Consider the following 55,940-nt stretch of genomic DNA (forward strand, 5'->3'; position numbering starts at 1 on the left):
AGGTCTGAGAGTGCCATGCTCTTGCTCCTGAACATGAGTCAGGAACCAGATGCTGGTCACGTCGACCTCGCCCCTCCATCAACAATCCGGAATCAGCCGCGCCCTCAAAAATGGACTTGTTTGTGGACTCAAAAGTCCCGGCTGTAGGCGGATCGCAGTGGACCACGGCAGAACATCAAAGAGAGGAAAAGTCTTTGTGTGGCAACGACTTGCAGACTCTCTTGGACTTCTGCGGAAGTCCGCAGATTGATGCAGTGGAGCGGGTGAAGGGAATCGAACCCTCGTATGAAGCTTGGGAAGCTGCCGTTCTGCCATTGAACTACACCCGCGTGCGAGGGGTGATTCTAGCTGAGCGTTGACGGCGTGGTGGCCGCGCGGACGGCGGCGATGCCGCTGCGCACGGCGCCTTCCAGCGTGGCGGGGTAGGGGCCGGCGATGTAGTCGCCGCAGGCCAGCAGGCCGGGTGCGATCGCTGCCGGCGGGCGTTGCAGCGCGGCCGTGCAGGCAAAGGTGGCGCGCCTTTCGGTGATGGTGAGCAGGGGCTGCACGGCCAGGCCCAGTTCGCGCTGCGCCTGCGCCACCACGGCGGCTTCGAGCGCCGGCCGTTCGCCGGTGCTGTCGCTGATGACGAAGGCCAGCAGGCGGGTCGAAGCGGCGGGGCCGGTGATGGCGTCGCGGTCGAACACGAACTGCGCCGGCGCGTCGCAGCCGCTGCGCAAGGCCAGCATCGGGGCGGGCAGCAAGCGGCGCGATGCGGGCGCCGCTGCGGCCTGGACATGGACGGTGGTGATGGCGCGGTGCGTCAGGCGGGCGGCGGCGGCGCTCCAGGTCCGCATGCCGATTGCTACATCATCAGGAGCGCCTTGCGCTGACTGGTCAAGCGCTGATGCGGCATTGGATGGGGAAGTGGCCCAGATGACCCGGTCGAAGTCCTGCTCGCCCACGCGCCAGTGCGGCGCCTGCCAGTGCAGTGCGTCGATGCGCTGGCCGGTGCGCACCGCTGCGCCGCGCTGGGCCAGCCAGCGTGCGGCGGCCTGGGGAAACAACGCACCCAGATCGACGCGCGGCAGCAGCAGGTTGGAGTGGCCGCGCCCGCCCAGCAGCGCGTCGTGCAGCACGCGCAGAAAGACGGGCCCGCTGGCCTGATCGACGGGGGTGTTCAGGGCGGCAACGCACAGCGGCTCGATGAACTCGGCGAGCAGGCGCGCGGGCAGGGAGCGACACAGGTCGGCCACGGTTCGATCAGGGGCGCAGGCAAAGCCGGCGCGCCGCCAGCCGATCGCCGTGCGCAGCAGCGCCAAGCGGTCGCTCCAGCGCCAGCCGCGCGCGCTCAGGATGCCCGCCAGCACATCGAGCGGCGCGGGCCAACTGGGCAGTTGCAGGCCGCTGCCATCGGCAAAACGCAGCACAAGCGGCACGCGCAGCAGGGCCTGGTCGGGGTCGATGCCGACGCAGCGCATCAGGCGCAGGCACTCGGTGTAGGCGCCGATCAGGATGTGCTGGCCGTTGTCCACCATCACCGTGCGCCCATCGGGCAGGCGCAGCGGCAGGCCGCGCGCGCGGCCACCGACCTGGCGCGCCGCCTCGAACACGGTGACGTGGTGGCCGGCCTGCACCGCGCGCACGGCCGCCGCCAGGCCGGCCCAGCCCGCGCCGACGATGGCGATGCGCAGCGGTGGGGTTGGTTGAGGATTCATGAGTCAAACAGTGCCGTATCGCGCATTCATCAAGCGCAAGCAGCTATAAAAACAGGAGTTGACGTCCATGGTGCCAGTCAACCGATCAAGCGGCCGCGGAGCAGGCCAAGCCAGCGAACGCCGTGCCCGGACCTGTGCCGGGCACTGGCGTTGTCCCCCCTCCAAGCGAAGCGCCAGAGAGGGGGCTGAGGTCTGCGGCTCCAGACCTGCCTGCGCAGGTCTGGACAGACCGAAGGGCCGCCGCCTCTGGCGGCGAGCACCGAGCCGCCTCAGCGGCGCAGGGGGGTGCGTCAAAACCTCCCCAGCGCCTGCATCTTCCAGGCCAGCCAGAACTTGCGCAGCGGCGTGAGGGCGATGCGTTGGTGCAGCACCTGAAAGTTGGCGGCCTCGATCTCGCGCAACAGGGTGCGGTAGATGCTGGCCATCATCAGGCCGGGCTTTTGCGCGCGGCGGTCGGCGGCGGGCAGCAGGGCCAGCGCCTCGTCATAGAGGCGATGCGCACGTTCGGCCTGAAAGCGCATCAGCGCCGTGAAGGGATCGGAGTATTGGCCCTTGAGGATGTCGTCGGCCTGCACCCCGAAGCGCTGCAGCTCGGCCACGGGCAGGTAGATGCGCTGGCGCCGCGCGTCTTCGCCCACGTCGCGGATGATGTTGGTGAGCTGAAACGCCAGGCCCAGCTTGTGCGCGTAGTCGGTGGTTTGCGGCTGGCTCTGGCCGAAGATGCGCGCCGACACCTCGCCCACCACGCCGGCCACCAAGTGGCAGTAGCGCTCGAGCTCGGCAAACTCGAAGTAGCGCGCCTGGTGCAGGTCCATCTGGCAGCCCTCGATCACGTCCAGCAACTGCCGCGGCTCGATGCCGTAGTCGCGCGCGCCGGGCATCAGCGCCTGCATCACCGGGTGGGTGGGCTTGCCCTCGAAGGCGCTGCGCACCTCGCCCTGCCACCAGGCCAGCTTGGCGGCGGCCACCTCGGGGTCGTGCACCTCGTCCACCACGTCGTCCACCTCGCGGCAAAACGCGTAGAACGCCGTGATGGCGGCGCGCCGGGGCGGGGGCAGAAAGAGAAATGCGTAGTAAAAGCTGCTGCCCGAGGCGACGGCTTTTTGCTGGACGTAATCTTGCGGCGTGCTCACGGGGGGCGATTGTCACATTCGCAGCATGCGCCAGACGATTGCGGGGGCGTCGGCGGCGTGCAGGCGGGGGCGCTGGAGCAGCGCCTGCGCGCCCATGGCTTCGACCTTGTCCAGCACGCGCAAACCGCCCTGCACCACGGCGCGCAGCTCCCAGCCGGCGCGGCCGGGGATGCGGTGCACGAGTTTGGTGCCTTTGAGCATGGTTTCCCTTGCCTGATGGGCGCAGGCAGCTATTAATTTTGTACTCTTCTCGTCGGCTCGCAGCGCACCGAATTGCGCCGACGGGTCGCTGACGGCGATGCCGTGCGCGGTGCATTCGGCCAGCGGCAGGTAGTAGCGTCCGCGCGGGATGTCCACCGACAGGTCTTGCCAGAAGTTGATGAGTTGCAGGGCGGTGCAGATGGCGTCGCTTTGTTGCAGCGACGCCGCGTCTTGCACGCCATACAAATGCAGCAGCAGCCGGCCGATGGGGTTGGCCGAGCGGCGGCAGTAGTCCAGCAAGGCGGCCATGTCGGGGTAGGCGGCGCCCGCCTGCGTCATCACCACGTCCTGCTCGAAGGCCGACAGCAGGTCTTCGAGCGGCGCCAGCGGCAGGGCAAAGGCGCGGATTTGTGCGGCCAGCGGCCCGAACACCTGCGGCCAGCGGCCGTTGGACTGCACCCGGCCCGCAGCGGCCGCATGCAGGTCGCGACGATAGTCGGCCAGCGCGGCCAGGCGCTCGGCGGCGCCGGCATCGCCCTCATCGGCCAGGTCGTCGGCCGTGCGGGCAAAGTGGTAGATGGCGGCAATGGGCGCGCGCAGGCGCGGCGGGCACAGCCAGGAGGCGACCGGGAAGTTTTCGTAATGCTCGATGCGCTGGGATGGGGGCATGGATGCGGACGTCGTGCGCTTCGGTCGGCTTTTGTGCCCCGCAGCGCTTGAACTCAAAGGATCGGAAGGCCGCGAAGCAGGCCACGCCAGCGGACACCGTGGCCGGACCTGCGCCGGCCACCGGTGCTGTCCCCCTCCCGCAGGAGAGGAGGAGGGCGCGCAGCGACGCAGGGGGTGTTCAGCCTTCCTGCTCCAGAAAGCGCTGCGCATCCAGCGCCGCCATGCAGCCGGTGCCCGCGCTGGTGATGGCCTGGCGGTACACGTGGTCCTGCACGTCGCCGGCGGCAAATACCCCCGGCACGCTGGTTTGCGTGGCCATGCCCTGCAGGCCGCCCTGGGTGCGGATGTAGCCATGCTCCATGTCGAGTTGGCCGTTGAAGATTTCGGAGTTGGGCGCGTGGCCGATGGCGATGAAGCAGCCCTTGAGCGCGATGTCCTCGGTTTGGCCGCTGTCCACGTGGCGGATGCGGATGCCGGTGACGCCGCTGGCGTCGCCCAGTACCTCATCCAGCACGAAAAAGGTCTTGAGCACGATCTTGCCGGCAGCCACTTTTTCCATCAGCTTGTCGATCAGGATGGGCTCGGCACGGAACTTGTCGCGCCGGTGCACCAGGGTGACTTTTCGCGCGATGTTGGATAGATACAACGCTTCTTCCACTGCGGTATTGCCCCCGCCGATGACGCAAACGTCCTGCTCGCGGTAGAAGAAACCATCACAGGTGGCGCAGGCCGAAACACCCCGGCCCTTGAAGGATTCTTCGGACGGCAGGCCCAGGTATTTGGCCGAAGCGCCGGTGGCGATGATCAGGCTGTCGCAGGTGTAGGTGCCGCTGTCGCCGGTGAGGGTGAAGGGGCGTTTGGACAGATCGGCCGTGTGGATGTGATCGAACACGATTTCGGTCGAAAAGCGCTCTGCGTGGGCCTGAAAGCGCTGCATCAGCTCCGGCCCCTGCACGCCGTCGACGTCGGCGGGCCAGTTGTCCACGTCGGTGGTGGTCATCAGCTGGCCGCCCTGCGCCATGCCGGTGACGAGCAGCGGTTTGAGGTTGGCGCGTGCGGCGTAGACGGCGGCCGAATAGCCGGCGGGGCCGGAGCCGAGAATGAGGACTTTGGCGTGGCGGGTGGGCATGGGTGATCGAGGATGGAGGGCCAAAAACGGGGACTGGCCGGCGCCAGACCGTTCCCTTGTGGGGCGTCGGGGCTTGGAGCGCTTGCCGTGCGCGGCGATAATGCTCCCATTTTAAGAATAAGAACCGATTGAATCATTCGATCGAAGGAGAATGCCCGCATGACGATGTTGACGAGTCTGGACTTGATTCGCCGAGTCCCGCTGTTTTCGATGCTGACAGATGCCCAGGCGGTGACGGTGGCTGATGGCGTGGTCAAGCGTCGCTTCAAGCGCGGCGAGATGATCGTCGAGCAGGGCAAGAAGACCAACGCCCTGTTCATCCTGCTGAACGGGCGCGCGCGCGTGGTGAGCACCGACAGCCGCGGGCGCGAGGTGATCCTGGCCACGTTGCAACCGGGCGACCACATCGGCGAGATGAGCCTGATCGACAACGAGCCGCACTCGGCCACCGTGCGTGCCGAGGTGCAGACCGACGTGCTGATGCTGGGGCGCGCCGAGTTTGCCCGCTGCCTGCCCGAAAATTCGTCCATGGCCTACGCCGTCATGCGCGGCCTGGTGCAGCGCCTGCGCCACGCCGACCGCAAGATCGAGTCGCTGGCGCTGCTGGACGTGTATGGCCGGGTGGCGCGCGCGCTGCTGGAGTTTTCGGTCGACGACGGGCAGGGCGGGCGCGTGATCCGCGAGAAGATCTCGCGCCAGGACATCGCCAAGATGGTGGGCGCCTCGCGCGAGATGGTCAGCCGCGTGATGAAGGACCTCGAGGAGCGCGGCCACGTGCAGACGCTGGACAACGGATCGATCCTCATCAAGGACCAGCTGCATTCCGTCGGGTGAGGTGAAAGAGCCCCGGTTGCGCCGCGCGCCGCGCTGATGCGCGGGGCCTCGATGATGGGCGGGCTTGAACGAGGAACGCCAGCGCCGGGGCCGAACCCGCCCGCATTGGCGTTAAGCTCGTGACTTGCAGTCGATTGATTCATGGCCTATCCCCTCAATACCTTCAACGCCGACGAGCGCGCGCCCCTGCCGCGCACGTCCGTGCAGCGCTTTGCGCAAGAAATCGCCCTGGTGATCGGCCTGGCGCTGATCATCTTTCTGACGCTGGCGCTTGCCAGCTATTCGTCCAGGGACCTGGCGTGGTCCACTTCGGGCGCGGGCGGGCCGGTGCGCAACTGGGCCGGCATGCTGGGCGCGTGGCTGGCCGATTTCCTGTATGTCTTGCTGGGCTTCTCGGCCTGGTGGCTGGTGGCGGTGGCGGTGCACGCCTGGGTCGGCACCCTGCTGCGCTGGATGCACGGCCAGGCCGGCCAGGGGGAGCGCAAGCCCCTGTCGCCCTGGGGCCTGCTGGCCTCGGTGCGCTGGTCCTTCTGGGTGGGCCTGGCGCTGGTGCTGGCCGCCAGCACGGGGCTGGAGTGGAGCCGCCTGTACCGCCTGGACGACGCCCTGCCCGGCGCGGCCGGCGGGGTGCTGGGCTACGTGGGCGGGCCGCTGGCGCTCAAGTGGCTGGGCTTTACCGGCTCCACCCTGCTGGGCATCGCGGCGCTGGTGGTCGGCGTGGCGCTGCTGTTTCGCTTTTCGTGGGGGCGCGTGGCCGAGCACATCGGCGCGGCGCTGTACACGCTGGTGGAGCGGCGCCGCTCGCGCAAGGCCATCGCCGAGGACGTCGAGCTGGGCCGCCAGGCCACGCGCGAGCGCGACGTGGTGCTGACGCATGAGCGCGAGGTGGTGCAGGAGCAGCCGCCCGCGCCGATGCTGATTGAGCCCACGGTGACCGAAGTGCCCAAGAGCGAGCGCGTGATCAAGGAAAAGCAAAAGCCCTTGTTCACCGAGCTGCCCGACAGCAAGCTGCCGCAGGTGGACCTGCTCGACGGCGCGGTGGCGCGCCAGGAAACCGTGGCGCCCGAGACGCTGGAGATGACCAGCCGGCTGATCGAGAAAAAGCTCAAGGACTTCGGCGTCGAGGTGAAGGTGGTGGCCGCCGCGCCGGGCCCCGTCATCACGCGCTACGAGATCGAGCCGGCCACGGGCGTCAAGGGCTCGCAAGTGGTCAACCTGGCCAAGGATCTGGCGCGCTCGCTGTCGCTGGTCTCCATCCGCGTGATCGAGACCATCCCGGGCAAAAACTACATGGCCCTCGAATTGCCCAACGCGCGGCGCCAGTCGATCCGCCTGTCCGAGATCCTGGGCTCGCAGGTCTACAACGACGCCAAGAGCCTGCTGACCGTGGGCCTGGGCAAGGACATCATCGGCAACCCGGTGGTTGCCGACCTGGCCAAGATGCCGCACGTGCTGGTGGCCGGCACCACCGGCTCGGGCAAGTCGGTGGGCATCAACGCCATGATCCTGAGCCTGCTGTACAAGGCCGAGCCCAAGGACGTGCGCCTGCTCATGATCGACCCCAAGATGCTGGAGATGTCGGTCTACGAGGGCATTCCGCAACTGCTGGCGCCCGTGGTCACCGACATGAAGCAGGCCGCCAACGGCCTGAACTGGTGCGTGGCCGAGATGGAGCGACGCTACAAGATCATGAGCAAGGCCGGCGTGCGCAACGTGGCCGGCTTCAACCAGAAGATCGACGAAGCCAAGGCGCGCGGCGAGTTCATCTACAACCCCTTCAGCCTCACGCCCGAGGACCCCGAGCCACTGGACCGCCTGCCGCACATCGTCGTCGTGATCGACGAGCTGGCCGATTTGATGATGGTGGTGGGCAAGAAGATCGAGGAGCTGATCGCGCGCCTGGCGCAAAAGGCGCGCGCCGCCGGCATCCACCTGATTTTGGCCACGCAGCGCCCCAGCGTGGACGTGATCACGGGCCTGATCAAGGCCAACATCCCCACGCGCATCTCGTTTCAGGTCAGCAGCAAGATCGACAGCCGCACCATCCTCGACCAGATGGGCGCCGAGGCCCTGCTGGGCATGGGCGACATGCTGTACCTGCCCAGCGGCACGGGGCTGCCGATCCGCGTGCACGGCGCCTTCGTCAGCGACGAGGAGGTGCACCGCGTGGTGGACTACCTCAAGAGCCAGGGCGAGCCCAACTACGTCGAGGGGGTGCTGGAAGGCGGCACCGTCGATGGCGAGGAGGGCGGCCTTGGCGGCGGCGAGGACAGCGGCGGCGAGAAGGACCCCATGTACGACCAGGCCGTCGAGGTGGTGCTGAAAAACCGCAAGGCCAGCATCTCGCTGGTGCAGCGGCATCTCAAGATCGGCTACAACCGCGCCGCGCGCCTGGTCGAGGACATGGAAAAGGCGGGGCTGGTGAGCGCCATGACGGCCGACGGCAAGCGCGACATCCTGGTGCCGGCGCGGGCGGAGTGAGGCATTTGTCTCTTTCCGGCAAGCCGATGTATCGACCGGTTGCCGGGCTGAACCTTCCGGACTTTTGCACGATCCGAACGCCCATGAAATCCAGCATCCCACGATTTGCGCGGCGCTTTGGCGCCGCTTTGTCCATGTTGGCCTTGACGGCCTCCCTCGCCTGGGCCGACGGCCTGGGCAGCCTGCAAGCCTTCATCCAGAACACCCGCAGCGGCCGCGCCGACTTCACGCAGACGGTGACCGCGCCCCCGCGGGACGGCAAGCCGGGACGCGTCAAGACTTCCAGCGGCGCGTTCGAGTTTCAGCGCCCGGGAAAATTTCGCTTTGACTACAAGAAGCCCTTTGTGCAGACCATCGTGGCCGACGGCAAGACGCTGTGGCTGTACGACGCCGACCTGAACCAGGTGACCGAGCGCCAGCAGGCGCAGGTGCTGGGGCAAACGCCCGCCGCGCTGATTGCCGAGGCGACCGATTTGCGCGCATTGCAGGCCGACTTCACGCTCACTGCCGAGCCCGCACGCGATGGCCTGCAATGGGTCAAGGCCCTGCCCAAGGCCAAGGACGGCCAGCTGCAGCAGGTGCAGGTGGGCTTTGACGGCGACAAGCTGGCGGCGCTGGAGATTCTGGACAGCTTTGGCCAGCGCTCGGTGCTCACCTTCGGCGCGATGCAGCTCAACCCGCAACTGCCCGCCAGCGCGTTCGAGTTCAAGCCGCCGGCCGGGGCGGATGTGCTCAGGCAATAAGGCGTCAGGCGTTAGAGGCCAGACGTCAGTTGGCAGTTGGCAGTTGGCAGTTGGCAGTCTTCAGCAATACCGGTCTTGCCAGGCGGGGATCCAGCTTGCCAGCAGCTCGGTGACGTTGCCGGCGTCCCTGCCTGAGTGCAAATCCAGGTGATTGGCCGCCGCGCGCAGGGCCTGGGTGGGGTCGCTCAAGTCCAGCGCCTGCGCGCCGTTTTGCTTGCTCAGTTTTTCACCGTCCGCGCCCAGCACCAGCGGCGTGTGCAGATAGCGGGGCGTGGGCAGGCCCAGGGCGGTTTGCAGGGCGATCTGGCGCGCGGTGTTGTCGGCCAGGTCCTCGCCGCGCACCACGTGCGTGATGCCTTGCGCGGCGTCGTCCACCACCACGGCCAGTTGATACGCCCACAGCCCGTCGGCGCGCCTCAGCACGAAGTCGCCCACCTCGGCCGACAGGTGCTGCTGCTGCGCGCCCAGGCGGCGGTCGTGCCAGTGGATGGTGGCGGCAGATGCTTCACTATTGATAGCTGTTTGCGCCGTGTGGACGGGCGCTGCAGGCTGATTTTTGTCAAATCGAACGTCGCTGGACTTTGGAGACGCGCCCTCACCCCAACCCTCTCCCGGAGGGAGAGGGGGCAAGACTGCCGGGGCCGATCGCCCTCGCCCCTCTGGGGAGAGGGAGGGGTGAGGGGCAACTGCGCCACGCAAACCGGTCAGGCCGTTTTGTTCCAGCCGTTCGGTGTGCAGGCGCCACGCGCGCGGCGCGCGCCCGTGCAGGCCGCCGCGCTCCGGGCGGCAGGTGCCGGGGTAGGGCAGCTCGCGCCCGCGCTGGCGCGTGATGCCGGCGGCGGCCTGGGCCCGCTCGATGTCCTGGCGCGAGCAGGCGCAGGGGTAGGCCAGGCCGGCGGCGATCAGTCGATCCAGCGCGGCCTGGTAGGCCGCCGCGCGGGTGGATTGCCACAGCGGCGGTGCGTCGGGCACCAGGCCGCAGCGCGCCAGTTGCTGCAGGATCTGCCGGTCGGCGCCGGGCACGCAGCGCGGCGTGTCCACGTCCTCGACGCGCACCAGCCAGCGCCCGCCGTGGGCGCGCGCGTCCAGCCAACTGGCGAGGGCCGCCACCAGCGAGCCGGCGTGCAGCAAGCCGGTGGGCGAGGGGGCGAAGCGGCCGATGTACATGAAGAAGTTCAGCGTTGGGCGTTGAGCGTTCAGCGTGAACTTCCGAAGCACTGACCCCGTCAACACGCTCAACGCTCAACGCTCAACGCTCAACGCTCAACGCTCAACGCTCAACGCTCAACGCTCAACGCTCAACGCTCAACGCTCAACGCTCAACGCTCAACGCTCAACGCTCAACGCTCAACGCTCAACGCTCAACGCTCAACGCTCAACGCTCAACGCTCAACCTCCCCAAGCACGGTCAGCGCCAGCTCCAGGCCGGAGACAAAAGCGTCTTCGACCCGCTGGCCCAGGCACCAGTCGCCGCACAGGCCGATGCCCAGCGCGGCGTCCCACACGAAGGGCCGGCCCAGCGCCTGCACGGTGCGGGCGTGGGGCCACAGCCGCGCCTGTGCGTGGCTGGGCGTGGCGCGGATGCCGGTGACTTCGGCAAAGGCCTTTTGCAGCTTGGCGGCCACGCGCTGGGGGTCGTCGCCCGCGTGCTCCTGCGACCAGGCGCTGCTGGCCTGCACCGTCCAGCGCTCGATGCCGCCGCGCTGCGGCTTGCTTGACTCGCGCGCCAGCCAGGCAATGCGGTGGTGCGTGCTGCGCGCCGCGTTCCACTGCGGGCCCAGGGTGTACAGGCCGGGCTGCGATGCCTGCGCAAAGGCCAGCATCAGCGTCCAGCAGGGGGCCATCTCGACCGCTTGCAGGCTTGGCGCCAGGGCGCTGGTTTGCTCTGATGTCGATAGCAGCTCGCGCACGTCGGGTGCGGGGGTGGCAAACAAAACGGTTTCAAATGTCGAATCGACAGGGGGCGTGTTGCCCGGCCCTTGCAGGCGCAACTGCCAGCCGCCGCGGCCGGCGCGCGCCAGCCCCAGCACGCGCGTGCTCAGCCGCAGACGAGCGGCGGCGCGCAGCGGCTCGGCCCAGCACTGCGCCAGCGCGCCCATGGTGGGGGTGGCCACCCAGTGCGCCTCGCTGGCGGGCGGGGCGGCCTCGAGCTGGCGGCCGTGCTCGTCGCGCACGCGCACGGCGCTGGCGCTCCAGCGCCGGGCCACGCCGGGCGCGGCCGTCTCCAGCGCCTGGCCAAAGCGCGCGTCGCGCACGGTGAAGTACTGCGCCCCGCCGTCAAAGCTGCCGAAGGGCGAGTCGCTGGAGGCCGTGCGCCCGCCCACCTGCGGCGCGGCCTCCAGCAGCGTCACGTCATGCCCGGCCTGCATCAGCGTGCGCGCGCAGGCCAGTCCGGCGATGCCGGCGCCGATGACGGCGATGCGTTGGGACGGGGAGGCTTGGGGGCGCGGGTGGGGGCGGTGGCGGCTCATGCGGCAACTCTACACGCTCGCCGGGCCGTCCAGCAGCGCGCGGCGGGTGATGGGGCGCTCCAGCTGGTGCAGCCACCACGACAGGGCCTTGCCCGGCGCGGCCTGCGCCGGCCAGGCGTAGTGCAGCGTGGCGGTGCGCGTGCTGCGCTCCACGCGCCGCGCCACCAGTTGCCCGCTGGCCAGGCTGGCCCGCGCCAGCGGCTCGGGCAAAAAGCCCACGCCCAGGCCGCGCAGGTGGGCGTCCAGCTTGGCTTGCAGGCTGGCGACGGTGAGCGCCTCCTGGCCCGCCAGCAGGCCGAATGACAGCGTGGTGCTGCCCGGTGCCGAGTCGGCCACCACGATGGCGCGGTGCTTGAGCAGATCGCTGTCCGACAGCGGCTCGGGCACGCGAGCCAGCGGGTGCGTGGGCGCGATGGCGTAGACAAAGCGCACTTGGCCCAGCGGCCGGGCCCGCAGGTTGGCGGCGCTGGCGGGCTCCAGCGTCACGCCCAGCGCCAGGTCGGCCTGGCCGGAGGTCAGCGCGCTCAGCGTGCCGCTCAGGATTTCAGAGCGCAAGCGCAAGCGCGTGGGCGGGCTCAAGGCGTAGAAATCGCAACACAGGTCCATCAGCACGGCCTGCGAGACCACGCCGTCCACGGCCAGCGTGAGCTCGGGCTCCCAGCCGGTGGCCACGCGCTGCACGCGCCGCACCAGGGTGTCCACCTCCTGGCGCAGGCGCTCGCCCTGGGCCAGCAGCTCCACCCCGGCGGGCGTGGGGCGGGCCTGGCGGTGGCTGCGGTCGAACAGCAGCACGTCCAGCGCGTCCTCGATCTGGCGCACCCGGTAGGTCAGGGCGCTGGGCACCAGGCCCAGCTCGCGCGCGGCCCCGGCAAAGCTGCCGGTGCGCGCAATGGCGTGCAGCAGGCGAAAGGCTTCGGGGGTGAGGACATCGGCGGAATCAGCCATGAATCATTCAAATTTGTTGAATGATGCCATCAAAACCGTTCACCCACGCCAATGGCACCGGCGCCGACAATTCCCTCACCAAGGAGTTGACCATGATCAAGATCAGAAAATCCGGCGAGCGTGGTTTTGCCGACCACGGCTGGCTCAAGTCCCACCACAGCTTCTCGTTTGCCGACTATTACGACCCCCGGCACATGGGCTGGGGCAATCTGCGTGTCATCAACGAAGACCGCATCGCGCCCGGCGCGGGCTTTGGCACGCACGGCCACCGCGACATGGAAATCATCAGCTATGTGCTGGAGGGCGAATTGGCCCACCAGGACAGCATGGGCAACGTGGTGGCGATTCCGCCCGGCGACGTGCAGCGCATGAGCGCCGGCAGCGGCGTGCAGCACAGCGAGTTCAACCACGCCCAGGGCCAGACCACGCACTTTCTGCAAATCTGGATCGAGCCCGACCAGCGCGGCGTGGCACCCAGCTATGAGCAAAAGAGCGTGCCTGCCGTTGAAAAACGCGGCCGGCTGCGCCTGATTGCCGCCCGGCAACCCGACGCCGGCACGGTAACGATCCATGCGGACGCGCGCGTCTATGCCGGCCTGATCGACGGCGCGCAACAAGCCCGCCTGCCGCTCAATTCGGCGCGCAAGGCCTACGTGCACGTGGTGCGCGGCGCGCTGCACGTCAACGGCCAGGCGCTGGCCGCCGGCGACGCGGCGCTGCTGGCCGACGAAGCCGCCATCGCGCTGGACCATGGCCGGGACGCCGAGGTGCTGGTGTTCGATCTGGCGCCGTAGTTACGAATTAAATCAGGCTGTAGCGCCCGCCAATCAAGCGCAGGCAGCTATCAAATCGATATTTCTCAACCCTTCACTCCAAGCAAAAAGGACTTTCACCATGAACGCATTGCAAAACCCCGTGGCCCTGCTGGGCCGCCTGCTGATCGCCGCCCTGTTCATCCCGGCCGGCATCGCCAAGATCGGCGGCTTTGCCGGCACGGCCGGCTACATCGCATCCAAGGGCCTGCCGATGCCCGAGCTCGGCGCGGTGATCGCCATCCTCGTCGAGGTCGGCGTCGCCGCGGCCTTGCTGATCGGCTTCAAGGCGCGCTGGGCCGCGCTGGTGCTGGCGCTGTTCACGCTGGTGGCGGCCGCAATCTTTCACAACTTCTGGACACTGCCGGCCGATCAGCAGATGGTGCAGCAGCTGATGTTCACCAAGAACATCGCCATCGTCGGCGGCCTGCTGGCCTTCGTCGCCTTTGGCGCCGGCGCGTTCAGCCTGGACGCGCGCCGTGCCGAGACGTCAGCGTCCGCGCGAGCCGCGGCCGCCGCGTAAGACAAACCCCCGGCATGCCGGGGGTTTTCTGCCCCGTGTACCAGAGGCTGAAGGGGGCGCGATGCAGTTGGCGGGCGTGGTGGCTGGGCGACTTGTCCGACAATCGGGCCATGTTTGTTCACCTGCGCCTGCATACCGAATTTTCCGTGGTCGATGGTACGACCCGCATCGACGACATCGTCCAGGCCGCCGCGGCCGACGGCCAGGGCGCGCTGGCCATCACCGACTGGGGCAACCTGTTCGGCGCGGTCAAGTTCTACAAGGCGGCGCGCGGGGCGGGGCTCAAGCCCTTGCTGGGGGCCGAGATCCTGCTGGACGGCCTGGCCGGCGAGGCGCCCGCGCGCGTGCTGCTGCTGGTGCAAAACCATGCGGGCTACCTGAATCTGTCGCAACTGCTGACCCTGGCCTGGACCGAGGGGGTCAGCAAGGGCCAGGCCATCGTGCAGTGGGACTGGCTGCGCACGCATGCCGAGGGCCTGCTGCTGCTGTCGGGCGCGCAGGCCGGGCCGCTGGGCCCCAGCCTGCTGCAGGGCGATGCGCCCGCTGCCAGTGCGATCGCACTGCAACTGGCCGAGGCCTTTCCGCACCGCTTTTATCTGGAACTGCAACGCGCCGGCCGCCCGGATGACGAGGCGCACGTGGCGGCCGCCGTGCAACTGGCCGCGCGCCTGGCGTTGCCGGTGGTGGCCACGCACCCGGTGCAGTTTCCGACCGCCGATGACTACGAGGCGCACGAGGCGCGCGTGTGCATTGCCGACGGCGAAATCCTGGGCAACCCGCGGCGCGTGCGGCGCTTCACCCCCGAGCAGTATTTCAAGAGCAGCGCGCAGATGGCCGAGCTGTTTGCTGACGTGCCCTCGGCGCTGGCCAACACGGTGCAGATCGCCCAGCGCTGCAGCCTGACGCTGGTGCTGGGCAAGCCGCAATTGCCCAACTTTCCGGTGCCCGCGGGGCACACCATCGAGACGTATTTCAGGCACGCCTCGCAGGAGGGGCTGGAAGAGCGCCTGGCGCACCTGTATCCCGATGCGGCCCGGCGCGATGCCGAGCGCCCCCGCTATCAGCAACGCCTGGACTTCGAGATCGACACCATCCTGAAGATGGGCTTTCCGGGCTACTTTCTGATCGTGGGCGACTTCATCAACTGGGCCAAGCAAAACGCCTGCCCGGTGGGGCCGGGGCGCGGCTCGGGCGCGGGCTCGCTGGTGGCCTATGCGCTCAAGATCACCGACCTGGACCCGCTGCAATACAAGCTGCTGTTCGAGCGCTTTCTGAATCCCGAGCGCGTGTCGATGCCCGACTTCGACATCGATTTTTGCCAGGCCAACCGCGACCGCGTGATCGACTACGTCAAGGACAAGTACGGGCGCGATGCGGTCAGCCAGATCGCCACCTTCGGCACCATGGCCGCGCGCGCGGCGATTCGCGACGTGGGGCGCGTGCTGGACATGAGCTACACCTTCTGCGACGGCATCAGCAAGCTCATCCCCAACAAGCCGGGCAAGCCGGTCACGATCCAGTATCCGCCGCCGGGCCTGTCGGGCGAGGACAAGGAAAAGTACGCCATTGCCGCCGAGCCCATGCTGGCCGCGCGCATCAAGGGCGAGGAAGAGGTGCGCACCCTGGTCGAGCTGGCGCAAAAGCTGGAGGGCATGACGCGCAACATCGGCATGCATGCGGGTGGCGTGCTGATTGCCCCCGGCAAGCTGACCGACTTTGGGCCGCTGTACCAGCAGCCGGGCAGCGACTCGGCCGTGAGCCAGTACGACAAGGACGACGTCGAGGCCGTGGGCCTGGTCAAGTTCGACTTTCTGGGCCTGGCCACGCTCACCATCCTGGAGCTGGCGCGTCAGTTCATCATCGCGCGCCACCCCGGCCAGCAGGACTTTGCCTACGAGAACATCGCGCTTGACGACCGCGCCACCTACGAGCTGTTTCAGCAGGGCCGCACCGAGGCCGTGTTCCAGTTTGAAAGCCGCGGCATGCAGGGCATGCTGCGCGACGCCAAGCCCACGCGGCTGGAAGACCTGATCGCCCTCAACGCCCTGTACCGCCCCGGCCCGATGGACCTGATCCCCAGCTTTGTCGCGCGCAAGCACGGGCGCGAGCCGGTGGAGTACCCGCACCCGCTGGTGGCCGAGATGCTCTCCGAGACCTACGGCATCATGGTCTATCAGGAGCAGGTGATGCAGACCGCGCAGATCCTGGGCGGCTACAGCCTGGGCGGGGCTGATTTGCTGCGCCGCGCCATGGGCAAGAAAAAGGTCGAGGAGATGGCCAAGCACCGCGCCATCTTCCGCGAGGGCGCGGCCAAGAACGGCATTGGCGAGGGCAAGGCCGACGAGATTTTCGATTTGATGGAGAAGTTCGCCGGCTACGGCTTCAACAAGTCGCACGCCGCCGCCTACTCGCTGCTGGCCTATCACACCGGCTGGCTGAAGGTGCACTACACGGCCGAGTTCTACTGCGCCAACATGACGGTGGAAATGGACAACACCGACAAGCTCAAGGTGTTGCATGAAGACGCGCTGCGCGAGGGCATGACGTTCGAGCCGCCGGACGTCAACCGCGGCGGCTACCGCTTCGAGCCCGTGGGCGACCAGTTGATCCGCTACGGCCTGGGCGCCATCAAGGGCACGGGCCAACAGGCCATCGAAGCCATCGTGGCCGCGCGCGAAGGCCGCGGCGCCGGCGCGGCGGGCGAGGAGGCCGGCCCCTTCAAGAGTCTGTTCGACTTTTGCCGCCGCATCGACCGCACGCGCGTCAACAAGCGCACGGTGGAGGCGCTGGTGCGCGCCGGCGCCTTTGACAGCCTGCAGCAAAACCGCGCGCAGCTCGCCGCGGCCATCGACCTGGGCTTCGAGTTTGCCGCCGCCAGCGAGGCCAACCAGAACCAGGGCGGCCTGTTCGACATGCTGGACGACAGCCAGGGCTCCAGCACGCAGGAGCCCGAGCTGCCCACCGTGACGCCCTGGGGCACGCGCGAGCGCCTGTCCTTCGAGAAAGCCGCCATCGGCTTCTATCTGTCAGGCCACCTGTTCGACGAATGCGAGCGCGAGGTGCGCCAGTTCGTGCGCCGCCTGCTTGCCGACGTGTCCGATGGCCGCGAGCCCCAACTGCTGGCCGGCATCGTGGGCGATCTGCGCGTCATCAACGGCCAGCGCGGCCGCCTGGCCCTGTTCAAGCTGGACGACAAGAGCGCGTCGCTGGACGCGCGTGCCGACGAGGCCTTGATCAATGCGCACCGCCACCTGCTCAAGGACGACGAGCTCATCATCGTGCAGGCCAAGGCCATGCCCGACCGCTTTTCGGGGGGGGTGCAACTCAACATCACGCAGATCTGGGATCTGCCCAGCGCGCGCTGCCGCTTCGGCAAGTTCCTGCGCGTGGCCGCGGGCGGCAAGCCGCCCGACGTGGCGCGCCTGCTGGCCGACTTTCCGCCCCGTCGCGAAAGCACCGAAGCGGGCGACATCTGGCACGGCCTGCCCGTGCGCCTGCTGCTGGAGCGCCGCCAGGGCGGCGCCGGCGTGATGGCGCAATTGCAACTGGGCGAGCAGGCCCAGTTCTACCCCAGCGACGCAGCGCTGGCGGGCTGGATGGCGCAGGCGGATGAGGGGCGGGCGCAGGTGGTGTACGAGTAGGGCGGAGTTTTTCTCCCTCGCCCCTCTGGGGAGAGGGCTGGGGTGAGGGGCTGGGCGTTGGATTTTGCGACAGTGGTTTGATGCTTGGCTGGCGCCGCAAGCACCTGCTGGCCGGGATGTGCGCCCGGCGGCGCACCTCCTTTTCTTGTACGCACAAGAAAAGGAGGCAAAAGGTCGCGAAGCGGGGTTCGCTCACTTCGCGCAGTGAAGTTATGCGAACACAAAGCGCCCCCACGTCTGCGACCCCTGCGCTTCGCTTCGGGGCAAACCTGCGCCGCAACGCTTGCGGGGTGCGCCGCAGAACTCGCTGCGTTCACTTCGTTCACTGCGCTCAAACAACCGCGGCGAGTCAGTCCACGAAGCGCGTGCATGCTGCGCTGCACGCGCCACCCCGCAAGCGCCGCGCCGCAGGCGCAGCCTCAAGGGGGTGGAAAAACCATTCGGGCCATCGCTGCGCTCGGCCCCGGTTGGCGGTTTGCCCGGGCCGAGCGCAGCGATGGCCCGTATTGGGGTTCAACTCCCCTCTGGCCGTGCCGAGAAGCGCAGGGCGTGGGGCGGGCATGGGCAACGCAGTATGCCCATGCATCGTGGACTGACTTGCTGCGGTTGTCTGAGCGCAGTGAACGAAGTGAACGCAGCGAGTTCCGCAGCACCGCCCCAGGCGCGAGCATCGCAGGTTGCCCGAAGCGAAGCGAAGGGACACGGCCAGTGGGGTCGCCTTTTCTTTGCCTACTTTCTTTTGGCGACGCAAAAGAAAGCAGGTGCGCCGCCGGGCGCACATCCCGGCCAGCGGAAAAATGCAGCGCCAACCAAGCATCGAACAACGGCCAACAATTCCGACGCCCGCTGCCCCTCACCCCAACCCTCTCCCCAAAGGGGCGAGGGAGCAAGACCGCACATCGCTGCCTTTCTGAAGCGAATCGGTATCTCGCGCCCACCCATCAAGCGCAAGCAGCTACAAACCAAATAGCAATCAACCCCGCGGTCGAAACTCGATGATCATCGGTGAGGGCACGCGCCCGTCCACGTCGCGCGGCATGGTTTCGGTTTTGTCGATGGCGCGCAGCACGGCATCGTCCCAGGCCTTGACGCCGCTGGACTTGACCAGGCGCTTGCCGACGATGGTGCCGTCGGGCGAGGTGCGCACCTCCACTTCGGCCGTGGGGTTGCCGGCAATGTCGTCGCCGAAGGTGATGTTGGGCTTGACCCGCGCGCGCACCTTGGCGGCGTAGCCCGCCGATGGGCCGGCGTCCTGCGCGGCCGTGCCGCCCGGCGTGCGGCCGGCGCCGCTGCTGGCGCTGTCGCCGGTGCCGGCCAGTTTGGCCAGGCGCGCCAGCTCGGCCTGACGCCGCGCGTCGGCGGCCTTGGCGTCGCGCGCGGCCGCGGCTTTGCGGTCGGCGTCGGCCTGCTTGGCGGCCTCGGCCTTCTTGGCCGCTTCGGCTTTCTTCGCGGCCTCGGCCTTGGCTGCCGCTTCCTTCTGCCTGGCTTCGTCGGCGGCCTTTTTCTCGGCGGCCTGCCTGGCCGCCTTGTCCGCGGCCTGCTTTTCGGCGTCCTGGCGCTTTTGCTCGGCCAGTTTTTTGGCGTCGGCGGCTTTCTTGTCGTCGGCGGCCTTTTTCAGCGCGGCCTCTTTGCGTTCGCGCTCCTGCTCGAGCTTGGCCAGCCGTTGCTGCTCCTGCTGGGCTGCCAGCCGTTTTTGTTCTTCGAGCTTTTTCTTTTGCGCCAGCGCGATTTCGGCGTCGCGCGCCTGTTCGTCAACCACCTGCTGCGGCGGTGGGGGCGGCGGCTTGGGGGCGGCGACGGGCTCGGGGGGCGGCGGTGGAGGCGGGGGCGGCACGGGCACCGGTGTCGGCGTCGGCGGCGGCGTGGGTGCCGTGGGGCGCGGCGCGGGTGCGGCGCGCTGCACGCTGGGGGCCCACAGCTCGGCCTCCACGCTTTCGTCGCTGTCCGTCTTCCAGCGCAGGCCCCAGGTCAGCGCCAGGATCAGCAGCACGTGCGCCAGGATCGCCCAGCCCAGCGCGCGGCGCATGCCGCCCGGCGGCGGCGGATCGAACTCGGAGCGCTCGGCCAGGGTTTCGGTCATTTCACGGACAGGCCAACGCGCTGCACGCCCGCTTCGCGCAGCTTGCGCATCATGGTCACCACCTGCTGGTAGCGCAGCTCGTTGTCGGCGGCCAGCATCACGGGGGTCTCCGGGTTCTTGGCCAGCGCGGCCTTGATCTGGTCGATGGCCTCTTCTTCGCTCACGTTGCTGGCGCTGATTTCGCCGCCCAGCGACAGCTCGCCCTCGTGGTTGATCATCACGTCGATGCGCTTGTCGGGCGCCTTTTGCGACTTGCCGGCGGTGGGCACGTTGATGGCGCCGGGCGTGATGACGGTGGCGGTGACCATGAAGATGATCAGCAGCACCAGCATCACGTCGATGAAGGGCACCATGTTGATCTCGTTGATGGTGCGGCGGCCGCGGCCGCGCGAGGCGGTGGCTGGCATGTCAGTATCCCGTGGCGGAGGCGACCGGCGCAGGATGCACGCCCAGGTTGCGCTGCAGGATGTTGGAGAACTCCTCGATGAAGGTCTCCAGCTTGATGGCCAGGCGGTCGATCTCGCGGGCGAAGCGGTTGTAGGCGATCACGGCCGGGATGGCGGCAAACAGGCCCAGCGCGGTGGCCACCAGCGCCTCGGCGATGCCGGGGGCCACGGTGGCCAGCGTGACTTGCTGCAGGCCGGCCAGGCCGGTGAAGGCGTGCATGATGCCCCAGATGGTGCCGAACAGGCCCACGTAGGGGCTGACCGAACCGACCGAGGCCAGGAAGGACAGGTTGGATTCGGCCACGTCCATCTCGCGCTGAAAGCTGGCGCGCATGGCGCGGCGCGCGCCGTCCAGCAGGGTGCCGGGGTCGTGGATGCGGCGCTCGCGCAGCTTTTGATATTCGCGCATGCCGCTGGCGAAGATGCGCTCCATGGGCCCCGCGCTCTTGGCGTTTTGCGCGGCGGCGGCAAACAGCTCGTTCAGGCTGGTGCCCGACCAGAAGCTGCGCTCGAAGTCGTCGTTGAGCTCGCGCACACCCTTGAGCGCGCGCAGCTTGCGAAAGATGGCCGCCCAGCTGGCCACCGACACGGCCAGCAGGAGCAGCATCACGATCTGCACGACGAAGCTGGCGTTGATCACCAGCTGGACGATGGAAAGATCCTGATTCATGAAGTCAGTCGTTCAATGAGCGATGAAGGAATGCGGGCGGGCGCCAGGCGCGTGGCATCGACCCAGCCGATGCGGATGCGCGCCTGGCTGAGCAGCGCGCCGCGCTGGCCCTGCGGGGTTTGTACAAAAGCTTGCTGCGTCAGCGCCAGGCTGGCGCGGCCCGCTTCTTCGAGTCGGGCGGTGATGACAAGTTCATCGTCCAGCCGGGCGGCGCGCAGGTATTGCACGCTGCACTCGCTGACCACGAACATGCCGCCCGTCTGCTCGCGCAATTGCTGCTGCTGCACGCCGCGCGCGCGCAGCCATTCGGTGCGGGCGCGTTCGAAAAACTTGAGGTAGTTGGCGTAGAACACGATGCCACCGGCATCGGTGTCCTCCCAGTAGATGCGGATCGGGAACTCGAATTCCGCCATCAGGCGCCGCCTCAGAGGTTGAGAGTTTTTTGCCCATGCCCGAGGAGCGCGTCAAAACGCGTCCAATCGAGACGCAAAGCGCAGTCGTAGCTCGGGCTACGGCGAGCATTTGCAACGAAGGGTGGGCGTGTTTTGGCGTGATCAGCGGGCATGGGCAAAAGACTCTCAAGCTCTCAGGCCAGAACCGCCTTCAGACGGTCGATGGCGGTGTGCAGCTGGGCCATCGAGCTGGCGGTGGAAAAGCGCACGTGGCGCGACGTGTCTGCATGGCCGAAGTCACGCCCCGGCGTGACGGCCAGATGCGCTCGCTTCATCAGCTCGAAGGCGAATTCCCAACTGCCCGGTGTCTGCATCTCGCTATTGTATTCGGAGCGGCCGGCAAACAGCTTGTCACAGGCGGCGGAGCAGTCGGCCCAGGCGTAGAAGGCGCCGTCGGGCGTGACGGGAACGCTGAGGCCCAGGGCATCGAGCTGCGGCACGAACCAGTCGCGCCGAGCCTTGAACTCTTGGCGGCGGCGCTCGTATTCGGCCAGGCTCGCCGGCTCGAAGCAGGCCAGCGCCGCGTATTGCGACACGCTGCTGGCGCAGATGAACAGGTGCTGCGCGATCTGCTCGATGACGGGCACCAGCGCGTCGGGCACCACCAGCCAGCCCAGGCGCCAGCCGGTCATGTTGAAGTACTTGCTGAAGCTGTTGATGCTGATGATGTCGTCGCCCAGCGCCAGCGCGCTGTGGCCGTAGGTGTCCTCGTAGGAGAGGCCCAGATAGATCTCGTCGATCAGCGTGATGCCGCCGCGCTCGGCCACGGCGGCATGGATGCGGGCCAATTCGTGCGGGTGGATCGAGGTGCCCGTGGGGTTGGAGGGCGAGGCCAGCATCACGCCGCGCGTGTGCGCACCCCAGGCCTCGGCCACCTTGCCGCTGCTCAGCTGAAAGCGCTCGGCGGCGGTGGACGGGATCAGCACCGCGCGCCCCTCGGCCATGCTGACGAACTGGCGGTTGCAGGGGTAGCTGGGGTCGGGCATCAGGATTTCGTCACCCGCCTCGATCAGCGCCAGGCAGGCCAGGTGCAGCGCGGCCGACGCGCCGGCGGTGACGATGATGCGCCGCGCCGGCACGTCGACCTGGAAGCGCTCGGCGTACCAGGCGCTGATGCGCTCGCGCAGGGCGGGCAGGCCCATGGCCTGGGTGTACTGGGTGTTGCCGTCGCGAATGGCCTTGGCGGCCGCCTCCTGCACGAGGGGCGGCGCGGTGAAGTCCGGCTCGCCGATGTTCAGGTAGACCATCGGCCGGTCGCTGCCGGCCGCCTCGCGGGCAATGGCCGCGGCGGTCTTGGCCATCTCCATCACGTAGAAGGGTTGCACGCGCTGGGCGCGGGCGGATATCCTCATTCGTCTGCTCTCTTTTTTGCGCTTCGCGGCGCGCCGCGGTCGGCGCTCACCTCGGCCGGGCGCAGCTGGGGCGCCAGGCCATTGAGCACGCCGTTGACGTACTTGTGGCCATCGGTGCCGCCGAAGTCCTTGGCCAGCTCGATGCATTCGTTCAGCACCACGCGCCAGGGCACGTCGGGGCACTTGAGCAGTTCATACGCGCCGATCCACATGCAGCCGCGCTCGATGGGCGAGATCTGGCCCAGCTCGCGGTCGAGCCGGGGAACGATCAGCGCGTCCAGCTCGCCCGACCGCTCGATGCAGCCGTGCAAGAGCGCGTCGAAGTGCGCCGCGTCGGCCTTGGCAAAGCCCTGCAGCTCGCGCGTGAAGGCGTCGATGGACGCCGCGTCGCCGCCGCCCAGCAGGTATTGATAAAGCCCCTGCAGCGCGAATTCGCGCGAGCGCGAGCGCGGCGACTTGGTCGAGGACTTGCGCGTGCCGGCCGTGGCCGCGGGCGGGCGTTTGGACGGGTCGACGCTCATTGCAGGCGGTGCTTGAGCAGGGCCATTTCGACCGCCACGCGGGCCGCGTCGCGCCCCTTCTCGATCTGGCGCACGGTGGCCTGTGGCAGGTCTTCGGTGGTCAGGATGGCGTTGGCAATGGGGATGTCCAGGTCCAGCCCCACGCGGGTGATGCCGGCGGCCGACTCGTTGGCGACCAGCTCGAAGTGATAGGTCTCGCCGCGGATCACGCAGCCCAGCGCGATCAGCGCGTCGTATTCGCCCCGGTGGGCCAGCCACTTGAGGGCCAGCGGCACCTCGAGCGCGCCGGCCACGGTGTGGTGCGCGATGTGTGCTGCTGGCACGCCCAGCGCGGCCAGCTCGGCCAGGCAGGCGTCGCGCAAGCCGTTGGTCACGCCCTCGTTGAAGCGCGCCTGCACGATGCCGATGCGCAGCGCGCTGCCGTCGAGCGGCGCACTCTGTCCTTTGTCTGCTTCAAACATGGTCAATCTTTGGTGATGTAGCCGGCCACTTCCAGGCCAAAGCCGCCCGCCAGGCTGGGCAGGCGTCGCGGCGTGCCCAGCAGGCGCATGCGCTGCACGCCCACCGAGCGCAGGATTTGCGCACCGATGCCATAGCTGCGCAGGTCCATGCGCCCGCGCGAAGGCGCGTGGGTGGCGCGCGCCGTGCCCTGGAACTGCGCCAGCAGCTGCTCGGCGCTTTCGCCGCAGTTGAGCAGCACGGCCACGCCGCAGCCCTCCTGGCGGATGCGCGCCAGCGCCTCGTGCAGGCCCCAGCTGTGCATGCCGGGCTGCGCGTCCAGCGCGTCCAGCACCGACAGCGGCTCATGCACGCGCACGGCGACCGCGTCGCCCGGCGCCCACTGGCCCAGCACCAGCGCCAGGTGCAGCGCGCCGCTGGGCTGATCGCGGAAGGCGTGGGCGGTGAATTCGCCCTCGGTCGTGGTGAGCGCGCGCGTGCCGATGGGCTCGACCAGCGTCTCGGTGCGGCTGCGGTATTCGATCAGGTCGGCAATGGTGCCGATCTTCAGCCCGTGCTCGGCGGCAAACACCTGCAGGTCGGGCAGGCGCGCCATGGTGCCGTCGTCCTTCATGATCTCGCAGATGACCGCCGCCGGCGTGCAGCCGGCCATGGCCGCCAGATCGCAGCCGGCCTCGGTGTGGCCGGCGCGCATCAGCACGCCGCCTTCGACCGCCTGCAGCGGAAAGATGTGGCCTGGCTGCACCAGGTCGGCCGCCTGCGCGTTGGCGGCCACGGCGGCCTGCACGGTGCGCGCGCGGTCGGCGGCGCTGATGCCCGTGGTCACGCCTTCGGCTGCCTCGATGGAGACCGTGAAGGCGGTGCCCATGCGCGTGCCGTTGTGCGCCACCATGGGCGGCAGGTGCAGCCGCTCGCAGCGCTCGCGCGTGAGCGTCAGGCAGATCAGGCCGCGGCCAAAGCGCGCCATGAAGTTGACCGCCTCGGGCGTGACGTGGTCGGCCGCCAGGATCAGGTCGCCCTCGTTTTCGCGGTCTTCCTCGTCCACCAGGATGACCATGCGGCCGGCGGCCAGCTCGGCCACGATGTCTTGCACCGGCGAGATGGCGCGCGGGGCGAGGGTTTGCGGGGGCAGGGGGGTGTTCATGTCGGTCGTGAAAGGGCCGGATCGCCGTGCGCGCGCACATGCCGGTCGGCGGATACGGGCAAAACACGCATTATCGACACTTTGCGACGGCCCAGGCCGCGGGCAGATTCGAATTGCTCCTGAAATGTGAGCTGCCCGCGCCCGCCCCGCCAGCGCAAGGCGCGGGTTTTGCTTTGCATGTCGGGCGGGTGGCGGTGCTGTCGATTCAGCCCGGCATCGGCGCCGAGCGCAAGCCGCGCACGCGCAAACACCGCCCCGTTCGCACGATCAGGCCGAGGGCCGCAGCTTGCGCACGCGCAACGACAGCAGCACCAGCAGCACGCCGAAGACGAAGGCATAGGCCGCGATCAGCCACAGCACCGCCAGCGCGCCGGCGCCGGGGTTCCAGACCAGCAGCACGCCAAACACCACGGAGGCCAGCCCGCTCAGGCCCAGCAGCCATTCGCCATCGATCTCCTTGCGCAGCCGCACGGCCGCTGCAATCTGCAGCACGCCGGTGATGATGGCCCAGCCCGCGATATACATCAGCAGCACCAGCGCGGTGATGCCCGGCACCACGAACGTGAGCACGCCGGCGGCGATGCTGACCAGGCCCCACAGCAGCAACAGCCACCAGTGCGGGTTGCCCTGGCGGTGGCTGATCGACAGCCACACGCCCAGCACGCCGTCGGCCACCGCATAGATGCCGAACAGCAGCACCAGCGCCACCAGGGTGATGCCCGGCTGCATCCAGGTCAGCAGCGCAAAGGCGATTGCCACCGCGCCGCGCAGCAGCAGCAGCCACCAGTTGCGGGACAGCGCGATGGAAAGCGAATCGATCAGCGTGGCCATGAAAAACCTCCGTCCGTGTATCCAAGACGGGTTCATGATACGGATGCCCGCGGCCCCGAGGTTTCAGACTGTGATTGCAATGCAGCTGGCCGCAAGCGGCCGACGGACGGCGCCACCCGTTCTGCTTGCCGGTGTCTTGATGCCGTGTTGTGCGGGGCGCACGGCTTTGTCTCGATTCATGAAATGGCTTGCGCCGAGCGCCTGATCGCGGATAAGTTCGGCGGTTTGCCATGTTCAGCGGTTCCCCGGAACCGAAACACAGGAGCGTTCTCGATGAGCCCATCGACCGTCAATGCGCGCGCCAGGCGCCTGGCCCTTCTGGTGGCCCTTTGCAGTGCCGCGGCCGCATGCGGCGGGGGCGGCAGCGATACCCCGTCACCCGCGCCATCACCGTCACCGTCACCGTCACCGTCACCGTCACCGTCACCGTCACCGTCACCGTCACCGTCACCGTCACCGTCACCGTCACCGTCACCTGCGCCCTCACCGACCCCGTCGCCAGCGCCCGCGCCAGCGCCCGCGCCATCGCCATCGCCATCGCCATCGCCTGCCCCGTCACCCGCCCCGTCACCTGCTCCAGCGCCTGCTCCCGCTGCACAAACCTGCGCCGACATGGGGGCCTTGCTGACCGCGATCAACGCCGCGCGCGCCCAGGCGCGGGTGTGTGTCAACGGTCAGTCGCCCATGCCAGCGGTCGCGCCCCTGGCCTGGAACGCACAGCTGGCGGCGGCGGCGGATCGGCACTCGACCGACATGGCCGTGCACAACTTCATGGATCACACCGGGTCGGACGGCAGCTCTGCCGGCCAGCGCATCACCCAGGCCGGCTACGTCTGGCGCGCGTGGGGCGAGAACATTGCCGCCGGCTATCCGACCGTGGCCGCCGTGGTGCAGGGCTGGCTGGGCAGCCCCGGACATTGCACCAACATCATGAGCCCCAATTTCGAGGACTTCGGCGCCAGCTGCCGCTACAACGCGGCCACCACGTATGGCAGCTACTGGACGACGGATTTCGGGCGCCCGTGACCGGAGTGCTCCACGCGGATGAAAGGCCTGCGACGGTCGTGAGCGCGAGTCCCGGCGGGACCTCAACAAGGTCGCCGGCGGGTCTGGGCGGTCAAGGCGGGCTGGGTGGCGTTGTTCGCAGCTTCCCGTCCATCAATCGCCCAGCGCCGCCAGCGCGCGCTGGGTGATCTGCTCGACCGTGCCGGTTCCTTGAATGGCGCGGTATTTGGGTGCGGCGGCCGGCTCGCGCGCCGCCCATTGGCTGTAGTAGTCCACCAGCGGGCGGGTTTGCTGGCTGTACACATCCAGGCGCTTGCGCACGGTGTCTTCCTGGTCGTCGGCGCGCTGAACGAGGGGCTCGCCGGTGACGTCGTCCTTGCCCTCGACCTTGGGCGGGTTGAAGGTGACGTGGTAGGTGCGGCCCGACGCCGGGTGACTGCGCCGCCCGCTCATGCGCTCGATGATGGCGTCGAAGGGCACGTCGATCTCCAGCACGTAGTCCAGCTTGACGCCGGCGCTCTTCATGGCCTCGGCCTGCGGGATGGTGCGTGGAAATCCGTCGAACAGGAAGCCCTTGGCGCAGTCGGGCTGGGCAATGCGCTCCTTCACCAGGTTGATGATGAGCTCGTCGCTGACCAGGCCGCCCGACTCCATCACCCCCTTGGCCTGCAGGCCCAGCGGCGTGCCGGCCTTGACGGCGGCGCGCAGCATGTCGCCGGTGGAGATTTGCGGGATGCCGTACTGCTGACAGATGAAGGCCGCTTGCGTGCCCTTGCCGGCGCCCGGAGCGCCCAGAAGAATCAGTCTCATGCCAGTCCTCGATATGTCGTGATCGCACCCGCGCAGGCTGCGTTGCCGGCCGCGCGGCGGTGGCCGCCCGGCACTTCAAATCAAGAATAGCATGCGCACCCCGTCGCCAAGCTGACATGCGCGACAGATTGGGGTCATTTCGTCACCCGCGGTACAGCGCACGCACGCGCTCCAGGTCTTCGGGCGTGTCCACGCCGGGGCCGGGGGCCTGCGGCGTGACGTGCACGGCGATGCGATGGCCGTGCCAGAGCGCACGCAGCTGCTCCAGCGCCTCGCAGCGCTCGATGGGCGCGGGCGCCAGGAGCGGAAAGCCGCGCAGGAAGCCGGCGCGGTAGCTGTAGATGCCGATGTGGCGCAGCGGCGCCGGATCGTCGGGCAGGCGGGTGATGCCGCCGGCATTGCCGTCGCGCCACCAGGGCAGCGGCGCGCGCGAGAAGGCGAGCGCCAGGCCTTGCGCGTCGGTGACCACCTTGACGACGTTGGGGTTGGTGAATTCTTCTATGGTTTGAATAGCGTGTGCCGCAGTGCCCATCTGCGCCAGCGGGTGATTTGGCAACAAGGCTGCCACGGCGTCGATCAGTGCGGGCTCGATCAGCGGCTCGTCGCCCTGCACGTTGACCACGACGGCGTCGCCCGCCAGGCCGAGCTGCTCGCAGGCCTCGGCCAGGCGGTCGCTGCCGCTGGGGTGGTCGGCCCGCGTGGCCAGCGCGCGCACGCCGTGCGCGGCGCAGGCGGCGACGATCTCGGGCGCGTCGGCGGCGACCACCACCTGCGCCGCGCCCGAACGCGCGGCCCGCTCGGCCACGCGCACCACCATGGGCTTGCCGCCGATGTCGGCCAGCGGCTTGCCCGGCAGGCGCGTGGAGGCCAGGCGGGCCGGGATCAGGACGGTGAAGGGAGCGGTCATCGATGCGATCGGCGCGCCGCCGGCTCTTGCGGGCGCGGCGTCGGCCGCATTTACTGCACCGAGATCTGCCGGCGCGTCGGCGACGCGTCGAAGACGAGCTGGCTGGGCCAGTTGGGCCAGTTCACGCCCAGCGTCCCGTTGTTGGGGTTGCCGGTGCGCGCGAAGGCGGCCAGGGTGCTCATCATCGCGTCGGACAGCTCGGTGCGCCCGGGCCGGTTGGCGTCGGTGAACATGACGTTGGCATACAGCGAAGGCCCGAAATTGCCGAACAGGAAGGGCAGATCGAACGCGTGGGCGGCGCCATAGACGTCGTTCCAGGGGGCGGCCTCCTGCTTCCAGTCGAAGCGGTAGGCCCACACGCTGGCCGGCGTCTGCGTGACCAGCGCATCGAGCAGGTTCTGGCGCGAGGCGCGGAAGAACTTGGCGTCCAGGTCCGCGACGGCGACGTCGTAGGCCGCGCCGTTGGCATAGGCGGGGTTGATGATGTCCGCGAAGGTCGCGGCCCTGGCCTGCGCCGCGTTGAACAGGATCGGGAACAGCTGGGCGTCGGTCAGCTTGATGCCTGCGGGGTGCCCGACCAGGGGCAGGAAGGACGACAGCAGCTTGTCCTCGCTGGCCGTCATGCCCGCCAGCAGCGGCACCTTGACGTAATTGCCGGCGCCGATGGCGGCAATCGGGTCGGTCGCGACCACCGTGCCTTCGGGGATCGGACCCGACGAGGTCGTGTTGGCAATGCCGCCCACGGTGCGCAGGCCCACGCGCAAGATCGTGCTGGCCGGCTTGCCGCGCAGGTAGGCGGCGACTTCGGCATGGCTGTGGCTGGCGACCCAGGCGGTGGCGGCCGCCGCGTCGGCGGCGCTGCCGTCGTCGATCAGCAGCTTGAGCAGCAGCAGGTTGGACAGCTGCTCGTAGGTGGGCACCGCGTTGAGCGTGGGGATGTAGCCGTTGTTGCCGGCCAGGTTGTTCACCGGCTGCGGAAAGCCCGGGCTGGTGCCCAGCGAGATACCGCCCGACAGCGGCGCCATGCGGTGAAACAAGCCCGCCGTGCGCTGGTTGGGCGCGGTCATCACCGCCAGCACGTTGATGGCGCCGGCTGACTGGCCTGACAGCGTGACGTTGCGCGCGTTGCCACCGAAGGCGCCGATGTTGCCCTGCACGAACTTCAGCGCGGCAATGATGTCCAGGATGGCGAAGTTGCCCGACTGGTCATCGGGCGTCAGCGTGGGGTCGGCCGCCGTGTCGCGCAGCGCCGGATGGCGGAAAAAGCCCAGCTGGCCGAGCCGATAGTTGGCCGACACCACCACGGCGTTGGCCTTGCGGGCCAGCGCCGCGCCGTCGTAGGTCGGGTCGGCGCTGTAGCCGGTGATGTTGCTGCCGCCGTGGATGAACACGATCACCGGCAGGTCGCGCTCGTCCGTGGCCGGGCGCCAGATGTTCAGCGACAGGCAGTCCTCGCTGCCCGGCGTGTTGCCCGAGGCGATGTTGTCGCCCACCGTGGCGTCAAAGGTGTTGTTGTTGCCCGGGCTGTACAGGCGCGGGTTCTGGATGCACGAATTGCCGAACGCCCGCGCGTCCAGCTTGCCGGTCCAGGCCGCGGGCGCCACCGGCGCGCGCCAGCGCAGGTTGCCCACGGGCGCCTTGGCGTAGGGGATGCCTTTCCAGAACAGCGTGCCACTGCGCGCGGCGTCGTTCACGCCCTCGACATCGCCGTACTGCGTGCTGCGAATCTTCGGATCATCGTCGCTGCCACCGCAGGCGCCCAGCGCCAGCACGCCGGCGGCGGCGAGCGCGCCCAGGCCGCGTTTGGCGGTCATCCAGTTCATCATGTCTTGCTCCTCGTCGTTGTCGGTGATCCCGGGCATGCAAGGCCGCCTGGCCTGCGCCCGGAATGGCCATTCTACGGGTCGATCGCGGCGCTTTCGGCCCCGCGAAACCCGCCTTCGCGCGCCCCATTTTTTGGCAGGGCGTCGCGCCGCGGCGAGCCTGTCCTGCGCTGACCGAGGTGCGGCAGGCCTGGGCTATTCGACCAGCGGCGTGCGCGGCGGCAGGGCTTCGAGCTCTTCGTCCGACAGCGTGCGCGCCTCGCTCTCCAGCATGATGGGGATGCCGTCGCGCACCGGGTAGGCCAGGCGGGCCGAGCGCGAGATGAGTTCCTGCCGGTCGCGGTCGTAGTCCAGCGGGCCCTTGGTGACGGGGCAGACCAGCAGGGCGAGCAGTTTGGGGTCCATGGCGAGAGGGGTGTCAGTGCGCCGCCGTTTGCGACAGCGGGTTCAGGGTCGGGACGCCGGTGGTTCAGGCGGTCATGGCGCCGCGTGCGTTTGGGGATGATAGCCGCGCGCCGCCAGCCGTCGATCCAGCGCATCGAAGAAGGCCACCGGCACGTCCAGCCGCAGCGGCACGGCCAGGGCGTCGGGGCGCCGGGGCCACAGCTTGACGGCGTCTTTTTCGGTGCATATCAGCGTTTCGCGCTCGTCAATAGGGCGCGACCAGCTATTGAAATCATGGTGATCTGGCAGTGCCAGGGTCTCGTGCAGGGTCAGGCCGGCAGCGCGCAGCATGGCAAAGAAGGCCTCGGGCCGCGCGATGCCGGCCAGCGCCACCAGCGGCGCGCTGCCTGCCAGCGCGGCCAGCGGCACGGTGCTGCCGTCGGCGCGCACGGCCTGCGCGGCCAGCGTGCGCTGCGCCGCAAAGGCCTGCGCGCCGGGCGGCAACGCCAGCTCGGCGCCGGGTTCGGTGCGCAGCACCAGGTCGACCGGGCGCGGCCAGGGTTCGCGCAGCGGGCCGGCGGGTAGCAGCCAGCCGTTGCCGATGCCGCGCGCGTCGAACACCACGGTCTCCACGTCGCGCGCCAGCGCCCGGTGCTGCAGCCCGTCGTCGCACACCAGCACGTCCACCTCCGGGTGCGCCGCCAGCAGGGCGCGGCCGGCGTCGGCGCGCTGCCGGCCAACGAACACCGGCACGCCGGTGCGCCGGCGCAGCAGCAGCGGCTCGTCGCCCACGGCGCGCGGATCGGCGTCGGCCTGGACCGCGCGCACGTCGGTCGTGGCACGGCCATGGCCGCGCGAGACGATGCCGGGGCGCCAGCCCCGCGCGGCCAGGTGCGCCACCACGGCCAGGGTGGTGGGCGTCTTGCCCGCGCCGCCAGCGACCACGTTGCCGACGACGACGACGGGCACGGGCAGGTGCTGGCCTTTCAGCCACCCCAGGCGATACAGCGTGCGCTGCAGCCCGGTCAGCGCGCCGTACAGCAGCGACAGCGGCCACAGCGCAAAGGCCTGCGGGCCGCGCCGGGCCCAGGCGCGAATCAGGCCTTGCTCGAGATTGGTGCGTGCGCCCACGGGCATAGGCACCCTCGCAGCGATGCATGGCGCTGCGCGCCGCCGGCTGGCCGTGAAACCCAAAGAGTCGAATGGCCGCGGAGCAGGCCAACCCAGCGATCGCCGTGGCCGGGGTCTCCCCGGCCACTGGGCGGCCTTGCAGGCCGCGCCGGGCCAGTGGCCCGGCCCCTCGCCAGCCAACAAAAGGTCCACCGGACCTTTTGTGCGCAGGCTCGGCCCCCTGCAAGGGGGCTGAGGTCTGCGGCTCCAGACCTGCCTGCGCAGGTCTGGACAGACCGAAGGGCCGCCGCCTCTGGCGGCGAGCACCAGGCGAAACATCGCGCAGCGAGTGAAGACTGGGGGTGTATCACTTCTGCGCAGCAAACGTGATGCGCGACAGGCCCAGGCGCTGCGCTGCCGTCATGGCGGTGACTACGGCCTGGTGCGTGGCGGCCGCGTCGGCGCTGATGATGAGCACGGTGTCGGGCGCCACCTGGGCGGCGCGCAGGGCGTCGGCCACGGCTTCGACGCTGCGGGCCTGCAACGGCTTTTTGTCCACCGCGTAGCGCCCGTCGGCGGCGATGGCGATGACCAGCTCCTTGGGGCGTTCGCGCGCAGCGTCGGCGTTGGCGGTGGGCAGGGTCAGTTGCAGCTCGGTGAACTTGCTGTAGGTGGTGGTCAGCATCAGGAAGATCAGGATCACCAGCAGCACGTCGATGAAGGGCACCAGATCGATCCGGGGCTCCTCGTGGGTGTTGCGCGCCTGGAACTTCATGGCCTCAAGCCTTGCGCTCGCCGGGACACAGCGGTTCGAGGTGGCGCGCAAAGCGCTCGGCGGCCAGCTCCAGCTCCATCACGTAGCCGTTGACGCGGGCGCGAAAGTATTGCCAGAAAAACAGCGTGGGGATGGCGATGATCAGGCCGAAGGCCGTGTTGTACAGCGCCACCGAGATGCCGTGCGCCAGTTGCGCCGGGTTGCCGCCCGACAGCGCGCCCGAGGGCGCCTGCGAGCCGAAGATCTCGATCATGCCGATGACGGTGCCAAACAGCCCCAAGAGCGGCGCGCCCGAGGCGATGGTGCCCAACGCCGGCAGGTAGCGCTCCAGCCGGTGCGCGGCGGTGCGGCCGGCCGCCTCGATGGCAGCGCGCATGTCAGCGGCGGTGCAGCGCGGGTTGGTGTTGATGGCGCGCCAGCCCGCGGCCAGCACGCCGCCCAGCGCGCTGTGCTGCTCCAGTTGATTGACGGTGTCGGGCGTGGGCACGGCGTTGCGCGAGACCTCGATGGCCTCGTCCACCAGGCCGGGGGTGAGCACGCGCGCCGGCTTGAGCGAGATGAAGCGCTCGACGATGAAGGCCAGCGCCAGCACGGAGCACAGAATCAGCGGCCAGATCGGCCAGCCGGCCGCTTGTATGATCGAAAGCAAGGGGGTTTCTCCGGGTCCCGCCCGGGTGCAGCCGGGTCTGTCAGAACGAATGCGGGCGATTATGTCGCAGCGCGGCGGGCGTTCCGCGCCTGATGCGGTGCCACCGCCGATTCTTCGTGAACAGATTCTGTGGATAACTTTGTGAAGAAGTGGCCGCCGATGACACGCAAACCCAGTGTTCTTGCGGTTTGTGACAAATTGCTTGTTTGTTGGGCATGCAAAACATCAATCGAATCAATGGCTTGCTACGCAACTGCGCCGTTTTTGCGCGGCAGGCCCGGCCGGCGGCCGTCTTTGTCGCATTGTGGAGTATTGGTGCCGCCCGGGCGCCCGCCATCGGGCGCCAGACCGCATGAATCCTGAGTTTTCTTCGCCGGGCCCTGATTTGGCGCGGCCTGTATGGGCGGTTGGGGCCCTGGTGCGCGCCGTGGCGGACGCCTTGCAGGCGCGCTTCAATCCGGTTGCGGTGCGCGGCGAGGTTTCGGGCTTTTCGCGGGCGGCCAGCGGGCATTGCTACTTCACGCTCAAGGACGCGGCGGGGCAGCTGCGTTGCGCGATGTTTCGCCGCAACGCCGCCTTGCTGGATTTTGCTCCGCGCGAGGGTGACCAGGTGGAGCTGCGCGGGCGCCTGTCGGTGTACGAGGCGCGGGGCGACTTGCAACTGGTGGTCGAGTCCATGGCCCGCGCCGGCCAGGGGCAGCTGTTCGAGCAGTTTCTGCGGCTCAAGGCCAAGTTGGAGGCCGAAGGCCTGTTCGACGCCGGGCGCAAGCGCGCGCTGCCGGCCATGCCGCGCGGCATCGGCATCGTCACCTCGCTGGGCGCGGCGGCCCTGCATGACGTGCTGACGGCGCTGGCCCGGCGCGTGCCGCACATCCCGGTGCTGCTGGCGCCGGCGCCGGTGCAGGGCGCGGGGGCGCCCCAGGCCCTGTGCAATGCACTATCAAATTTGTATCTGCACGCGCAGGCGGGGTCAGCGCCAGCGGTCGATTTGATTCTGCTGGTGCGCGGCGGCGGCTCGATCGAAGACCTGTGGGCCTTCAACGACGAACACCTGGCGCGCACCATCGTGGCCAGCCCGGTGCCGGTGGTCAGCGGCGTCGGGCACGAAACGGACTTCACCATCGCCGACTTCGTGGCCGACGTGCGCGCCCCCACGCCGACCGCGGCCGCCGAGCTGGCCAGCGCGCCGCGCGCGCAGTGGCTGGGTGCGCTGGACGAGCAGCGCCAGCGCTTGCAGCGCGCCGTGCAGGGTCGGCTCGATGCCGAAGGCCAGCGCCTGGACCGCTGGACCGCGCGCCTGGGCCGCCCCTCCGGCGCGGTGGCCGCCGAGCAGTTGCGCCTGGCACGCCTGGCCCAGCGCCTGGAGCATGCGCAGGCCTGGCGCGGGCAACAGGAACGCGCACGCCTGCAAGGCCTGGCCGAACGCCTGCCGCGCAGCGTGGCGCCGCCCCTGGCCGCCGCCCGCCTGCGGCTGGAACACCTGTCGGCGCGCTGGCGTCCGGCCACGCAGCGCCCCCTGGATGCCGCCCACGAGCGACTGGAGCGCGCTCGGCTGCGCCTGGCCCTGCTGGACCCGCGCCTGGTGCTGGCGCGCGGCTACGCCTGGCTGCAAGACGATGCCGGCCGCCCCGTCACCCGCGTGGCCGATGCCCGAACCGGCCAGGCGCTGCGCGCGACCCTGGCCGACGGCCAGCTCGACATGACCGTTGCGCAGCGTCATTTGCGCTGACTTCCTACAATCACCGTGTGCCGGATGACCGATGATGGTCACCCGTCCCCACAACCCACGAGACAGGAGAACTCCATGGAACGCACCCTTCCCCCGCTGCCCTATCCGATCGACGCGCTGGCGCCGGCCTACAGCCAGGAAACGCTGGAATACCACCACGGCAAGCACCACAAGGCCTACGTGGACAAGCTGAACGAACTGCAAAAAGGCACCGAGTTCGAAAACATGGAGCTCGAGGCCATCATCAAGAAGGCCCAGGGCGGCATCTTCAACCAGGCCGCGCAGATCTGGAACCACACCTTCTTCTGGAACTGCATGAAGCCGCAAGGCGGTGGCGAGCCCGCCGGCGCGCTGGCCGCCGCCATCAGCAAGAAGTGGGGCAGCTTTGCCGACTTCCGCAAGGCCTTTGCCGCCAGCGCTGCCGGCAACTTCGGCAGCGGCTGGACCTGGCTGGTGAAAAAGGCCGACGGCAGCGTGGACATCGTCAATACCAGCAACGCCGGCAACCCCATGACCGCGGGCGACAAGCCCCTGCTCACGGTGGACGTGTGGGAGCACGCCTACTACATCGACTACCGCAACGCCCGGCCCAAGTTCGTCGATGCCTTCTTCGACAAGCTGGCCAACTGGGACTTTGCGGCCAAGAACTTCGGCTGATCGGCCTTCATCTGCATGCAAAAGCCGCCTTCGGGCGGCTTTTGCTTTCGTCCGCCCGGGGCGGAAAAACAGCCCGACTCGCCGGTCAGTGATAGCCCATGTCGGCCGTGACCTTGCCGCGAAACACGCGGTACGACCAGGCGGTGTAACCCAGGATCACGGGCAGCAAAACGGCCAGCCCCCACAGCAGAAAGCCCTGCGAGGCCGGCGGCGAGGCGGCGCCCCAGATCGTCAGCGCGGGCGGCACCAGGTGCGGCCACAGGCCCAGCAGCAGGCCGGCAAAGCCCAGCGCGAACAGTGCCAGCGTCCACACCAGGGGATGGGCATCGTGCGGCCGCGCCGCGTCGGGGCGGTGCGCGGCGTCGCGCCACAGCCGCGCGGCCACCGCCAGCGTCAGCAGCGGCACCGGCGCCAGCCACACGAAGCGCCCGCCCGTGAACCAGCGCTGCATCACCGGCGTGCTCAGCAGCGGCAGCCAGATGCTGACGACCGCCATGAAAGCCAGCACGCCCAGCACCAGCGGTCGCACCCAGCGCCGCGCGCGCTGGTGCAGGCGGCCCTCGGTCTTCAGGATCAGCCAGCCGCTGCCCAGCAGGGCATAGCCGCACACCAGCGCCACGCCGGTCATCAGGCTGAAGGGGCTGGCCCAGCCCCAGGTGCCGCCGGCATAGGCGCCCGCCTGCGTCGGCAGCCCTTGCACCAGCGCGCCCAGGATCACGCCCTGGCTGAACGTCGCCAGCACCGAGCCGCCGCTGAACGCCGCCCCCCACGCGCGGCGGGCAAAGCCCTGGCCCTTGAAGCGGAACTCGAAGGCCACGCCGCGAAAGATCAGGCCCAGCAGCAGGGTCAGCACCGGCAGGTACAGCGCCGACAGCAGCAACGCGTAGGCGCGCGGAAACGCCGCCAGCAGTCCGGCGCCGCCCAGCACCAGCCAGGTCTCGTTGCCGTCCCAGATCGGCGCGGCGGTGTTCATCATGTGGTCGAACTGCGCGCCGTCCTCGGCCAGCGGCGCCAGAATGCCCAGGCCGAGCACGAAGCCGTCCAGCAGCACGTACATCAGCACGCCAAAGCCCAGCACGCCCAGCCACACGACCGGCAGCCAGAAGGCCAGGCCATCGCTGGCGTGCAGGATCAGTCCGGCGTCGTTCATCGGGCGTCTGCCTCGGCGATGTCGGCCTCGCCCGCCACCGACAGCGGCCGCGCCGGGGTGCGGACTTCGGTGGCCGCCGCGTCTGCGGACCCGGGCGCGGCCGGCGTCGGCCCCTTGTGCAGCAGGCGCCACAAATACCAGATGCCGGCACCGAAGATGACCGCATACACCAGCACATAGCCCGCCAGCGACGTCGCCACCGCGCCCGCCGCCAGGTGGGGGCTGACCGCGTCGCGCGTGCGCAGCAGGCCGTAGACCACCCAGGGCTGGCGCCCGAACTCGGTCACCCACCAGCCCGCCAGCAGGGCGGCAAAGCCGGCCGGGCTGAGCAACTGCCAGCCGCGCAGCACCCACGTTGCGCGCTCCAGCCGTCCGCGCCACCAGGCCCAGGCCGAGGCCGCCACCACCGCCAGCATCAGCAGTCCCAGGCCGACCATGACGCGAAAGAACACGAACACCGGCAGCACCGGCGGCCGATCCTCGGGCACCACCGCGGTCAGCGGCTCGATGTCGCCCGACCAGCTGTGCGTCAGGATCAGGCTGCCCAGGCGCGGCACGGCCAGTTCGAAGTCGTTGCGCTCGGCCTGCTGATTGGGCACGCCGAACAGCACCAGTGGCACCCCGGCGCCGGGTGCGCCGGCGTGCCAGTGGCCCTCCATCGCGGCCACCTTGATCGGCTGGTGCTGCAGCGTGTTGAGCCCGTGCTGGTCGCCCGCCAGGATTTGCGCCGGCACCGCGATGGCGCCGAACACCACCGCCAGGCGCAGCATGCGCGCTGCCGCCTCGGGGTGCACGCCGCGGCGCAGGTACCAGGCGCTGGTGCCGCCGATCACGAAGCAGGTGGTGATGAACGCCGCCAGCACCATGTGCACCAGCCGGTAGGGGAACGAGGGGTTGAACACGATGGCCCACCAGTCGCCCGGCACGAACACGTTGCCCTGCTGCACATGGCCTTGCGGCGTGTGCATCCAGCTGATGGCGGCAATGATCCAGAAGGTGGAGATCAAGGTCCCCAGCGCGACCATGGCGGTGCAGAAAAAGTGCACCCACGGGCCGACCCGGCGCGCACCGAACAGCATCACGCCCAGAAACCCCGCCTCGAGAAAGAAGGCCGTCAGCACCTCGTAGCTGAGCAGCGGCCCCAGCACGTTGCCGGCGCGCTCGGACAGCACGGCCCAGTTGGTGCCGAACTGAAAGCTCATCACGATGCCCGAGACCACGCCCATGCCGAAGGAAATGGCGAACACCTTGCGCCAGAAGACGTACAGATCCCACCACAGCGCCTGGCCCGTGCGCAGCCAGCGCCACTCCAGAAACGCCAGCCAGTTCGCCAGGCCGATGGTGAAGGCCGGAAACAGGATGTGAAACGAGATCACGAATCCGAACTGGATGCGCGACAGCAGCAGCGTGTCCATGGCGCATGCTACGCCGCCCGGACGTTCGGTGCTGCAGGACGCGGTCGATTCGGGGTGCGCAGGGCCGTCGACCGGCGCGCTTGACGCGCATCAAGAAGACCCCGTGCGCCGTGTGCGAGGATGGGCGGCCATCGACCATGCGGGGGCGCCGTGCCTTGCCGTCATGGGCCTGTCATGCGGCCCGTGTCCCATGTGTCCGCCGATTCGACGAGAGGAAAACCCATGGGCTTCAAGCCGCTGTCCACCGCCATCGCTGTCGCGATCGGCCTGCTGATCTGGTTCGTCATTCCGGTGCCCCAGGGCGTGACGCCCGAGGCCTGGCATCTGCTGGCGCTGTTCGTGGGCACCATCGCCGCCATCATCGGCAAGGCGCTGCCGATCGGCGCGCTGTCCATCATCGCCGTCGCGCTGGTGGCGCTGACGGGCGTCACCAGCAACACGGCGGCGGGTGCCATCGGCGATGCGCTGTCGAGCTTTTCCAATTCGCTGATCTGGCTGATCGGCGTGTCGATCATGATCTCGCGCGGCATCATCAAGACCGGCCTGGGCGCTCGCATCGGCTATTTGTTCATCGCCGTGTGGGGCAAGAAGACCATCGGCATCGCGTATTCGCTGGCGCTGTCCGAGCTGATCCTGGCGCCCGTCACGCCCAGCAACACGGCGCGCGGCGGCGGCATCATCCACCCCATCATGCGGGCCATCGCGGGTAGCTACGACTCCGACCCGGAGCAGGGCACGCAGGGGCGCATCGGGCGCTTTCTGGCGCTGACCAACTACCACGCCAACCCGATCACGTCGGCCATGTTCATCACCGCCACGGCGCCCAATCCGCTGGTGGTCAAGCTCATTGCCGACGCCACCGGCGCGCAGATTTCGCTCAGCTGGGGCACCTGGGCGCTGGCCATGCTGCTGCCCGGCCTGGTGGGCCTGGCGCTGATGCCGCTGGTCATCTACCGGATGTATCCGCCCGAAATCAAGAGCACGCCCAACGCCTCGCAGTTCGCCATCCAGCGGCTCAGGGAGATGGGGCCGATCACGCGCGGCGAGGTCATCATGTTCGGCGTCTTCGGCGTGCTGCTGCTGCTGTGGGCGGGCGTGCCGGCCATGGTGTTCGGCGCCGGCGCGGCGGTGGACCCGACCACCACCGCCTTTGTCGGCCTGTCGCTGCTGCTGCTGACGGGCGTGCTCACCTGGGACGACGTCATCCGCGAAAAAAGCGCCTGGGACACCATCGTCTGGTTCGGCGCGCTGGTGATGATGGCCAGCTTCCTCAACAAGCTGGGCCTGATCGGCTGGTTCGCGCAATCGCTGGAGCGCAGCATCGACCAGCTGGGCATGAGCTGGATGGGCGCCAGCGCGCTGCTGATGCTGGCCTACCTCTATGCGCACTACATGTTCGCCAGCACCACGGCGCACATCACGGCCATGTTCGCGGCCTTCTACGGCGCCGGCCTGGCGCTGGGCGCGCCGGCGCTGCCCTGGGCGCTGATGATGGCCGCGGCTTCCAACATCATGATGACGCTCACGCACTACGCCACGGGCACATCGCCGGTCATCTTCGGCTCGGGCTACACCACGCTGGGCGAGTGGTGGAAGGCGGGCTTCGTGATGAGCGTGGTGCTGATCGTCGTCTGGGTGGCGGTCGGCTCGGCCTGGTGGAAGGTGCTGGGCTACTGGTGAGGCCTGCCACGCGGATGCGGTGGGGTGTCTTGCGGCCGCAACGGGTGGTTTTGAAGGGTTCTGGCCTGAATCCGGCCATGTGCCTGCGCAAGCAGCTATTCAAAAGATAGCAATGAACCGGACCTTGCGGCCCCGCCGGACAGGGCCGGGCCCGTGGCTCACGGGCGCTTGAAGATCTCGCCGCCCAGCTTGTTGCCGGCCTTCAGGTGCTTGGCCGCGAACCAGCCCTGGTTCATCTCCAGCACGTAGCGCACCGGCCTGGCCGAGCAGTGGCTGGTCTCGTCCAGCGGTTTCATGTCGGCCAGGTTGACGATCGTGCCGTCGTCGGCCACGAAGGCCGCGGTGAGCGGGATCAGCGTGTTCTTCATCCAGAAGCACTGCTCGGCCGGCTGCTCGAAGACGAACAGCATGCCTTCGGTCTGCGGCATCTCGCGCCGGCTCATCAGGCCGATCTGGCGCTGCTCGGGCGTGGTGGCCAGTTGCACGTCGATGCGGAACATGCCGGCCGTCAGCTGGGTGCGCGGCAGGTCCAGTTGCGGACTGGGTTGGGCCAGGGCACTGGCGCAGGACAGGCTGGCCAGAAGCAGGGGCAGGTGACGGGCGCGCGATTGGGGCATGGCGTGGATCATGATGCGGCAGGCGGGAAAAAGCCTGCAAAACGAGCTTCATTTTGCAGGCTTTCGGCGATCGGGGCCGCGTGGCCCCGGCGCGGCATCGCCGTCAGGCAGCCGGCTTGGCGCTTTTCTTGGCGTGCTTCGCGTGCTGGGCATGCTTGGCGTGTTTTTTGGCGCTGGCCTTGTGGGTCTTGGCCTTCGGCGCGGCGGCGGCGGGTGCCGGGGCCGCAGCGGCAGCAGCGGCGGGCGCGGGCGCAGCCGGGGCGGCAGGCGCCGGTGTCGCAGGGGTTTGGGCCCAGACACCGCCGGCGATCAGGGCGGCGGTCAGTGCGGTGAGAACTTTCTTCATGATGGGCATTTCGGGGACAAGGTTCGATGAACGGAATGCAGCGCGCGAACCACCGTGCCGCTCACCCATAACGGCGCCAGCGTCAAGGGCGTTGACGGACTCGGCGACCGGAACGTGTCAGTAGAATTTCCATTTGCGGGACTCGGCTCGGCCGCTGCCTGCCGCCTGTCCATTGCTTGCCCACTCCAACGGAGAGAACCGCGCATGACCGCTTTCCAACACATCCAGCTGCCTGCCCAGGGACACAAGATCACCGTCAACGCCGATTTTTCGCTGAACGTGCCCGACGATCCGATCATCCCCTTCATCGAGGGCGACGGCACCGGCCTGGACATCACGCCGGTGATGATCAAGGTGGTCGATGCCGCCGTCGAGAAGGCCTATGGCGGCAGGCGAAAGATCCACTGGATGGAGGTCTACGCCGGCGAAAAATCCACCCGCGTGTACGGGCCCGACGTGTGGCTGCCCGAGGAGACGCTGGCGGCGCTGAAGGAGTACGTGGTGTCGATCAAGGGCCCGCTCACCACGCCGGTCGGCGGCGGCATCCGCTCGCTCAACGTGGCGCTGCGCCAGGAGCTGGATTTGTACGTGTGCCTGCGGCCGGTGCAGTATTTCAAGGGCGTGCCCAGCCCGGTGAAAGAGCCCGAGAAGGTCAACATGGTGATCTTCCGCGAGAACAGCGAGGACATCTACGCCGGCGTCGAGTGGGAGGCCAGGAGCGCCAATGCGCAAAAGCTGATCCGCTTCCTGACCGAGGAGATGGGCGTCACCAAGATCCGCTTTCCGCAGACTTCGGGCATCGGCATCAAGCCGGTGTCGATCGAGGGCACCGAGCGCCTGGTGCGCAAGGCCATCCAGTACGCCATCGACAACGACAAGCCCAACGTGACCCTGGTGCACAAGGGCAACATCATGAAGTACACCGAAGGCGGCTTTCGCGACTGGGGCTACGCGCTGGCGCAGCGTGAATTTGGCGCGCAGCCGATCGACGGCGGGCCGTGGTGCCAGTTCAACAGCCCCAAGACCGGCAAACCCGTCATCGTCAAGGATGCGATTGCCGACGCCTTCCTGCAGCAGATCCTGCTGCGTCCGGCGGAGTACAGCGTGATCGCCACCCTCAACCTGAACGGCGACTACATCAGCGACGCGCTGGCCGCGCAGGTGGGCGGCATCGGCATTGCGCCGGGTGCCAACCTGAGCGATTCGGTGGCCTGCTTCGAGGCCACGCACGGCACGGCGCCCAAGTACGCCGGCAAGGACTACGTCAACCCCGGCAGCGAGATCCTGAGCGCCGAGATGATGCTGCGCCACATGGGCTGGACCGAGGCGGCCGACACCATCATCGCGGCCATGGAAGCGGCGATCCAGAGCAAGAAGGTGACCTACGACTTCGCGCGGCTGATGGAGGGCGCCACCCAGGTCAGCTGCTCAGGCTTTGGGCAAGTGATGATCGAGCACATGTGAACGCCCGCCACGCCGGCCACAAAAAAGCCGCCCGTGGGCGGCTTTTTTGCGAGGGTGCGACGCCCAGCCTATGAGCGCGCGGCGGGCACGGCGTCTTGCGGCGGGGCCGGCACCAGGATCCGGGCCTTGTAGCGCGCCTTGAGCAGGTCGTAGTAGCTGCGCACTTCGGCCAGCGCCCACAGCTGGTCGTAGCGGGCGCGGCTTTGCTCGGCCTGTTCGGGCGTTTGCGTGGCGGGCGGCAGCACTTTGTCGACCTGGGCGATGGCGTAGCCGGCGGCCCCCAGATCCACACCGACGAACACCGGCAGTTTGGCCGGGTCGGCACGCAGCGCGGCGTCCACCAGCAGCGGAGACTGCCCCTTGGGGTCCAGGCGCGAGAGCGTGATGGCGGCCGGCAGGCCGGTGGCGGCGGCCGGGTTGGCCTGCCAGGCCTTGAGTTTGGCCTGGCCGTCCTGCAACGCCGCCTGCGCGCTGCGCTGCGCGATGAAGGCCTCGCGCACGGCGGCCTTGACCTCGGCCAGGGGCTTGGCGTGGGCGGCGGTGTGTGCCAGCACGCGGCCGGAGGCGAGCTGGTTGGGGCCGACCTCGACCGCCTCGGTATTGCGCTTGTTGTTCAGGGCATCGGCGCTGAACAGGGCGCCGAGGAATTTGGCGTTGGCCAGTGCGCCGGTGGCGCCTTGCGCCGGGGTGCGCATGACGTTGTCGGCAGTGTGAATGACGAGCTTGAGCTTGTCGGCCACGGGCTTGAGGCTGTCGGACTGCTCGTACACGCCGTTGGTGAAGCTGTCGGCCATGTCGGCAAACTGCTTTTGCGCCTGCTGGGTGCGCAACTGGTCTTCCAGCTTGGGACGCAACTGCTCGAAGCTGGGGACCTGCGCCGGCTTGATGCCGGTCAGCTCGATGATGTGATAGCCGAAGTCGCTTTGCACCAGCGCGCTCACGTCGCCGACCTTGGCCAGCTTGAAGGTGGCTTGCGCGATCGCCGGGTCGGTGCCCTTTTGCTGCTGGAACCAGCCCAGGTCGCCCCCGCTGGGCGCGCTGACGTCGTCACTGGAATTTTTCTTGGCGATCTCGGCAAACTGCCTGGGATCGGCGCGCACTTCGGCCAGCAGTTTCTCGGCCGTGGCTTTGGCCTTTTCACGCTCGGCGGCGGGCGCATCCTTGGGCGCGGCAATCAGGATGTGGCTGGCGCGGCGCTCCTCGGGCGTGCCCAGGGTGGCGGCGTTCTGGTCGTAGTAGGTGCGCAGATCCTGCTCGCTCACGCTGACGCTTTTCTTGATGCTGTCCAGATCGAGCACCACGTATTCGATGTTGACCGACTCGGGCACCTGGTAGAGCGCCTCGTTGGCCTTGTAGAAGGCCTCCAGATCGGCATCGCTGGGGTTGACCTTGGCGGCAAAGTCCTTGGGCGCCAGTTGCAGCACGCGCACCTGGCGCTGCTCGAGGTACGCGTTCATGGCCACGTCCACGTTGGCCGGGCTGACGAGCTCGGAGCCCGCCACGCCGCCCAGCACCTGCTGCATCGACAGGTCGTTGCGCAGGCGCGCCTCGAAGCCCTCGGGCGTCAGGCCCTGGGCCGCCAGCAGGCGCTTGTAGGCGTCCATGTCCAGCCGGCCGTCGGGGCCGCGCAGGGCGGCGATGGCGGGATCTTGCTCCAGCGCGGCGGCCAGTGCGGCGTCGCTCACGCCCAGGTGCTCGCCTTGGGCGGCGGCGGCCAGCACGCGGTCGCGCACCAGGCGCTCGAGCGAGGCGTATTTCATCGCGGGCGAATCCAGCAGGTTCAGGTCGAGCTGCGGGTTGGCGCTGCGCGCGCGATCGACCTCCACGCGATGCGCGTTGTCCCATTCGGTTTGCGTGATGGCGTGGCCATCCACCTCGGCCACCTTGTTGGCGCCCTCGTTGAAGCGGCTGTAGCCTTCGATGCCGAAGAACACGAACGAGGGAAAGACCAGCAGGAACAGCACCCACATGATGATCTTGTTGTGCTTGCGGATGGCGTCGAACATGCGGACAGACTCTCGGAGGGTGATACGGGCTGGGGCAAGAAAAAAGGCGAACCGGGGTTCGCCTTGACATCAATTGGTGGGTGCTGACGGGGTCGAACCGCCGACCTACGCCTTGTAAGGGCGCCGCTCTACCAACTGAGCTAAGCACCCCATCCGAACCGATGTTTGTGTCAGTTCAGCGCGTCTTTCAGCGCCTTGCCGGGACGGAACTTGGGTACCTTGGCGGACTTGATTTTAATCGTTGCGCCGGTGCGGGGATTGCGGCCGGTGCGCGCGGCGCGCTTGCCGACGGCAAAGGTGCCGAAACCCACCAGCGAAACCGTGCCGCCCTTGCGCAGGGTGGTCTTGACGGCGCCAATGGTCGCCTCGAGCGCGCGCGTGGCAGCGGCCTTGGAAATGTCGGCGTTCTTGGCAATGTGTTCGATCAACTCGGTCTTGTTCACGAAAGTGCCCCTCATTCAAGTGTGTCAGGAATCCGGAAAATGGCGACGTCGAGGTTGTCGTGCCAATCTTTCCGGCCCTCCCCTTCGTTCGCCTGACTCGCGCATCGCTCCATGGAGGGCGCCGAAAAACGGCGAAGGCCCAGGCAAGCTCAGCGAGCGTTGGATTCTAGACCCAATCGGCGCGCCAATTGGTGCGGATTTCCCCGTTGCTGCGGTCACGCAACATCTCGCCGACAACTTGACCTCGCGCAACGAATTTGTCACGGATTTGCCGACCGCGTCGCACTGCGCACCACCAAAGCCACGCCCAGCGCGGTGAGGGCGATGCCGGCAACGGTGGTCACGGTGATCGGCTCGCCAAACAGCAGCCAGGCCATCACGGCCGTGGTGGGCGGCACCAGGTACATCAGGCTGGCCACCGAGGCGGCGGCACCGCGCTGGATGAGCAGGTACAAGAGCGAACTGCCGCCCAGCGTCAGGCCGAGCACCGACCACGCCAAGGCGCCCAGCGATTGTGCGTTCCACTGCATGGCCTCGGGCTCCAGCCAGGCCAGCGGCGCGGTCACCAGGGCGGCGGCGATCAACTGCACGGTGTTGGCACTGCGCACGTCACAGGGCGCGACCCAGCGCTTTTGGTAGAGCGTGCCGGCGGTGATGCACAGCAGCGCGCCCACGGCCCAGGCCAGGTTGACGGCGGTGACCATGTCGCCGGGGCTGCCTTCGGTCAGCTTGCGCCACACCACCAGCACCAGGCCGGCAAAGCCCAGGCCCAGGCCCAGCCACTGGCGGGCGCTGACGCGGTGCGCGGCGCTGCCGAACGCCGACAGCCAGATGGCGGTGAGCACCGGCTGGATGCCCACGATCAGCGCCGACAGCCCCGAGCCCATGCCGGCCTTGACGGCGGCCCACACCCCGCCCAGGTAGCCGCCGTGCATCAGCATCCCGGTGACGGCCAGGTGCAGCCACTGCTCGCGGCTTTGCGGCCAGCGCACGCGCGCGACGGCGATCCATGCCGCGAAGCACGCGATCGAGCACAGGTAGCGCAGCAGCAGGAAGGTGAAGGGCGGCGCATACGGCATGCCGTAGCGCGCCACGATGAAGCCGGTGGCCCAGATGAGCACGAACACCGCGGGCATCCAGCGCAGCAGGGCGCGGTTGTTGACGGCGTCGGTGCCGCTCATGCGGGCGCTCCGTGGTCTGCCATGCGCTCGGGCGAAAGGCCGCAGAGCAGGCCACGCCAACGACCGCCGTGGCCGGGGTCTCCCCGGGCACTGGCGGTGTCCCCCTGGGGGGCTGAGGCCCGCGGCTCCAGGCCTGCCTGCGCAGGCCAGGACGGGCCGAAGGGCCGACGCCTCTGGCGTCGGGCACGTGGCGCCGCAGGCGACTCCGGGGGGGATGTCATTTCACCCGGGCGCGGATTTCGGGCAAGGCCTTTTGCAGGTAGTACACCATCGACCAGACGGTGAGCACGGCGGCCAGCCAGATCAGCCAATGGCCCCACAGGCGGGTGTCGATGCCGAGCACGCGGGCGTCGTACAGCAGAAAGGGGATGGCCACCATCTGCACCGCGGTCTTGACCTTGCCCAGCATGTGCACGGCCACGCTCTTGCTGGCGCCGATCTTGGCCATCCACTCGCGCAGGGCCGAGATGGCGATCTCGCGCCCGATGATGATCAGCGCCACGAACACGTCCACCCGTTGCAGGTGCACCAGCACCAGCAGGCAGGCGCAGACCAGAAACTTGTCGGCCACCGGGTCCAGGAAGGCGCCGAAGGCCGAGGTCTGGTTGAGCTTGCGCGCCAGGTAGCCATCGAGCCAGTCGGTCCACGCAAACACGATGAACATCACCGTGGCCGCCGTGTTGCGTGTCTCGGGCGCCAGTGGCAGGTAAAAAACGCCGGCGATGAACGGGATGGCGACGATGCGCGTCCACGTCAGCAGGGTCGGCAGGGTCAGGAACATGGCTGACGATTGTGGCATGGCCCCTGGCCCCGTCGCCCGCCAGCGCCGGCCTGTCAGCGCACCCGCATGCCGGGCTGCGCGCCGGGCCAGGGCTCCAGCACGAAGATGCCGGGCTGCGCCTTTTCGTCGGCGTGGCTGGCGGCCAGCACCATGCCTTCGCTCACGCCGAACTTCATCTTGCGCGGCGCCAGGTTGGCGACCAGCACGGTCAGCTTGCCTTTCAGGTCATCAGGCTTGTACGCACTGGCAATGCCTGAAAAAACGTTGCGCGTGCGGCCCTCGCCCGCGTCCAGCGTCAGGCGCAGCAACTTGCTTGATCCTTCGACCGCGGCGCAGTCCACGATGCAGGCAATGCGCAAATCGACCTTGGCAAAGTCGTCGATGGTGATGGCGGGGGCCATGGCCTCGCCGCCGGGCAATGCGGTGGATGCTTCTGATTCGATAGCTGCTTGCGCTTGCTGGGCGGGCGTTGGCGGCTCAAACAATGCATCAAGCTGCTTGACGTCCACGCGCTGCATCAGGTGCTTGTATTCGCCGATCTGCCAGCCGGCGCCCAGGGGTTGCGCGACGTCGGCAAAGCGCTCGGGCGGCTCCATCAGAAACCGCGCCACCTCGGCCGCCAGCTTGGGCAGGATGGGCTTGAGATAAACGGTGAGGACGCGAAAGGCCTCGATGCAGGTGCTGCACACGTCGTGCAGTCGTTCGGTCTGCTCGGGCTGCTTGGCCAGCTCCCAGGGCTTGTTGGCGTCCACGTAGGCGTTCACGCGATCGCACAGCGCCATCACCTCGCGCACGGCCTTGCCGTAGTCGCGCTGCTCGTACAGCTCGGTGATGGAGCCGCACGCGCCTTGCAGCGCGTGCAGCAGCGCGGCGCCGTCGGCCGAGATGGCGCCCAGCCGGCCGCCAAAGCGCTTGCTGATGAAGCCGGCGGCGCGGCTGGCGATGTTGATGTACTTGCCCACCAGGTCGGCGTTGACGCGCGCCATGAAGTCGTCGGCATTGAAGTCGATGTCTTCGTTGCGCCCCGACAGCTTGGCCGCCAGGTAGTAGCGCAGCCACTCGGGGTTCATGCCGAGTTCGAGGTACTTGAGCGGGTCCAGCCCGGTGCCGCGGCTCTTGCTCATCTTCTCGCCGTTGTTCACGGTGAGAAAGCCGTGCACGAACACGTTGTCGGGCACCTTGCGGCCGCTGAACTTGAGCATGGCCGGCCAGAACAGGGTGTGGAAGGTGATGATGTCCTTGCCGATGAAGTGGTACTGCTCCAGCTCGGGGCGGGCCATGTAGGCGTCGTAGTCCTCGCCGCGCCTGGCCAAAAGGTTCTTCAGGCTGGCCAAATATCCCACCGGCGCGTCGAGCCAGACGTAAAAGTACTTGCCCGGCGCGTCGGGAATCTCGATGCCGAAGTAGGGCGCGTCGCGCGAGATGTCCCAGTCGCCCATCTTCACCGTGCCATCGTCGCCGGGCACGATCCATTCACGCACCTTGTTGGCCACCTCGGGCTGCACGCGCGTGAGCCACTCGCGCAAGAAGGCGATGCAGCGCGCGTCCGACAGCTTGAAGAAGAAGTGCTCGCTTGTTTTCAGCTCGGGCCGCGCGCCGGTCAGCGCCGAATACGGCTCGATCAGCTCGGTGGGTGCATAGACGGCGCCGCACACCTCGCAGTTGTCGCCGTACTGGTCCTTGGCGTGGCAGTTGGGACACTCGCCCTTGATGAAGCGGTCGGGCAGGAACATGCCCTTTTGCGGGTCGTAGAACTGCTCGATGGTGCGCGTCTCGATCAGGCCGGCGGCTTTCAGGTCGCGGTAGATGGCCTGCGAGATGGCGGTGTTCTCGGGGCTGTGCGTGCTGTGCCAGTTGTCGAAGCCGATCAGAAAGCCGTCCAGATACTGCTTGCGCCCGGCGGCGATGCCGGCCACGAACTGCTCGGGCGTCACGCCGGCCTTCTCGGCCGCGATCATGATCGGCGCGCCGTGCGCGTCGTCGGCGCCGACGAAGTTGACCGCGTGCCCCTGCATGCGCTGGAACCGCACCCAGATGTCGGCCTGGATGTACTCCATGATGTGGCCGATGTGGAACTTGCCGTTGGCGTACGGCAGGGCGGTGGTGACGAAGAGCTGGCGGGGTGCGGACATGGCGGCGGGCAAAGAATGCGCGGCAAAACCGGACATTTTAGGGCGCGGCCTGCCGCGCCCGGTGTTGCGTGACGCGGGGCTCAGCGGCGCCGATTCGGCCAGTCGAAGAAGCGGCAGATTGCCTGGCTTTGCGCCATGGCGTCGGCGCGGCCCAGGCGCATCAGCTCCTGGGTGAAGGCGGCCTCGAACAGCAGGTAGGTGGCCAGGCCCGCGCCGTGCGCGCCGCCCGTGGCTCGGTGCATGCCCAGCATGGCCAGCAGCGCGCGTGCCGAGCGCGGCAGCTCGTCCAGGTGTTGCATGGCCAGGTCGTCCAGCCGACGCGAGGGCGTGATGAGCAGCAGATCGATGGGCAGCAGCCCGGTCTGGGCGCGGCGCTCGGGCTCGATCAGCGACAGCACGTGGTTCAGCCGCGCCAGGTGTTCGGCGTCGCCGGCCAGGGTGTCCAGAAAGATGCTGGACAGCGCGTGGCTGGCGACCTGCGCCAGTGAGGGGTAGCCGGGGTCGCTCGTTGCGCCGTTGCCCTCGGGCTCGCGCGCGCCGCCCACGCCGATGGCCAGCACGCGCTGCGCGCCCAGGTGGATGGCCGGCGCAATGGGCATCAGCTGGCGCATCGAGCCGTCGCCGTAATAGCCCGCGCGCCCCTCGACTTCCACGCGCGCGGCCGGAAACAGGAAGGGAATGGCGGCCGAGGCCATCACGTGGTCCACCGTGATGGCCGTGCGCAGCGCGCGCCGGCGCACGCGGCTCCAGTCCTGCTGGGGCTCGGCGGCATCGTAGAAGGTGATGTGCTCGTCACTGCTGTAGCACGAGCTGGTGAGCGCCACGGCGCGCAGGTGGCCGGCCGCCAGCAGGCCGGGCAGGCGCTGCAGCGGCAGTTGATCTTGCAGCAGCGCGCGCAGCGGCGCATTGTCCAGCAGCGAGCGCGGCTGCAGCGAGCGCCCCTGCCGGCCCGACCACCAGCCCGCAACGAACAGGCCCAGCCAGTGCAGGCCGCCGCGCATCGCGTCGCGCGCGTCCACCCGGTAGACCTGCCGCGAGGCCATGTGGCCCCACACCCGCGCCAGTTGCGCCACGCCGTGGTGAAAACGGTCTGCCGCGCAAGCCAGTGCCATGGCGTTGATGGCGCCGGCCGAGGTACCGATGACGATGTCGAAGGGCAGGCCGTGCTGGCCGGGATGGCTGCGCCGGCGCAGGGCAGCGATGCCCTGCAGCACCCCGACCTGGTAGGCCGCGCGCGCGCCGCCACCGGTCAGCAGCAGGGCGGTGCCTGGTTGGGCGGCGGGGTGCATATTCGCAGTTTGCATGGGGTCATGGCGCGCCCACCCGGGCGAACGGGGCGCGCGGGCAAATAGACTATCAGCTGCTTTCAGAAAAGGTCAATCCATGAGTATTCAGCCACAAGACGTGCAGCAGGCGGTGCAGGCCGTGATCGACCCGGGCACCGGCCAGGGCCTGCTGGAGTTGGCGCAGATCGGGAACGTGCAGATCAGCGGCGCCGACGTGTCCTTCGACCTCGAGATGGGCTATCCGGCCCAAAGCCAGCACCCGGCCCTGCGCCAGGCCCTGGTGGCGGCGCTGCGGGCGCTGCCCGGCGTGGGCAACGTGTCGGTCCAGATCGCGACGAAGGTTGGCGCGCATGCCGCGCAGCACGGGCTGCCGCTGCTGCCGCAGATCAAGAACATCATTGCCGTGGCCTCGGGCAAGGGCGGCGTGGGCAAGAGCACCACCGCCGCCAACCTGGCGCTGGCGCTGGCCGCCGAAGGGGCGCAGGTGGGCGTGCTGGACGCCGACATCTACGGCCCCAGCCAGCCCATCATGCTGGGCGTGCACGGCCGCCCCGAGAGCCGTGACGGCAAGAGCATGGAGCCGATGATGGGCCACGGCCTGCAGGTCATCTCCATCGGCTTTCTGGTCAGCGCCGACCAGGCCATGGTGTGGCGCGGTCCCATGGCCACGCAGGCGCTGGACCAGCTGCTGCGCCAGACCAACTGGCGCGAGCTGGACTATCTGATCGTGGACATGCCGCCGGGCACGGGTGACATCCAGCTCAGCCTCAGCCAGCGCGTGCCGCTGTCGGGCGCCGTGATCGTCACCACCCCGCAGGACATTGCGCTGGCCGATGCGCGCAAGGGCGTGGCCATGTTCGAGAAGGTGGGCGTGCCCATCCTGGGCCTGGTCGAAAACATGGCCGTGCACGTGTGCTCGAACTGCGGCCATGTCGAGCACATCTTCGGCGCGGATGGCGGCAGGCGCTACGCGGCCGACAAGGGCATCGACTACCTGGGCGCGCTGCCGCTGGCGCTGTCGATTCGCGAGCAGGCCGATGCGGGCACGCCCACGGTGGTGGCCGAGCCCGACGGCGACGTGGCTGCCACCTACCGGCACATGGCACGCCAGATGGCGGCCACGCTGGCGCGGCGCGCGCGCGATCAATCGGGCAAGTTGCCGACCATCACCCTCTCGCGCGATACCTGATGCCTGGGCCGCCGGTCGTCGAGTGGCGCATCGGGATCCCGCAAACACCTGTCGTCGCGCGGGCGCACGACCGGGTAAACGTCAGGTTTAGTGCAAAAGTGTAATTGTTTGCATGCGTGATTTGTCGTAGGGTCGAAGTTTCGGATGGGAGCCCTACAAAATGAACTCGAACTCGTTCGACCTCAGATCCCTCGCGGACTGGACCGGCCCGGTGACCGTGAACGGCTCCGTGGTGATGGCAGCACTGGCGGCCATGCTGCTGGCGCTGGCGTGGCTGTGGTGGCGGCGCAAGCCGCGTGCGGCAGCGGACCAGCACGTGAGCGCGTCGGCCCGCTTTGCCGCCATGGCGCCCATCAACGAGGAGCAGGTGGCGCTGCTGCGGTATCTGCACCAGGCTTTTCCGGAAGGCGCGGTGCTGTTTCGCCCGCTGCTGGGGCGCTTTCTCACGGTGCGCGCCGGGCGCGACCGCACGGCGGCGCGCCAGTGGCTGGATCACGCGCGCGTGGATTTTTTGTTGTGCGACGACGAGGGCAAGCCGCTGTACGCCTTCGAGGTGGACTTGCTGCGCACGCGCGATGACCCGCTGGCGCAACGCCGCCTGGCCGAAAAAAACCACGCGCTGCGCACCGCGGGCATCCGCCTGATCCGCTTCAAGGGGGGGCTGTCGAGCTGGCCGCAGCCCGAGGTGCTGCGCGAGCGCGTGCTGGCCGCCGCCCGGCCCGCGCCCACGGGGTTTGGCGCCAGCGGCTATGCCACGTCAGGCTTCGCCCGCTCGGGCTACGAGCCCTCGGGCTTTGCGCCGTCGGGCTTCACGCCCTCGGGCTTCGAGGGTTCGCCGCGCGGGCGCGTGGCCGGGGCGCCCTCGGGCGTCATGAGCCTGACCGATCTGGCGGGCTTGGCGCCGGCCAATCAGGAAGACCCATGGCACGGCGTGCGCAAGCGCTCCTGACTTGCGAGCGGCTCAGCTTTCGGCGGGCCGCGCCTGCTCGCGCTCGCGCAGGCGAAAGCGCTGGATCTTGCCGGTGGCGGTCTTGGGCAGTTCGCTGACGAATTCGATCTGGCGCGGGTACTTGTAGGGCGCCAGCCGGGTCTTGACGAAGGCCTTCAGCTCGTCCTCGGTGGCGCTGGCGCCGGGCTTGAGCGTGACGAAGGCCTTGGTCTTGGTCAGGCCGTCGGCGTCGGCGATGCCGATCACGGCGGCCTCCAGCACCGCCGGGTGCTGCACCAGCGTGGCCTCGACCTCGAAGGGGCTGACGTACACGCCGCTCACCTTCAGCATGTCGTCGCTGCGCCCGCCGTAGGTGTAGCTTCCATCGGCATTGCGCACGTACTTGTCGCCGCTCTTGGTCCAGCCGCCCTGGAAGGTCTCGCGCGTCTTGGCGCGGTTGCCCCAGTACATCATGGCGGCGCTGGGGCCCTGGATGTACAGGTCGCCCGGCTCGCCGTCGGGCACGCTCTGGCCGTGGTCGTCGCGCAGCTCGACCGTGTAGCCCGGCACCGGCCAGCCCGTGCTGCCGTAGCGCACCTGGCCCGGCCGGTTGGACAGGAAGATGTGCAGCATCTCGGTGGAGCCGATGCCGTCGATGATGTCCACGCCGAAGTGCGCCAAAAAGCGCTCGCCCAGCTCCGCCGGCAACGCCTCGCCGGCCGATGACACCCGGCGCAGCGCCACCTGCGCGCGCGCGGGCAGGGCGGCGTCGGCCAGCATGCCGGCAAAGCCCGTGGGGGCGCCGTAGAACACCGTGGGCTTGAGGCCGGCCACGCCGCCGGTCAGGCGCTTGAAGGTGGCCGCGGGTGTGGCGCGCTCGGCCATCAGCAGGGTGGTGGCGCCCACGCTCATCGGGAAGGTGAGGGCATTGCCCAGGCCGTAGGCAAAGAACAGCTTGGCGGCCGAAAAGCAGACGTCGCTTTCCTGCAGGTCCAGCACACCTTTGCCATACAGCTCGCAGGTCCAGTAGGGGTTGGCGTGCGAATGCACCGTGCCCTTGGGGCGGCCGGTGGAGCCGCTGGAATACAGCCAGAACGCCGGGTCGTCGGCCTGGGTGGCGGCGGGCTTGTCCAGCGGCGCGTGCGCGGCGACAAAGGCGGAAAAATCGATCTGCCCCGGCTGCAGCGGCGCCAGCGGGTGCGACACGATCACGCGCTGCACCTCGTGGTCGCTCTTGACCATGGCCGCCGTGAGCGTGGGCAGCAGCGCGCCCGACACCAGCACCGCTTGGGCGCGCGAGTGCTCCAGCATGTAGGCGTAGTCGTCGGCCGTGAGCAAGGTGTTGACGGCCACCGGCACCAGGCCGGCGTACAGGCTGCCCAAAAAAGCCACCGGCCAGTCCAGGCCGTCGTGCATCAGCAGCAGCACGCGCTCCTCGCGGCGCAGCAGCAGGCCCAGCAGGCCGGCGGCCAGGCCGCGCACGCGTTCGTCCAGCTGGCCGTAGCCGAGGGTGCCCGTGTCGTCGGCAAAGGCGATTTTGTCGGGGCGCCGGGCGTTGGCGGCCAGCAGATGGGCGGCGAAATTGAAGCGCTCGGGCGGCGCGGCGACGGCGGGGGCGGTCATCACAAGGTCTCCAGGCGGGCTGCTGTCCGTCGGCCCGCGGTGCACAATGAATTATTGTTCCACTCATCTTACATGCAATAAAATGCATGTCAAGAATCGACCTGCTGCAAATCTGCTCCGGGAATCTCGCATGAACACCACGACGACCGGCCTCGCGGTTGCCTCCGCGCCAGAGCCCGAGACCCGCCACCCCTTCCTGCTGGCCCTGGGCGAGCGCGTGCGCGAGTTGCGTGCGCGCCGCGGCATGACGCGCAAGGCGGTGGCGCTGGCGGCCGATGTGTCCGAGCGCCACCTGGCCAACCTGGAATACGGCATGGGCAATGCCTCGATCCTGGTGCTGCTGCAGGTGGCGCGGGCCTTGCAGTGCGAGCTGAGCGAGCTGCTGGGCGACGTCACCACCTCCTCGCCCGAGTGGCTGCTGATCCGCGAGCTGCTGGCCGGTCGCAGCGAGGCGGACTTGCGCCAGGCCCGGCAGGCGCTGGGCGAGCTGTTTCAGGACCCCGGCGCGGCGCGGCGCGCACGCGGCACGCGCATCGCCCTGATCGGCCTGCGCGGCGCCGGCAAGTCCACCCTGGGCCGCCGCCTGGCCGATGATCTGGGCTACGCCTTCATCGAGCTGAGCCGCGAGATCGAGCAGTTCGCCGGCTGCGGCATCCACGAGATCCACAACCTGTATGGCACGCACGCCTACCGCCGCTACGAGCGCCGCGCGCTGGAGGAGGCGCTGCAGATCTACCCCGAGGTGGTGATCGCCACGCCCGGCGGGCTGGTGTCCGACGCGGCCAACTTCAACCTGCTGCTGGAGCACTGCCTGACGATCTGGCTGCAGGCCGACCCGCTGGACCACATGGCGCGGGTGCGCGCGCAGGGCGACTTGCGCCCCATGGCCGCCAGCGGCGAGGCGATGGAAGACCTCAAGCGCATCCTGGCCGGGCGCGCGGCCTTCTATGCCAAGGCGGATTTGCGCTTGGACACCAGCCAGGGCAGCGAGGATGAGGTATTTGCGCGCCTGCGCCGGCTGGCGCGCGAGGCCATTGGCCAACGGGTTTGAAATATGCATTAAATTGCATTGACACGAACCAAAACATGCAATATGATGCATGCATTGCTCGGGCGAGGATCGGTCAGCCAAACCCGGGCTTCTGGGAACGTCAACACGCTCTCAGGCCGCAGTCCCACTTTATCCAGGAGCCCTCGCCGTGAACGCCCCCTTGCCCAACCCCAAGGTCGACTACCGCACCGACCCCAGCCACTATCACCACGTCAAGCTGTCCTTTGACGGCGCCGTCGCCACGCTGGCGATCGACATCGACGAGGACGCGGGCATCCGCCCCGGCTACAAGCTCAAGCTCAACAGCTACGACCTGGGCGTGGACATCGAGCTGCACGACGCGCTGCAGCGCATCCGCTTCGAGCACCCAGAGGTGCGCAGCGTCATCGTCACCAGCGGCAAGGACCGCGTGTTCTGCTCGGGCGCCAACATCTTCATGCTGGGCCTCTCCAGCCACGCCTGGAAGGTCAACTTCTGCAAGTTCACCAACGAAACGCGCAACGGCATCGAGGACAGCAGCCGGCACAGCGGCCTGAAGTTCATCGCCGCGCTCAACGGCGCCTGCGCCGGCGGCGGCTACGAGCTGGCGCTGGCCTGCGACGACATCGTGCTGGTGGACGACCGCTCCAGCAGCGTCAGCCTGCCCGAAGTGCCGCTGCTGGGCGTGCTGCCCGGCACCGGCGGCCTGACGCGCGTGACCGACAAGCGCCACGTGCGCCATGACCGGGCCGACATCTTCTGCACCACCAGCGAAGGCGTGCGCGGGCAGAAGGCGGTGGACTGGCGCCTGGTGGACGCCATCGTCAAGCCGGCGCAGTTCGCGGGCTTCGTCGCCGAGCGTGCCGCCAAGTGGGCTGCGTCCAGTGACCGGCCGGCATCCGGCAAGGGCGTGCAGCTCCCGAAAGTGGAGCGCAGCGAATCCGCCGATGCCCTGGCCTACCGCCACGTCGGCGTGGCCATCGACCGCGCCCGGCGCGTCGCCACGCTGACCGTCAAGGCGCCGACGGGCGCCCAACCCACCGACGTGGCCGGCATCGAGGCCGCCGGCGCCGCCTGGTGGCCGCTGGCCATGGCGCGCGAGCTGGACGACGCCATCCTGCACCTGCGCACCAACGAGCTGGACATTGGCACCTGGCGGCTCTTGACCGAGGGCGACGCAGCGGCCGTGCTGGCCAACGACACGCTGATGCTGGCCAACAAGGACCATTGGTTCGTGCGTGAGACCCTGGGCATGCTGCGCCGCACGCTGGCGCGCCTGGATGTGTCCTCGCGCAGCCTGTTTGCGCTGATCGAGCCGGGCTCGTGCTTTGCCGGCACCCTGGCCGAGCTGGCCTTCTGCGCCGACCGCGCCTACATGCTGGCGCTGCCCGATGAACCGGCCAGGGCGCCGCGCCTGACACTGGGCGAATGCAATTTCGGCACCTACCCCATGGTCAACGACCAGTCGCGCCTGGCACGCCGCTTCTATGAAGAGGACGCGCCCCTGGCCGCCGCCCGCGCGGCCATCGGCCAGGCGCTGGACGGCGAAGCCGCCGATCAACTGGGCCTGATCACCGCCGCGCCCG

Annotated in this window: 50 protein-coding genes and 2 tRNA genes (1 of these 52 running past the window's edge); 15 read left to right on the forward strand and 37 right to left on the reverse strand. The window is 68.7% G+C overall.

The features are described from left to right. Positions 1-255: 255 nt before the first annotated feature. The 5 genes from U1F38_RS13785 to trxB all read right to left on the reverse strand — a co-directional run bounded on the left by U1F38_RS13785 (position 256) and on the right by trxB (position 4,829). A tRNA-Gly gene (locus U1F38_RS13785) sits at positions 256-329 on the reverse strand. A gap of 15 nt (positions 330-344) precedes the next feature. After that, positions 345-1,673 (reverse strand): hydroxysqualene dehydroxylase HpnE, encoded by a 1,329-nt coding sequence (gene hpnE / locus U1F38_RS13790; RefSeq protein WP_409987785.1) that lies wholly within the window; start codon positions 1,671-1,673, stop codon positions 345-347. A gap of 314 nt (positions 1,674-1,987) precedes the next feature. Continuing rightward, the gene (gene hpnD / locus U1F38_RS13795; RefSeq protein WP_409987645.1) at positions 1,988-2,830 is read right to left on the reverse strand and encodes a presqualene diphosphate synthase HpnD; all 843 of its coding nucleotides are present in this window, start codon (positions 2,828-2,830) and stop codon (positions 1,988-1,990) included. 12 nt (positions 2,831-2,842) lie between these two features. After that, entirely contained in the window at positions 2,843-3,700 is an 858-nt protein-coding gene (gene hpnC, locus U1F38_RS13800) for a squalene synthase HpnC (RefSeq protein WP_409987646.1), read from the reverse strand. Positions 3,701-3,878: 178 nt separating this feature from the next. Continuing rightward, positions 3,879-4,829 carry a thioredoxin-disulfide reductase gene (trxB, locus tag U1F38_RS13805; protein ID WP_409987647.1) on the reverse strand — a complete coding sequence of 317 codons (951 nt, stop codon included), beginning with the start codon at positions 4,827-4,829 and terminating at the stop codon, positions 3,879-3,881. Between the two features lie 159 nt (positions 4,830-4,988). Here trxB and U1F38_RS13810 point away from each other — a divergent pair, with 159 nt between their 5' ends. The 3 genes from U1F38_RS13810 to lolA all read left to right on the forward strand — a co-directional run bounded on the left by U1F38_RS13810 (position 4,989) and on the right by lolA (position 8,887). Then, positions 4,989-5,663, forward strand: a complete 675-nt coding sequence (locus U1F38_RS13810; RefSeq protein ID WP_409987648.1) for a Crp/Fnr family transcriptional regulator — start codon at positions 4,989-4,991, stop codon at positions 5,661-5,663. A gap of 141 nt (positions 5,664-5,804) precedes the next feature. Then, positions 5,805-8,144: a DNA translocase FtsK gene (locus tag U1F38_RS13815; protein WP_409987649.1), complete on the forward strand. Its 2,340-nt coding sequence runs from the start codon at positions 5,805-5,807 to the stop codon at positions 8,142-8,144. A gap of 134 nt (positions 8,145-8,278) precedes the next feature. After that, complete coding sequence (gene lolA, locus U1F38_RS13820) at positions 8,279-8,887, forward strand: outer membrane lipoprotein chaperone LolA (RefSeq protein WP_409987650.1); 609 nt, start codon at positions 8,279-8,281, stop codon at positions 8,885-8,887. 60 nt (positions 8,888-8,947) lie between these two features. Here the strand turns inward: lolA and gluQRS are convergent, their stop codons facing one another. The 3 genes from gluQRS to U1F38_RS13835 form a co-directional block, all read right to left on the reverse strand. Beyond that, on the reverse strand, positions 8,948-10,054 hold the full coding sequence (gluQRS, locus tag U1F38_RS13825) for a tRNA glutamyl-Q(34) synthetase GluQRS (protein WP_409987651.1): 1,107 nt from the start codon (positions 10,052-10,054) through the stop codon (positions 8,948-8,950). A 215-nt stretch (positions 10,055-10,269) separates the two neighbouring features. Continuing rightward, entirely contained in the window at positions 10,270-11,358 is a 1,089-nt protein-coding gene (locus U1F38_RS13830) for an NAD(P)/FAD-dependent oxidoreductase (protein ID WP_409987652.1), read from the reverse strand. A gap of 9 nt (positions 11,359-11,367) precedes the next feature. Further along, positions 11,368-12,303: a LysR family transcriptional regulator gene (locus U1F38_RS13835; RefSeq protein WP_409987653.1), complete on the reverse strand. Its 936-nt coding sequence runs from the start codon at positions 12,301-12,303 to the stop codon at positions 11,368-11,370. A gap of 92 nt (positions 12,304-12,395) precedes the next feature. Here U1F38_RS13835 and U1F38_RS13840 point away from each other — a divergent pair, with 92 nt between their 5' ends. The 3 genes from U1F38_RS13840 (at position 12,396) to dnaE (ending at position 17,279) form a co-directional block, all read left to right on the forward strand. After that, positions 12,396-13,097, forward strand: a complete 702-nt coding sequence (locus U1F38_RS13840) for a pirin family protein (RefSeq protein ID WP_409987654.1) — start codon at positions 12,396-12,398, stop codon at positions 13,095-13,097. Between the two features lie 100 nt (positions 13,098-13,197). Further along, positions 13,198-13,638, forward strand: coding sequence for a DoxX family protein (locus U1F38_RS13845; protein ID WP_409987655.1), 441 nt, complete (start codon positions 13,198-13,200; stop codon positions 13,636-13,638). Positions 13,639-13,748: 110 nt separating this feature from the next. Then, positions 13,749-17,279 carry a DNA polymerase III subunit alpha gene (gene dnaE / locus U1F38_RS13850; RefSeq protein ID WP_409987656.1) on the forward strand — a complete coding sequence of 1,177 codons (3,531 nt, stop codon included), beginning with the start codon at positions 13,749-13,751 and terminating at the stop codon, positions 17,277-17,279. A gap of 973 nt (positions 17,280-18,252) precedes the next feature. Here dnaE and tolA read toward each other — a convergent pair. The 10 genes from tolA to U1F38_RS13900 form a co-directional block, all read right to left on the reverse strand. Continuing rightward, positions 18,253-19,359, reverse strand: a complete 1,107-nt coding sequence (tolA, locus tag U1F38_RS13855) for a cell envelope integrity protein TolA (RefSeq protein WP_409987657.1) — start codon at positions 19,357-19,359, stop codon at positions 18,253-18,255. Further along, positions 19,356-19,766 carry an ExbD/TolR family protein gene (locus U1F38_RS13860; RefSeq protein ID WP_409987658.1) on the reverse strand — a complete coding sequence of 137 codons (411 nt, stop codon included), beginning with the start codon at positions 19,764-19,766 and terminating at the stop codon, positions 19,356-19,358. Before U1F38_RS13860 ends, tolA begins: the two co-directional genes overlap by 4 nt. Position 19,767: 1 nt before the next feature. Further along, complete coding sequence (tolQ, locus tag U1F38_RS13865; RefSeq protein ID WP_409987659.1) at positions 19,768-20,475, reverse strand: protein TolQ; 708 nt, start codon at positions 20,473-20,475, stop codon at positions 19,768-19,770. Beyond that, a complete protein-coding gene (ybgC, locus tag U1F38_RS13870) occupies positions 20,472-20,888 on the reverse strand; it encodes a tol-pal system-associated acyl-CoA thioesterase (RefSeq protein ID WP_409987660.1) in 417 nt (138 codons plus the stop codon). The genes tolQ and ybgC overlap by 4 nt, the downstream gene beginning before the upstream one ends. Before the next feature lie 173 nt (positions 20,889-21,061). Then, positions 21,062-22,279 (reverse strand): pyridoxal phosphate-dependent aminotransferase, encoded by a 1,218-nt coding sequence (locus U1F38_RS13875; RefSeq protein ID WP_409987661.1) that lies wholly within the window; start codon positions 22,277-22,279, stop codon positions 21,062-21,064. Next, entirely contained in the window at positions 22,276-22,800 is a 525-nt protein-coding gene (gene nusB / locus U1F38_RS13880) for a transcription antitermination factor NusB (protein WP_409987662.1), read from the reverse strand. The genes U1F38_RS13875 and nusB overlap by 4 nt, the downstream gene beginning before the upstream one ends. Further along, positions 22,797-23,261 carry a 6,7-dimethyl-8-ribityllumazine synthase gene (gene ribH / locus U1F38_RS13885; RefSeq protein WP_409987663.1) on the reverse strand — a complete coding sequence of 155 codons (465 nt, stop codon included), beginning with the start codon at positions 23,259-23,261 and terminating at the stop codon, positions 22,797-22,799. Before ribH ends, nusB begins: the two co-directional genes overlap by 4 nt. A gap of 2 nt (positions 23,262-23,263) precedes the next feature. After that, a complete protein-coding gene (gene ribBA / locus U1F38_RS13890) occupies positions 23,264-24,403 on the reverse strand; it encodes a bifunctional 3,4-dihydroxy-2-butanone-4-phosphate synthase/GTP cyclohydrolase II (protein ID WP_409987664.1) in 1,140 nt (379 codons plus the stop codon). Positions 24,404-24,670: 267 nt separating this feature from the next. Then, positions 24,671-25,234 (reverse strand): HdeD family acid-resistance protein, encoded by a 564-nt coding sequence (locus U1F38_RS13895; RefSeq protein ID WP_409987665.1) that lies wholly within the window; start codon positions 25,232-25,234, stop codon positions 24,671-24,673. Between the two features lie 289 nt (positions 25,235-25,523). Continuing rightward, entirely contained in the window at positions 25,524-25,766 is a 243-nt protein-coding gene (locus U1F38_RS13900; protein WP_409987666.1) for a hypothetical protein, read from the reverse strand. 80 nt (positions 25,767-25,846) lie between these two features. Here U1F38_RS13900 and U1F38_RS13905 point away from each other — a divergent pair, with 80 nt between their 5' ends. Further along, positions 25,847-26,260, forward strand: a complete 414-nt coding sequence (locus tag U1F38_RS13905; protein WP_409987667.1) for a CAP domain-containing protein — start codon at positions 25,847-25,849, stop codon at positions 26,258-26,260. Between the two features lie 132 nt (positions 26,261-26,392). Here U1F38_RS13905 and adk read toward each other — a convergent pair whose 3' ends face one another. From adk to U1F38_RS13940, 7 genes are all read right to left on the reverse strand, one after another. Further along, entirely contained in the window at positions 26,393-27,049 is a 657-nt protein-coding gene (gene adk, locus U1F38_RS13910; RefSeq protein ID WP_409987668.1) for an adenylate kinase, read from the reverse strand. Between the two features lie 142 nt (positions 27,050-27,191). Beyond that, positions 27,192-27,956: a 3-deoxy-manno-octulosonate cytidylyltransferase gene (kdsB, locus tag U1F38_RS13915; RefSeq protein ID WP_409987669.1), complete on the reverse strand. Its 765-nt coding sequence runs from the start codon at positions 27,954-27,956 to the stop codon at positions 27,192-27,194. Positions 27,957-28,006: 50 nt separating this feature from the next. Beyond that, complete coding sequence (locus U1F38_RS13920; protein WP_409987670.1) at positions 28,007-29,818, reverse strand: carboxylesterase/lipase family protein; 1,812 nt, start codon at positions 29,816-29,818, stop codon at positions 28,007-28,009. A 156-nt stretch (positions 29,819-29,974) separates the two neighbouring features. Continuing rightward, on the reverse strand, positions 29,975-30,184 hold the full coding sequence (locus U1F38_RS13925) for a Trm112 family protein (protein WP_409987671.1): 210 nt from the start codon (positions 30,182-30,184) through the stop codon (positions 29,975-29,977). A 72-nt stretch (positions 30,185-30,256) separates the two neighbouring features. Next, a complete protein-coding gene (gene lpxK, locus U1F38_RS13930) occupies positions 30,257-31,300 on the reverse strand; it encodes a tetraacyldisaccharide 4'-kinase (RefSeq protein WP_409987672.1) in 1,044 nt (347 codons plus the stop codon). Between the two features lie 340 nt (positions 31,301-31,640). Further along, the gene (locus U1F38_RS13935; protein WP_409987673.1) at positions 31,641-32,048 is read right to left on the reverse strand and encodes an ExbD/TolR family protein; all 408 of its coding nucleotides are present in this window, start codon (positions 32,046-32,048) and stop codon (positions 31,641-31,643) included. 4 nt (positions 32,049-32,052) lie between these two features. Further along, on the reverse strand, positions 32,053-32,697 hold the full coding sequence (locus U1F38_RS13940) for a MotA/TolQ/ExbB proton channel family protein (RefSeq protein ID WP_409987674.1): 645 nt from the start codon (positions 32,695-32,697) through the stop codon (positions 32,053-32,055). Between the two features lie 352 nt (positions 32,698-33,049). On the opposite strand from U1F38_RS13940, the gene xseA reads away from it, so the two are divergent. Both xseA and U1F38_RS13950 read left to right on the forward strand, forming a co-directional pair. Next, entirely contained in the window at positions 33,050-34,426 is a 1,377-nt protein-coding gene (xseA, locus tag U1F38_RS13945) for an exodeoxyribonuclease VII large subunit (RefSeq protein WP_409987675.1), read from the forward strand. A gap of 75 nt (positions 34,427-34,501) precedes the next feature. After that, on the forward strand, positions 34,502-35,083 hold the full coding sequence (locus U1F38_RS13950) for a superoxide dismutase (protein WP_409987676.1): 582 nt from the start codon (positions 34,502-34,504) through the stop codon (positions 35,081-35,083). 85 nt (positions 35,084-35,168) lie between these two features. Here the strand turns inward: U1F38_RS13950 and U1F38_RS13955 are convergent, their stop codons facing one another. Both U1F38_RS13955 and U1F38_RS13960 read right to left on the reverse strand, forming a co-directional pair. Beyond that, positions 35,169-36,233 (reverse strand): cytochrome d ubiquinol oxidase subunit II, encoded by a 1,065-nt coding sequence (locus U1F38_RS13955; RefSeq protein WP_409987677.1) that lies wholly within the window; start codon positions 36,231-36,233, stop codon positions 35,169-35,171. Next, positions 36,230-37,648, reverse strand: coding sequence for a cytochrome ubiquinol oxidase subunit I (locus U1F38_RS13960; protein ID WP_409987678.1), 1,419 nt, complete (start codon positions 37,646-37,648; stop codon positions 36,230-36,232). Before U1F38_RS13960 ends, U1F38_RS13955 begins: the two co-directional genes overlap by 4 nt. 222 nt (positions 37,649-37,870) lie before the next feature. Here U1F38_RS13960 and U1F38_RS13965 point away from each other — a divergent pair, with 222 nt between their 5' ends. Further along, on the forward strand, positions 37,871-39,328 hold the full coding sequence (locus tag U1F38_RS13965; RefSeq protein ID WP_409987786.1) for a DASS family sodium-coupled anion symporter: 1,458 nt from the start codon (positions 37,871-37,873) through the stop codon (positions 39,326-39,328). A gap of 158 nt (positions 39,329-39,486) precedes the next feature. Here U1F38_RS13965 and U1F38_RS13970 read toward each other — a convergent pair whose 3' ends face one another. Further along, positions 39,487-39,945 (reverse strand): DUF192 domain-containing protein, encoded by a 459-nt coding sequence (locus U1F38_RS13970; RefSeq protein WP_409987679.1) that lies wholly within the window; start codon positions 39,943-39,945, stop codon positions 39,487-39,489. 103 nt (positions 39,946-40,048) lie between these two features. Next, entirely contained in the window at positions 40,049-40,291 is a 243-nt protein-coding gene (locus tag U1F38_RS13975) for a hypothetical protein (protein ID WP_409987680.1), read from the reverse strand. Positions 40,292-40,495: 204 nt separating this feature from the next. Here U1F38_RS13975 and icd point away from each other — a divergent pair, with 204 nt between their 5' ends. Further along, a complete protein-coding gene (icd, locus tag U1F38_RS13980) occupies positions 40,496-41,755 on the forward strand; it encodes an NADP-dependent isocitrate dehydrogenase (protein WP_409987681.1) in 1,260 nt (419 codons plus the stop codon). Positions 41,756-41,823: 68 nt separating this feature from the next. On the opposite strand, the gene U1F38_RS13985 is transcribed toward icd, so the two are convergent. The 7 genes from U1F38_RS13985 to U1F38_RS14015 all read right to left on the reverse strand — a co-directional run bounded on the left by U1F38_RS13985 (position 41,824) and on the right by U1F38_RS14015 (position 49,602). Then, a complete protein-coding gene (locus U1F38_RS13985; RefSeq protein ID WP_409987682.1) occupies positions 41,824-43,761 on the reverse strand; it encodes a SurA N-terminal domain-containing protein in 1,938 nt (645 codons plus the stop codon). 74 nt (positions 43,762-43,835) lie between these two features. Then, positions 43,836-43,911, reverse strand: a tRNA-Val gene (locus U1F38_RS13990). 20 nt (positions 43,912-43,931) lie between these two features. Further along, positions 43,932-44,204, reverse strand: coding sequence for an HU family DNA-binding protein (locus U1F38_RS13995; protein WP_377482894.1), 273 nt, complete (start codon positions 44,202-44,204; stop codon positions 43,932-43,934). Between the two features lie 260 nt (positions 44,205-44,464). Beyond that, complete coding sequence (locus U1F38_RS14000) at positions 44,465-45,385, reverse strand: DMT family transporter (protein ID WP_409987683.1); 921 nt, start codon at positions 45,383-45,385, stop codon at positions 44,465-44,467. A 217-nt stretch (positions 45,386-45,602) separates the two neighbouring features. Continuing rightward, complete coding sequence (pgsA, locus tag U1F38_RS14005; RefSeq protein WP_409987684.1) at positions 45,603-46,166, reverse strand: CDP-diacylglycerol--glycerol-3-phosphate 3-phosphatidyltransferase; 564 nt, start codon at positions 46,164-46,166, stop codon at positions 45,603-45,605. 53 nt (positions 46,167-46,219) lie between these two features. Beyond that, entirely contained in the window at positions 46,220-48,298 is a 2,079-nt protein-coding gene (gene metG / locus U1F38_RS14010; protein ID WP_409987685.1) for a methionine--tRNA ligase, read from the reverse strand. An 80-nt stretch (positions 48,299-48,378) separates the two neighbouring features. After that, complete coding sequence (locus tag U1F38_RS14015; RefSeq protein WP_409987686.1) at positions 48,379-49,602, reverse strand: patatin-like phospholipase family protein; 1,224 nt, start codon at positions 49,600-49,602, stop codon at positions 48,379-48,381. A 79-nt stretch (positions 49,603-49,681) separates the two neighbouring features. Here U1F38_RS14015 and apbC point away from each other — a divergent pair, with 79 nt between their 5' ends. Beyond that, a complete protein-coding gene (gene apbC / locus U1F38_RS14020; protein WP_409987687.1) occupies positions 49,682-50,773 on the forward strand; it encodes an iron-sulfur cluster carrier protein ApbC in 1,092 nt (363 codons plus the stop codon). A gap of 160 nt (positions 50,774-50,933) precedes the next feature. Then, positions 50,934-51,722, forward strand: a complete 789-nt coding sequence (locus tag U1F38_RS14025; protein WP_409987688.1) for a DUF2726 domain-containing protein — start codon at positions 50,934-50,936, stop codon at positions 51,720-51,722. A gap of 12 nt (positions 51,723-51,734) precedes the next feature. Here the strand turns inward: U1F38_RS14025 and U1F38_RS14030 are convergent, their stop codons facing one another. Next, positions 51,735-53,324 carry a benzoate-CoA ligase family protein gene (locus U1F38_RS14030; RefSeq protein ID WP_409987689.1) on the reverse strand — a complete coding sequence of 530 codons (1,590 nt, stop codon included), beginning with the start codon at positions 53,322-53,324 and terminating at the stop codon, positions 51,735-51,737. A gap of 130 nt (positions 53,325-53,454) precedes the next feature. Here U1F38_RS14030 and U1F38_RS14035 point away from each other — a divergent pair, with 130 nt between their 5' ends. Both U1F38_RS14035 and boxC read left to right on the forward strand, forming a co-directional pair. Then, on the forward strand, positions 53,455-54,375 hold the full coding sequence (locus U1F38_RS14035) for a helix-turn-helix transcriptional regulator (protein ID WP_409987690.1): 921 nt from the start codon (positions 53,455-53,457) through the stop codon (positions 54,373-54,375). 49 nt (positions 54,376-54,424) lie between these two features. After that, positions 54,425-55,940, forward strand: partial view of a 2,3-epoxybenzoyl-CoA dihydrolase gene (gene boxC, locus U1F38_RS14040; protein WP_409987691.1) — the 5' portion only. 251 nt of this gene lie beyond the right edge of the window; the window shows 1,516 of its 1,767 coding nt (coding positions 1-1,516); the start codon lies at positions 54,425-54,427; its stop codon lies off the right edge, out of view.

The organism is Ottowia sp. (assembly GCF_046348305.1).
Lineage (GTDB): Bacteria > Pseudomonadota > Gammaproteobacteria > Burkholderiales > Burkholderiaceae_C > Ottowia.

Coding starts and splice junctions, on each gene's coding strand:
- hpnC (WP_409987646.1), bottom strand. CDS start 3,700: ATGCCCCCATCCCAGCGCATCGAGCATTACGAAAACTTCCCGGTCGCC.
- trxB (WP_409987647.1), bottom strand. CDS start 4,829: ATGCCCACCCGCCACGCCAAAGTCCTCATTCTCGGCTCCGGCCCCGCC.
- U1F38_RS13810 (WP_409987648.1), top strand. CDS start 4,989: ATGACGATGTTGACGAGTCTGGACTTGATTCGCCGAGTCCCGCTGTTT.
- U1F38_RS13815 (WP_409987649.1), top strand. CDS start 5,805: ATGGCCTATCCCCTCAATACCTTCAACGCCGACGAGCGCGCGCCCCTG.
- lolA (WP_409987650.1), top strand. CDS start 8,279: ATGTTGGCCTTGACGGCCTCCCTCGCCTGGGCCGACGGCCTGGGCAGC.
- gluQRS (WP_409987651.1), bottom strand. CDS start 10,054: ATGTACATCGGCCGCTTCGCCCCCTCGCCCACCGGCTTGCTGCACGCC.
- U1F38_RS13830 (WP_409987652.1), bottom strand. CDS start 11,358: ATGAGCCGCCACCGCCCCCACCCGCGCCCCCAAGCCTCCCCGTCCCAA.
- U1F38_RS13835 (WP_409987653.1), bottom strand. CDS start 12,303: ATGGCTGATTCCGCCGATGTCCTCACCCCCGAAGCCTTTCGCCTGCTG.
- U1F38_RS13840 (WP_409987654.1), top strand. CDS start 12,396: ATGATCAAGATCAGAAAATCCGGCGAGCGTGGTTTTGCCGACCACGGC.
- U1F38_RS13845 (WP_409987655.1), top strand. CDS start 13,198: ATGAACGCATTGCAAAACCCCGTGGCCCTGCTGGGCCGCCTGCTGATC.
- dnaE (WP_409987656.1), top strand. CDS start 13,749: ATGTTTGTTCACCTGCGCCTGCATACCGAATTTTCCGTGGTCGATGGT.
- tolA (WP_409987657.1), bottom strand. CDS start 19,359: ATGACCGAAACCCTGGCCGAGCGCTCCGAGTTCGATCCGCCGCCGCCG.
- U1F38_RS13860 (WP_409987658.1), bottom strand. CDS start 19,766: ATGCCAGCCACCGCCTCGCGCGGCCGCGGCCGCCGCACCATCAACGAG.
- tolQ (WP_409987659.1), bottom strand. CDS start 20,475: ATGAATCAGGATCTTTCCATCGTCCAGCTGGTGATCAACGCCAGCTTC.
- ybgC (WP_409987660.1), bottom strand. CDS start 20,888: ATGGCGGAATTCGAGTTCCCGATCCGCATCTACTGGGAGGACACCGAT.
- U1F38_RS13875 (WP_409987661.1), bottom strand. CDS start 22,279: ATGAGGATATCCGCCCGCGCCCAGCGCGTGCAACCCTTCTACGTGATG.
- nusB (WP_409987662.1), bottom strand. CDS start 22,800: ATGAGCGTCGACCCGTCCAAACGCCCGCCCGCGGCCACGGCCGGCACG.
- ribH (WP_409987663.1), bottom strand. CDS start 23,261: ATGTTTGAAGCAGACAAAGGACAGAGTGCGCCGCTCGACGGCAGCGCG.
- ribBA (WP_409987664.1), bottom strand. CDS start 24,403: ATGAACACCCCCCTGCCCCCGCAAACCCTCGCCCCGCGCGCCATCTCG.
- U1F38_RS13895 (WP_409987665.1), bottom strand. CDS start 25,234: ATGGCCACGCTGATCGATTCGCTTTCCATCGCGCTGTCCCGCAACTGG.
- U1F38_RS13900 (WP_409987666.1), bottom strand. CDS start 25,766: ATGGCGATGGCGCGGGCGCTGGCGCGGGCGCTGGCGACGGGGTCGGTG.
- U1F38_RS13905 (WP_409987667.1), top strand. CDS start 25,847: ATGGGGGCCTTGCTGACCGCGATCAACGCCGCGCGCGCCCAGGCGCGG.
- adk (WP_409987668.1), bottom strand. CDS start 27,049: ATGAGACTGATTCTTCTGGGCGCTCCGGGCGCCGGCAAGGGCACGCAA.
- kdsB (WP_409987669.1), bottom strand. CDS start 27,956: ATGACCGCTCCCTTCACCGTCCTGATCCCGGCCCGCCTGGCCTCCACG.
- U1F38_RS13920 (WP_409987670.1), bottom strand. CDS start 29,818: ATGCCCGGGATCACCGACAACGACGAGGAGCAAGACATGATGAACTGG.
- U1F38_RS13925 (WP_409987671.1), bottom strand. CDS start 30,184: ATGGACCCCAAACTGCTCGCCCTGCTGGTCTGCCCCGTCACCAAGGGC.
- lpxK (WP_409987672.1), bottom strand. CDS start 31,300: ATGCCCGTGGGCGCACGCACCAATCTCGAGCAAGGCCTGATTCGCGCC.
- U1F38_RS13935 (WP_409987673.1), bottom strand. CDS start 32,048: ATGAAGTTCCAGGCGCGCAACACCCACGAGGAGCCCCGGATCGATCTG.
- xseA (WP_409987675.1), top strand. CDS start 33,050: ATGAATCCTGAGTTTTCTTCGCCGGGCCCTGATTTGGCGCGGCCTGTA.
- U1F38_RS13950 (WP_409987676.1), top strand. CDS start 34,502: ATGGAACGCACCCTTCCCCCGCTGCCCTATCCGATCGACGCGCTGGCG.
- U1F38_RS13955 (WP_409987677.1), bottom strand. CDS start 36,233: ATGAACGACGCCGGACTGATCCTGCACGCCAGCGATGGCCTGGCCTTC.
- U1F38_RS13960 (WP_409987678.1), bottom strand. CDS start 37,648: ATGGACACGCTGCTGCTGTCGCGCATCCAGTTCGGATTCGTGATCTCG.
- U1F38_RS13965 (WP_409987786.1), top strand. CDS start 37,871: ATGGGCTTCAAGCCGCTGTCCACCGCCATCGCTGTCGCGATCGGCCTG.
- U1F38_RS13970 (WP_409987679.1), bottom strand. CDS start 39,945: ATGCCCCAATCGCGCGCCCGTCACCTGCCCCTGCTTCTGGCCAGCCTG.
- U1F38_RS13975 (WP_409987680.1), bottom strand. CDS start 40,291: ATGAAGAAAGTTCTCACCGCACTGACCGCCGCCCTGATCGCCGGCGGT.
- icd (WP_409987681.1), top strand. CDS start 40,496: ATGACCGCTTTCCAACACATCCAGCTGCCTGCCCAGGGACACAAGATC.
- U1F38_RS13985 (WP_409987682.1), bottom strand. CDS start 43,761: ATGTTCGACGCCATCCGCAAGCACAACAAGATCATCATGTGGGTGCTG.
- U1F38_RS14000 (WP_409987683.1), bottom strand. CDS start 45,385: ATGAGCGGCACCGACGCCGTCAACAACCGCGCCCTGCTGCGCTGGATG.
- pgsA (WP_409987684.1), bottom strand. CDS start 46,166: ATGTTCCTGACCCTGCCGACCCTGCTGACGTGGACGCGCATCGTCGCC.
- metG (WP_409987685.1), bottom strand. CDS start 48,298: ATGTCCGCACCCCGCCAGCTCTTCGTCACCACCGCCCTGCCGTACGCC.
- U1F38_RS14015 (WP_409987686.1), bottom strand. CDS start 49,602: ATGCAAACTGCGAATATGCACCCCGCCGCCCAACCAGGCACCGCCCTG.
- apbC (WP_409987687.1), top strand. CDS start 49,682: ATGAGTATTCAGCCACAAGACGTGCAGCAGGCGGTGCAGGCCGTGATC.
- U1F38_RS14025 (WP_409987688.1), top strand. CDS start 50,934: ATGAACTCGAACTCGTTCGACCTCAGATCCCTCGCGGACTGGACCGGC.
- U1F38_RS14030 (WP_409987689.1), bottom strand. CDS start 53,324: ATGACCGCCCCCGCCGTCGCCGCGCCGCCCGAGCGCTTCAATTTCGCC.
- U1F38_RS14035 (WP_409987690.1), top strand. CDS start 53,455: ATGAACACCACGACGACCGGCCTCGCGGTTGCCTCCGCGCCAGAGCCC.